Origin of the sequence: Streptomyces sp. D2-8 (assembly GCF_023184515.1) — a bacterium.
Lineage (GTDB): Bacteria > Actinomycetota > Actinomycetes > Streptomycetales > Streptomycetaceae > Streptomyces.
Window position 1 is genome coordinate 283,743 of record NZ_JAAHBP010000007.1, and the last position, 56,214, is coordinate 339,956.

The 56,214-nt window shown below is 69.2% G+C and carries 54 protein-coding genes and 4 pseudogenes (2 of these 58 running past the window's edge); 26 read left to right on the forward strand and 32 right to left on the reverse strand.

Annotated features, from left to right (window positions below):
- The 3 genes from G3I77_RS14985 to G3I77_RS14995 form a co-directional block, all read right to left on the reverse strand.
- Positions 1-980: the 5' portion of a sugar ABC transporter ATP-binding protein gene (locus tag G3I77_RS14985; protein WP_248503938.1), read on the reverse strand. It extends 559 nt beyond the left edge of the window; only the first 980 of its 1,539 coding nucleotides appear in the window; its start codon is at positions 978-980; the stop codon falls past the left edge of the window.
- A 95-nt stretch (positions 981-1,075) separates the two neighbouring features.
- Positions 1,076-2,080, reverse strand: a complete 1,005-nt coding sequence (locus G3I77_RS14990) for an ABC transporter substrate-binding protein (RefSeq protein WP_248503939.1) — start codon at positions 2,078-2,080, stop codon at positions 1,076-1,078.
- Positions 2,081-2,220: 140 nt separating this feature from the next.
- A complete protein-coding gene (locus G3I77_RS14995; RefSeq protein ID WP_248503943.1) occupies positions 2,221-2,445 on the reverse strand; it encodes a hypothetical protein in 225 nt (74 codons plus the stop codon).
- Positions 2,446-3,689: 1,244 nt separating this feature from the next.
- Between G3I77_RS14995 and G3I77_RS15000 the strand changes: the two genes are divergently transcribed.
- Complete coding sequence (locus tag G3I77_RS15000) at positions 3,690-3,956, forward strand: hypothetical protein (RefSeq protein WP_248503946.1); 267 nt, start codon at positions 3,690-3,692, stop codon at positions 3,954-3,956.
- Positions 3,953-4,399: a hypothetical protein gene (locus tag G3I77_RS15005; RefSeq protein ID WP_248503949.1), complete on the forward strand. Its 447-nt coding sequence runs from the start codon at positions 3,953-3,955 to the stop codon at positions 4,397-4,399. The genes G3I77_RS15000 and G3I77_RS15005 overlap by 4 nt, the downstream gene beginning before the upstream one ends.
- A 334-nt stretch (positions 4,400-4,733) precedes the next feature.
- Here the strand turns inward: G3I77_RS15005 and G3I77_RS15010 are convergent.
- Positions 4,734-5,258: pseudogene (locus tag G3I77_RS15010) on the reverse strand (tyrosine-type recombinase/integrase); the annotation flags it as partial.
- A gap of 854 nt (positions 5,259-6,112) precedes the next feature.
- Here G3I77_RS15010 and G3I77_RS15015 point away from each other — a divergent pair.
- Together G3I77_RS15015 and G3I77_RS15020 are read left to right on the forward strand one after the other, a co-directional pair.
- Entirely contained in the window at positions 6,113-8,128 is a 2,016-nt protein-coding gene (locus G3I77_RS15015) for a glycosyl hydrolase (RefSeq protein WP_248503951.1), read from the forward strand.
- Between the two features lie 478 nt (positions 8,129-8,606).
- Positions 8,607-9,539, forward strand: a pseudogene (locus G3I77_RS15020) (mobilization protein); the annotation flags it as partial.
- 17 nt (positions 9,540-9,556) lie between these two features.
- Here the strand turns inward: G3I77_RS15020 and amaP are convergent.
- Positions 9,557-10,150 (reverse strand): alkaline shock response membrane anchor protein AmaP, encoded by a 594-nt coding sequence (gene amaP / locus G3I77_RS15025; RefSeq protein ID WP_248503953.1) that lies wholly within the window; start codon positions 10,148-10,150, stop codon positions 9,557-9,559.
- A 122-nt stretch (positions 10,151-10,272) separates the two neighbouring features.
- On the opposite strand from amaP, the gene G3I77_RS15030 reads away from it, so the two are divergent.
- From G3I77_RS15030 to G3I77_RS15055, 6 genes are all read left to right on the forward strand, one after another.
- Complete coding sequence (locus G3I77_RS15030) at positions 10,273-11,082, forward strand: hypothetical protein (RefSeq protein WP_248503956.1); 810 nt, start codon at positions 10,273-10,275, stop codon at positions 11,080-11,082.
- A 282-nt stretch (positions 11,083-11,364) separates the two neighbouring features.
- Entirely contained in the window at positions 11,365-12,408 is a 1,044-nt protein-coding gene (locus tag G3I77_RS15035; protein WP_248503959.1) for an acyl-CoA desaturase, read from the forward strand.
- 853 nt (positions 12,409-13,261) lie between these two features.
- Positions 13,262-13,672, forward strand: a complete 411-nt coding sequence (locus G3I77_RS15040; protein WP_248503961.1) for an STAS domain-containing protein — start codon at positions 13,262-13,264, stop codon at positions 13,670-13,672.
- Positions 13,673-13,767: 95 nt separating this feature from the next.
- Complete coding sequence (locus tag G3I77_RS15045; RefSeq protein WP_248503966.1) at positions 13,768-14,340, forward strand: hypothetical protein; 573 nt, start codon at positions 13,768-13,770, stop codon at positions 14,338-14,340.
- Positions 14,341-14,362: 22 nt separating this feature from the next.
- Positions 14,363-15,076, forward strand: coding sequence for a GAF and ANTAR domain-containing protein (locus G3I77_RS15050; protein ID WP_248504255.1), 714 nt, complete (start codon positions 14,363-14,365; stop codon positions 15,074-15,076).
- A gap of 79 nt (positions 15,077-15,155) precedes the next feature.
- Positions 15,156-15,872, forward strand: coding sequence for a GAF and ANTAR domain-containing protein (locus G3I77_RS15055; protein ID WP_248503969.1), 717 nt, complete (start codon positions 15,156-15,158; stop codon positions 15,870-15,872).
- A gap of 379 nt (positions 15,873-16,251) precedes the next feature.
- Here the strand turns inward: G3I77_RS15055 and G3I77_RS41190 are convergent.
- The 4 genes and pseudogenes from G3I77_RS41190 to G3I77_RS15070 all read right to left on the reverse strand — a co-directional run.
- A pseudogene (locus G3I77_RS41190) lies at positions 16,252-16,353 on the reverse strand (hypothetical protein); the annotation flags it as partial.
- A 200-nt stretch (positions 16,354-16,553) separates the two neighbouring features.
- On the reverse strand, positions 16,554-16,913 hold the full coding sequence (locus G3I77_RS15060; protein ID WP_248503971.1) for an ANTAR domain-containing protein: 360 nt from the start codon (positions 16,911-16,913) through the stop codon (positions 16,554-16,556).
- A gap of 40 nt (positions 16,914-16,953) precedes the next feature.
- Positions 16,954-17,310, reverse strand: coding sequence for a PRC-barrel domain-containing protein (locus tag G3I77_RS15065; protein ID WP_248503973.1), 357 nt, complete (start codon positions 17,308-17,310; stop codon positions 16,954-16,956).
- Positions 17,311-17,479: 169 nt separating this feature from the next.
- Positions 17,480-17,758 (reverse strand): hypothetical protein, encoded by a 279-nt coding sequence (locus G3I77_RS15070; protein ID WP_248503976.1) that lies wholly within the window; start codon positions 17,756-17,758, stop codon positions 17,480-17,482.
- Positions 17,759-18,459: 701 nt separating this feature from the next.
- Here G3I77_RS15070 and G3I77_RS15075 point away from each other — a divergent pair.
- Entirely contained in the window at positions 18,460-18,627 is a 168-nt protein-coding gene (locus G3I77_RS15075) for a hydrophobic protein (protein ID WP_248503978.1), read from the forward strand.
- Positions 18,628-18,715: 88 nt separating this feature from the next.
- Positions 18,716-18,889 (forward strand): CsbD family protein, encoded by a 174-nt coding sequence (locus tag G3I77_RS15080; RefSeq protein ID WP_248503981.1) that lies wholly within the window; start codon positions 18,716-18,718, stop codon positions 18,887-18,889.
- Between the two features lie 705 nt (positions 18,890-19,594).
- Here G3I77_RS15080 and G3I77_RS15085 read toward each other — a convergent pair.
- The 3 genes from G3I77_RS15085 to G3I77_RS15095 all read right to left on the reverse strand — a co-directional run bounded on the left by G3I77_RS15085 (position 19,595) and on the right by G3I77_RS15095 (position 21,644).
- On the reverse strand, positions 19,595-20,428 hold the full coding sequence (locus G3I77_RS15085; RefSeq protein WP_248503983.1) for a YhjD/YihY/BrkB family envelope integrity protein: 834 nt from the start codon (positions 20,426-20,428) through the stop codon (positions 19,595-19,597).
- A gap of 335 nt (positions 20,429-20,763) precedes the next feature.
- Positions 20,764-21,033 carry a hypothetical protein gene (locus G3I77_RS15090; RefSeq protein ID WP_248503986.1) on the reverse strand — a complete coding sequence of 90 codons (270 nt, stop codon included), beginning with the start codon at positions 21,031-21,033 and terminating at the stop codon, positions 20,764-20,766.
- Positions 21,030-21,644 (reverse strand): hypothetical protein, encoded by a 615-nt coding sequence (locus G3I77_RS15095; protein ID WP_248503988.1) that lies wholly within the window; start codon positions 21,642-21,644, stop codon positions 21,030-21,032. Before G3I77_RS15095 ends, G3I77_RS15090 begins: the two co-directional genes overlap by 4 nt.
- A 137-nt stretch (positions 21,645-21,781) precedes the next feature.
- Between G3I77_RS15095 and G3I77_RS15100 the strand changes: the two are divergent.
- Positions 21,782-22,881 (forward strand): annotated as a pseudogene (locus G3I77_RS15100) (helix-turn-helix domain-containing protein).
- 14 nt (positions 22,882-22,895) lie between these two features.
- Complete coding sequence (locus G3I77_RS15105; RefSeq protein ID WP_248503990.1) at positions 22,896-23,477, forward strand: HD domain-containing protein; 582 nt, start codon at positions 22,896-22,898, stop codon at positions 23,475-23,477.
- A gap of 795 nt (positions 23,478-24,272) precedes the next feature.
- Here the strand turns inward: G3I77_RS15105 and G3I77_RS15110 are convergent.
- From G3I77_RS15110 to G3I77_RS15120, 3 genes are all read right to left on the reverse strand, one after another.
- Entirely contained in the window at positions 24,273-25,154 is an 882-nt protein-coding gene (locus tag G3I77_RS15110; RefSeq protein ID WP_248503992.1) for a 2-oxo acid dehydrogenase subunit E2, read from the reverse strand.
- Positions 25,155-25,221: 67 nt separating this feature from the next.
- Positions 25,222-25,875: a hypothetical protein gene (locus G3I77_RS15115; protein ID WP_248503994.1), complete on the reverse strand. Its 654-nt coding sequence runs from the start codon at positions 25,873-25,875 to the stop codon at positions 25,222-25,224.
- A 23-nt stretch (positions 25,876-25,898) separates the two neighbouring features.
- Positions 25,899-26,573, reverse strand: a complete 675-nt coding sequence (locus tag G3I77_RS15120; protein WP_248503997.1) for a hypothetical protein — start codon at positions 26,571-26,573, stop codon at positions 25,899-25,901.
- A 562-nt stretch (positions 26,574-27,135) separates the two neighbouring features.
- On the opposite strand from G3I77_RS15120, the gene G3I77_RS15125 reads away from it, so the two are divergent.
- Both G3I77_RS15125 and G3I77_RS15130 read left to right on the forward strand, forming a co-directional pair.
- Entirely contained in the window at positions 27,136-27,687 is a 552-nt protein-coding gene (locus tag G3I77_RS15125; protein ID WP_248503999.1) for a toxin glutamine deamidase domain-containing protein, read from the forward strand.
- Entirely contained in the window at positions 27,630-27,896 is a 267-nt protein-coding gene (locus G3I77_RS15130; protein ID WP_248504002.1) for a YrhB family protein, read from the forward strand. Before G3I77_RS15125 ends, G3I77_RS15130 begins: the two co-directional genes overlap by 58 nt.
- A 431-nt stretch (positions 27,897-28,327) precedes the next feature.
- Here G3I77_RS15130 and G3I77_RS15135 read toward each other — a convergent pair whose 3' ends face one another.
- From G3I77_RS15135 to G3I77_RS15175, 9 genes are all read right to left on the reverse strand, one after another.
- Entirely contained in the window at positions 28,328-28,660 is a 333-nt protein-coding gene (locus tag G3I77_RS15135; RefSeq protein ID WP_248504004.1) for a barstar family protein, read from the reverse strand.
- 15 nt (positions 28,661-28,675) lie between these two features.
- Positions 28,676-30,142, reverse strand: a complete 1,467-nt coding sequence (locus G3I77_RS15140; protein WP_248504006.1) for a pre-toxin TG domain-containing protein — start codon at positions 30,140-30,142, stop codon at positions 28,676-28,678.
- Between the two features lie 305 nt (positions 30,143-30,447).
- The gene (locus G3I77_RS15145) at positions 30,448-32,994 is read right to left on the reverse strand and encodes a sensor histidine kinase KdpD (RefSeq protein ID WP_248504009.1); all 2,547 of its coding nucleotides are present in this window, start codon (positions 32,992-32,994) and stop codon (positions 30,448-30,450) included.
- A 69-nt stretch (positions 32,995-33,063) separates the two neighbouring features.
- Complete coding sequence (locus G3I77_RS15150; protein ID WP_248504011.1) at positions 33,064-33,771, reverse strand: response regulator; 708 nt, start codon at positions 33,769-33,771, stop codon at positions 33,064-33,066.
- Positions 33,772-33,814: 43 nt separating this feature from the next.
- The gene (locus G3I77_RS15155) at positions 33,815-34,468 is read right to left on the reverse strand and encodes a potassium-transporting ATPase subunit C (protein WP_248504013.1); all 654 of its coding nucleotides are present in this window, start codon (positions 34,466-34,468) and stop codon (positions 33,815-33,817) included.
- A gap of 22 nt (positions 34,469-34,490) precedes the next feature.
- Entirely contained in the window at positions 34,491-36,629 is a 2,139-nt protein-coding gene (gene kdpB, locus G3I77_RS15160) for a potassium-transporting ATPase subunit KdpB (protein ID WP_248504015.1), read from the reverse strand.
- Positions 36,626-38,320, reverse strand: coding sequence for a potassium-transporting ATPase subunit KdpA (kdpA, locus tag G3I77_RS15165; RefSeq protein WP_248504019.1), 1,695 nt, complete (start codon positions 38,318-38,320; stop codon positions 36,626-36,628). The genes kdpB and kdpA overlap by 4 nt, the downstream gene beginning before the upstream one ends.
- Positions 38,321-38,352: 32 nt before the next feature.
- Positions 38,353-38,442 carry a K(+)-transporting ATPase subunit F gene (gene kdpF / locus G3I77_RS15170; RefSeq protein ID WP_248504021.1) on the reverse strand — a complete coding sequence of 30 codons (90 nt, stop codon included), beginning with the start codon at positions 38,440-38,442 and terminating at the stop codon, positions 38,353-38,355.
- A complete protein-coding gene (locus G3I77_RS15175; protein WP_248504024.1) occupies positions 38,439-38,576 on the reverse strand; it encodes a hypothetical protein in 138 nt (45 codons plus the stop codon). Before G3I77_RS15175 ends, kdpF begins: the two co-directional genes overlap by 4 nt.
- Before the next feature lie 364 nt (positions 38,577-38,940).
- Here G3I77_RS15175 and G3I77_RS15180 point away from each other — a divergent pair, with 364 nt between their 5' ends.
- From G3I77_RS15180 to G3I77_RS15205, 6 genes are all read left to right on the forward strand, one after another.
- Entirely contained in the window at positions 38,941-39,267 is a 327-nt protein-coding gene (locus G3I77_RS15180) for a GYD domain-containing protein (RefSeq protein WP_248504027.1), read from the forward strand.
- A gap of 146 nt (positions 39,268-39,413) precedes the next feature.
- Positions 39,414-39,662 (forward strand): hypothetical protein, encoded by a 249-nt coding sequence (locus tag G3I77_RS15185; protein WP_248504030.1) that lies wholly within the window; start codon positions 39,414-39,416, stop codon positions 39,660-39,662.
- A gap of 335 nt (positions 39,663-39,997) precedes the next feature.
- Complete coding sequence (locus G3I77_RS15190; protein ID WP_248504034.1) at positions 39,998-40,411, forward strand: hypothetical protein; 414 nt, start codon at positions 39,998-40,000, stop codon at positions 40,409-40,411.
- Between the two features lies 1 nt (position 40,412).
- Positions 40,413-40,718, forward strand: coding sequence for a transcriptional regulator (locus G3I77_RS15195; protein ID WP_248504035.1), 306 nt, complete (start codon positions 40,413-40,415; stop codon positions 40,716-40,718).
- 490 nt (positions 40,719-41,208) lie between these two features.
- The gene (locus tag G3I77_RS15200; RefSeq protein ID WP_248504036.1) at positions 41,209-41,745 is read left to right on the forward strand and encodes a hypothetical protein; all 537 of its coding nucleotides are present in this window, start codon (positions 41,209-41,211) and stop codon (positions 41,743-41,745) included.
- Positions 41,746-42,054: 309 nt separating this feature from the next.
- Complete coding sequence (locus G3I77_RS15205; protein WP_248504037.1) at positions 42,055-42,501, forward strand: hypothetical protein; 447 nt, start codon at positions 42,055-42,057, stop codon at positions 42,499-42,501.
- Between the two features lie 14 nt (positions 42,502-42,515).
- Here the strand turns inward: G3I77_RS15205 and G3I77_RS15210 are convergent, their stop codons facing one another.
- From G3I77_RS15210 to G3I77_RS15220, 3 genes are all read right to left on the reverse strand, one after another.
- On the reverse strand, positions 42,516-43,859 hold the full coding sequence (locus G3I77_RS15210) for a ferric reductase-like transmembrane domain-containing protein (RefSeq protein ID WP_248504039.1): 1,344 nt from the start codon (positions 43,857-43,859) through the stop codon (positions 42,516-42,518).
- Between the two features lie 266 nt (positions 43,860-44,125).
- Entirely contained in the window at positions 44,126-46,576 is a 2,451-nt protein-coding gene (locus G3I77_RS15215; RefSeq protein WP_248504041.1) for a SpoIIE family protein phosphatase, read from the reverse strand.
- A gap of 191 nt (positions 46,577-46,767) precedes the next feature.
- Complete coding sequence (locus G3I77_RS15220; RefSeq protein ID WP_248504044.1) at positions 46,768-47,343, reverse strand: ABATE domain-containing protein; 576 nt, start codon at positions 47,341-47,343, stop codon at positions 46,768-46,770.
- 83 nt (positions 47,344-47,426) lie between these two features.
- Between G3I77_RS15220 and G3I77_RS15225 the strand changes: the two genes are divergently transcribed.
- The gene (locus tag G3I77_RS15225) at positions 47,427-48,599 is read left to right on the forward strand and encodes an epoxide hydrolase family protein (RefSeq protein WP_248504046.1); all 1,173 of its coding nucleotides are present in this window, start codon (positions 47,427-47,429) and stop codon (positions 48,597-48,599) included.
- A gap of 109 nt (positions 48,600-48,708) precedes the next feature.
- Here the strand turns inward: G3I77_RS15225 and G3I77_RS15230 are convergent, their stop codons facing one another.
- Positions 48,709-48,879, reverse strand: a complete 171-nt coding sequence (locus G3I77_RS15230) for a hypothetical protein (RefSeq protein ID WP_248504047.1) — start codon at positions 48,877-48,879, stop codon at positions 48,709-48,711.
- A 596-nt stretch (positions 48,880-49,475) separates the two neighbouring features.
- On the opposite strand from G3I77_RS15230, the gene G3I77_RS15235 reads away from it, so the two are divergent.
- On the forward strand, positions 49,476-49,808 hold the full coding sequence (locus G3I77_RS15235) for a hypothetical protein (protein ID WP_248504048.1): 333 nt from the start codon (positions 49,476-49,478) through the stop codon (positions 49,806-49,808).
- Between the two features lie 85 nt (positions 49,809-49,893).
- On the opposite strand, the gene G3I77_RS40890 is transcribed toward G3I77_RS15235, so the two are convergent.
- The gene (locus G3I77_RS40890; protein ID WP_248504049.1) at positions 49,894-50,880 is read right to left on the reverse strand and encodes a helix-turn-helix transcriptional regulator; all 987 of its coding nucleotides are present in this window, start codon (positions 50,878-50,880) and stop codon (positions 49,894-49,896) included.
- A 209-nt stretch (positions 50,881-51,089) separates the two neighbouring features.
- On the opposite strand from G3I77_RS40890, the gene G3I77_RS15245 reads away from it, so the two are divergent.
- Together G3I77_RS15245 and G3I77_RS15250 are read left to right on the forward strand one after the other, a co-directional pair.
- Positions 51,090-51,560, forward strand: coding sequence for a hypothetical protein (locus tag G3I77_RS15245; protein ID WP_248504052.1), 471 nt, complete (start codon positions 51,090-51,092; stop codon positions 51,558-51,560).
- A gap of 62 nt (positions 51,561-51,622) precedes the next feature.
- Entirely contained in the window at positions 51,623-52,228 is a 606-nt protein-coding gene (locus G3I77_RS15250) for a response regulator transcription factor (protein ID WP_248504054.1), read from the forward strand.
- Between the two features lie 134 nt (positions 52,229-52,362).
- On the opposite strand, the gene G3I77_RS15255 is transcribed toward G3I77_RS15250, so the two are convergent.
- The 3 genes in view from G3I77_RS15255 to G3I77_RS15265 are tightly spaced (each overlapping or abutting the next) and all read right to left on the reverse strand, a layout consistent with a single transcriptional unit that may run on beyond the window.
- Positions 52,363-53,478: a 3-dehydroquinate synthase II gene (locus tag G3I77_RS15255; RefSeq protein ID WP_248504055.1), complete on the reverse strand. Its 1,116-nt coding sequence runs from the start codon at positions 53,476-53,478 to the stop codon at positions 52,363-52,365.
- Complete coding sequence (locus G3I77_RS15260) at positions 53,450-54,424, reverse strand: 2-amino-3,7-dideoxy-D-threo-hept-6-ulosonate synthase (protein WP_248504056.1); 975 nt, start codon at positions 54,422-54,424, stop codon at positions 53,450-53,452. The genes G3I77_RS15255 and G3I77_RS15260 overlap by 29 nt, the downstream gene beginning before the upstream one ends.
- Positions 54,421-56,214 carry the 3' portion of a class I adenylate-forming enzyme family protein gene (locus G3I77_RS15265; RefSeq protein WP_248504057.1) on the reverse strand. It continues 102 nt past the right edge of the window, so only the last 1,794 of its 1,896 coding nucleotides appear in the window; the start codon falls outside the window, past its right edge; it ends in the stop codon at positions 54,421-54,423. Before G3I77_RS15265 ends, G3I77_RS15260 begins: the two co-directional genes overlap by 4 nt.

A 56,214-nucleotide genomic window follows, 5' to 3' on the forward strand; every position in this document is an offset into this window, starting at 1 on the left:
CCGATGGTCACCTTGCCGCTGTCGGGGGTATCGGCTCCGAACAGCAGCCGGGCGAGTTCGGTGCGGCCCGATCCCAGCAGGCCGGCGAGGCCGAGCACCTCGCCCTTGTTGATCTGCAGGTCGAAGGGGGCGATCCCGCCGGTGCGGCCGAGCCCCTCGGCCTTGACCAGGGGTTCGCCGACGTCGGTGTGCATCTGGTGCTCGTGCAGTTCCTCGAGCTGGTCGAGGGCCTTGCCGATCATCAGCTCGATCAGCCCGACCTGGTCGAGGTCGCGGACCAGGTGCTCGCCGACCAGGGTGCCGTTGCGCAGGACGGTCATGCGGTCGCAGACCTCGTAGATCTGGTCGAGGAAGTGCGACACGAACAGGATCGCGACGCCCTCGTCCCTCAACTGCCGCATGAGGCGGAACAGTTCGAGGACCTCGTCGCGGTCGAGGCTGGAGGTCGGCTCGTCGAGGACCAGCACCTTGGTGCCGGACCCCGCGGCGTCACGGCTCCCGGTGCCCACCGACCGTACGATCGCGACCAGTTGCTGCACGGCCAGCGGGTACGAGGACAGCGGCGCGGCGACGTCGATGTCGAGTCCGAGCCGGTCGACCAGCTCCGCCGCCTCCTCGCGCATCCGCTTCCACTGGATGCGGCCGGCGCGGGTGGGTTCGCGTCCGATGAAGATGTTCTCCGCCACCGACAGGTTGGGGCAGAGGTTGACCTCCTGGTAGACCGTGCTGATGCCGGCCTGCTGCGCCTGCAGCGGGCTGCCGAACCGTACCGACTCGCCGTCCAGGGTGACTGTGCCGCCGTCCAGGGAGTAGACGCCCGTCAGCACCTTGATGAGGGTGGACTTCCCCGCACCGTTCTCGCCCATCAAGGCGTGGATCTCACCGGCGAAGAGCCGGAAGTCGACGCCCGACAGAGCCCGTACCCCCGGAAACTCTTTGACTATGCCCGTCATCTCCAGGACGGGCTGCGGCTCTGACATGGCAGCGCTCCTCGTGAATGGTCCAGGTCCGCAGGGAGCCCCCCGGCCGAGGGACGTCGGCCGGCCGGAGGCTCCCTGCCGGTGGGGACGGTCGGTCAGTACTTGCGGGTGGGGAGCGCGTCCTTGGCCTGGTCCTGCATGAAGTCGCTCTCCTTGGTCTTGATCCAGCGTTCGACCGTCTCGCCGTCCTTGACCTTCTTCACGACCTCCATCAGCTGCGGGCCGAGCAGCGGGTTGCACTCGACGATGGCGTTGATCTTGCCTTCGGACATGGCGACGAAGCCGTCCTTCACGCCGTCGATGGAGACGATGAGGATGTCCTTGCCGGGCTTCTTGCCGGCCGCCTCGATGGACTGGATGGCGCCGATGGCCATGTCGTCGTTGTGGGCGAAGAGCACGTTGATGTCCGGGTTGGACTGGAGGAAGGCCGCCATGACCTGCTTGCCGCCGGCCCGGGTGAAGTCACCGGTCTGGCTGACGACGACCTTCCAGTCGTCCGCGTGGTCCGCCTCCATGACCTCCTTGAAGCCCTTGGCGCGCTCGATCGCGGGGGCGGCGCCGGTGGTGCCCTCCAGCTGGGCGATCTTCACGGCGCCCTTGTGGCCCGCCTTCTCCAGGACCTTCTCCAGGATCTTGGCAGCGCGGCGGCCCTCGTCCGTGAAGTCGGAGCCCACCAGGGTCACGTAGAGGGAGTCGTCGGAGGTCTCGACGGAGCGGTCGGTGAGGACCACCGGGATCTTCGCGGCCTTGGCCTCCTTGAGCACCGCGTCCCAGCCCGTGACGACCACCGGCGAGAAGGCGATGACGTCGACCTTCTGCGCGATGTAGTTGCGGATCGCGGAGATCTGGTTCTCCTGCTTCTGCTGGGCGTCGGAGAACTTGAGGGTGTAACCCGCCTCCTTCGCGGCCGACTTCACCGAGTCGCTGTTGGCGGTGCGCCAGCCGCTCTCCGAGCCGACCTGGGAGAAGCCGAGGGTGATCGCCTTGCTGCCGCCGCCGGCGGAGGCGGAAGAGGTGCCGTCCTCCTTGGCGCAGGCCGCGAGTCCGGTCGCAGCCGCCACACCGACCGCGGCGGTGAGGAAGTTTCTTCTGCTGAGCATGCTTGATCTCCTTCGTTGAGCCGGCCCGGGGAGGGGACTCGGTTGCTGCGGCTTCTGACGTTCCGTCGGAAACCAGGGGGTTGATGCCGTTCTGCGGGCCGACCAATGTTCGAAATATTGAACGTGCGTGGCGCATGCCGTCAGAGGGTGGTCAGGGTGGAGTGCGGCCGGGAACGGCCGGACGCAGAGGGCGGGGAGCCGGCGAGGCGCTCGGCACCGGAGGAGCAGATCGGCGGGCGGGGCGGGATCAGGGAGGGGCCGGCGAAGTGGTCGTGTGCGCTGATGTCGCCCGGGCCGACGCGGGCGATGGGTCCGGGCTCGATGACGACCGGAGGTGCTCCGGTCGGGCCGTGCCCTCGTTCCACTCCTCGACGGCTCCAGGAGCAGGGCGCGGCTTCACTCCGCCACTGCGAAGAGGCCCTGGCGGACCGCGCTCAGCAGAGGCGCCGAGAACTCCGACTCCGGGGCGCGAACCCGGACCCGGCGGCGTCGCAGGGGGCACGGGCGCCCACTTTCGCCCGGCTTCCGCAAGGAGAGGTGCGGTCTAATCGTTGGCCGCAACCTGCCAGGGAGGTGCTGCTGTGCGCCGGATGCGCCACGGCCGTACCTCCCTCAAGTGGTCAGTGATGGGGAGGTTATATGAGCGCCCCCCGTCCCCCCTGGTCAAGAGGTTGCGCGAGAAGCAGGCCATCACGTTTGGGTAACGCGGGGCAGCGGGCGAGGGTGACGGCCTGCCGGTCGCCCGGCGCGAAAGCGCCTTCTTCGGCTGAGATATTGACGCTCGGCAGGCAGGGCCATACCTTTCGATCGCTGAACGAAGTATCGAACTCTGTGCGACATCCCGGACGATCGGCCCGCTAGCGGTCCTCCTTGCACGCTGGTCCGGGTCGGAGCCGCGAAATGAGGGCACCGTCATGACGGCGACACATCCGGCAGGACCACGGTCCGTGCGACCCGTCCCTGCCTGCTACCGCCCACGGGACGGGATCGCGAACGCCGGACGCCTCGCGCCCGGACCACGGCACGGCTCGGCTTGGGGCGGCGCCCCTCATCGCACGGTGCGCCCCTGAGGAGCTGGGGCTCGGGCGCAGGCTGAGGCCGAAACATCCGGATTCAGCTCCGGACGCTGTCTCGCCTGCCATGACCAGCGCATGCCTAGCGATCCACCGCGCGAGCGGGCGCGGACGGGCACGTCGGCAGTCTGTGACGCCAGGCGGCGCCCTCGCGATACGGATTCAGCACACATGAGGCCGGGAAGCCCCATGAACACGTGGGAACCACGGAGGGGCGCTTCCCCGGGCCAGGCGCCCGGCAGTCGACGTTTCCGCAGGTCACAACCTCGCCCAGGGGAAACTCCTCAAGCGGGTGCCGCAGGTTCGAATCCTGCCGGGGGCACCACCTGCACCGCAGGTAAGAGAGTCCAGGCCCCTCGTCCCATTCGAACGGGGGGCCTTCCTCACGCCAGGATTCCACAGAGAGCCCACATCCCCACACGCACCCCAGACGCGCCTCTCGCAGACCTGCGCGGCATCCGCCGGGAGGGCGGCCCGGGCAGGCGAGGACCCCCAAGAGGCCGGCCACACCGGACGAGATCTGGCATACTTTAAGTATGGCAACCCGGAAGATCACCATCACCGTGCCGGAAGAGCTGGTGGAATCAATCAAGGAACGCGTCGACGCGCGCGGGGTGTCCGGCTACATCGCGGCCGCCGCCGCTCATCAGGACGCCATGGATCGACTGCGCGAGTTGGCCGAACGTCTCGAAGAAGAGCACGGCGTCGTGACGGAAGACGAGCAGCAAGCAGCGCTGGACCGCATCGCCGCGATTGACGGCTGGCATGACGAGCAGCGATCACACTCGGACGAGGCCGCGTGAGCCGCACCGCCCGAGCGAAGCTGCACCGGCCGCGGCAGCGCGTCTTCGTCTTCGACTCCGAGGCTCTCTCCAAGGCGGTTCAGGGCGATCGGGAGATGACTGCGCTGATCAAGACGGCTCCCCGGCTGGACATCCCGATCGTCACCTCGGCGCTCACGACCTTGGAGGCATGGGACCCTCGCGAAACGTCGAGGCAGGCACTGTGGAACTGGACGCTGTCCCGGATCCGCATCGTGCACACGGACGACCAGGTGATCGCCATGGCGCGCGACATGCTGAAGGCAGCCGGCCTGCATGGGCACAAGTACGCCATCGACGCCATTCTGGCGGCCGTAGCCGGGCGGGAAGCCGTGCAGGGAGCTGAGGCAACCGTCTTCACCTCCGACACCGACGACATGAATCAACTCCTCGCGGGGCACGCCGTGCGAGTCGAGAAGGTCTGACGATGACGAGACGCCGCCTGTACCTCACTCCGGCCACTCGCCGGCTCCCCTGAGCAACCCGTGCCCTCGCCGGACAGCATCCACCGGCACGTATGCAGCACACACGGGAACGGGAAGCACCGCGAAGACGTGAGAACTACGGAGGAGCGTTTCCCCAGGCCAGACCCGCTCTAGTCCATATTTTCGCAGGTCACAGCCCTGCCCAGGGAAAACTCCTAAAGCGGGTGTCGCAGGTTCGAATCCTGCCGGGGGCACCAGGTCAGAAGGGCTCGCACCTACGACTTTCGTAGGTGCGAGCCCTTCTGACATCTACAGCTGACATCAACGAGCCTGGTCACTGACGACCGGGGCGTCTCCTGAGCAGGCGATCCATGTGGCTCATGGCTTCGCGCTGCGTGTCCTGGACGACGTGCGTGTAGACGTCCATGGTGATGCTGATCTGGGAGTGACCGAGGACCTCCATCACGACGCGGGGCGCGACTCCGGCCGCCGTGAGGAGGGTGGCCGTCCCGTGGCGAACGTCGTGCAACCGGATCACGCGGAGGCCGGCGGACTCGGCGACGCGGGTGAAGGAGCGGTACAGGTTGCGCGGCTCCACGGGGCGGCCGGTTCGGGTGGCGAAGACATAGTCCGACTCCGGCCACCTCTCCCCCGCCTTGGCGCGAGCGTCCGCCTGCCGTAGGCGGTGCCAGCGCAGGGGCGCGACGCAGAGGGCGGGCAGAGGGACTGCGCGGCGACGACGGCTCTTGGGGTCGTCGTCGTACAGAACGCCACGGCGGCGCTGGACCTGGTGGCGGACGTAGAGGACGCGGTTGTCGAGGTCCGACCAGCGCAGGCCCACGATCTCTCCCCGGCGGAGCCGGGCAACTTGGCGCCCGTCGAGCATCCGTTTGCCTACGCCGCGGTGAGGTTCGTTGCGCGCTTTGGTCCGGCAGGTGCCCGGCGGCAGCGGCGAGACCAGGAGGGCGGGACCTGGATCAGGAGGAGGTGGATCGTCAATGACTCTCCGCAAGAGGCGTCTTGACCAAGACCAGCCAAACTCTTTCCTTCTTCCTCAACCTCTAGTCGAATAGCGCCACTTGAAGTTCACGTGTGTCGTGCGTTGCGGATGTCCCTGACCAGGACCCCATCTACCTGCAGCCGACCGCGTCACGGGAAGGACCCCCCACAAGTGACCTACAGACCCTGGATGCTCAGGGCAGCGGCGACCAGCGTCGCCCTTGCAGCGGTGGCAGCCACGTTCTCGGCCTTCGCGGTGGCGCAGGCCACGAGGGTGCACCGACGGCGGCCGTGGACCGGCAGGATCCGATGGACCACACCGAGCACGACCACGACTTGGCGCCAACACCAAGATCGAGATCGTCAAGGAGTGCAGGGACGGCTCCACGATCTTGATCAAGGTCAGCCCCGCGGTGAAGTACGCACTCCGACCGGGGAAGCCACGACAGGCCACACCTGCGAGTGGAAGACGGCTCGTCCCCCGGAGTGCGACGGCTGTTCGACGGCTGACTGAGCAGGCCGAGCAGCCGCCTGTCCAAAGCCACCTGAGCGCCCCCGGCCCGGCATACGACTACGGCGACCAGCCGCCGTGCCCGACGACGACTGGCGCCGTCGACGGGGGGCGGCCCACGACACCCCTCGGGGAGGTGCACCCCGGCTCCCCGGGGTGCACCTCCCCTTGGCGAGAGATCGCCACGTCGAACGGAGACATACATGCCCAGCTCTCCCCTGAACCGTCGCACGTTCATCCTCCTCGGTGCCACGGTCGCCGCGGCAGCCGGCGCCCGAACATCGGTGGCCGTCGCGGCGACCTCCCCCACGGCGCTCGCCGGCGCGCCGACGCCGGTCCGGATCGTCGACGACAAGGCGACCCCCGCCACCCGCGCGCTGTTCGCGTACCTGAAGCGGCAGCAGGGCAAAGGCATCCTGTTCGGTCACCAGCACGACCTCACCTATGGCTTCACCTTCACCACCCCCGACGGCAAGGCGTCCGACACCAAGGCGGCGGTGGGCGACTACCCCGCAGTCTTCGGCTGGGACACCCTCATCCTCGACGGCGACGAACGCCCCGGCGTCGAGGGCGGGACCGAAGCCGAGAACATCGCCGCGCTCAGCCGGTGCATCCGGCAGGGAGACGCACGCGGCGGGATCAACACCCTCAGCGCTCACATGCCGAACTTCGTCACGGGCAAGAACTTCTACGACACAACGGGTCGAGTGGTCAGTCAGATCCTTCCCGGAGGCGCGAAACACGCGGACTTCAACGCCTTCCTCAACCGCATCGCGAAGGCGGTCAAGGGCGCACGGCGGCCGGACGGCACCGCGATCCCGGTCGTCTTCCGCCCCTTCCACGAGAACAACGGAGCCTGGTTCTGGTGGGGCGCCGGCCACACCACCTCGGCCGAGTTCATCGAGCTGTTCCGCTACACCGTCGAGTACCTGCGCGACACCAGGGGCGTCCACAACCTGCTCTACGCCTACTCGCCCAACTCCAGTTTCGGAGGCGACCCGACCAGCTATCTGAAGACCTACCCCGGTGACCGTTTCGTCGACATCCTCGGCTACGACTCCTATGACGAAAACGCCGGACCGACCCCCTGGCTGGACGGTGTGGTGAAGGATCTGGCGATGGTGGTCGGGCTGGCGAACGAGCGAGGCAAGGCTCCGGCCTTCACCGAGTTCGGGGAGAGCGGCACCGAGGTCCGCAACCCGCAGTGGTTCACCCAGCTGTCGCAGGCCATCCAGGCGGACCCGCTGGCCCGTCAGATGACGTACATGCTCACCTGGGCCAACTTCGGAGGCACCAAGCGTGCTTATGTCCCGTACCCGGGCCACGGCCTGCTACCGGACTTCGTCACCTACCACCAGGACCCCTACACCCTGTTCGCCGCCGATCTCCGGGGGGTGTACTCCGCTCGCACCACCGCTGTCAGGAACGCCCCGTTCATGCACCTCGTGACCCCTACGGACCGGCAGCGCGTAGTGGCCTCCAAGACCACCGTCCGGGTGCGTGTCACGCCCTCGAGGGCGAGCCGGGTCACCTACTCCGTGAACGGCGGACGCGCCAGACGGCTGCGCCTCGACGCCGACGGCTTCTACTCGGGCGACTGGTCGATCGACCCGGCCACGCGGAACAACCGCTCGGTGACCCTCACCGTGAGCGCGCGGGTGGACGGCAAGACGCTCACCGACTCGGCCGTGGTCCTCCTCACCGAGGTCCAACCGCTGCCTGCTGGTTGGGTCGACGACTTCGAGGGATACGCCGGAGACGATGTCGCCCTGAGCGAGGCGTACACCCATGTCAACTCCCACACCCTCACCCTGTCAGCCGACCATAAGTCCTCGGGCTCCTACGGACTGGCCTACGCGTACGACTTCACCGGCGCCGAGTACACCGGCACAGGCAAGCCGGTCGACGCGGACTGGTCCGCCTTCACGTCCCTTGCCCTGTGGCTGCAGGGCGACGGTTCCGCAAACGGCGGGGCGCTCCAGATCGTCGCCGGCGGAGTCGATTTCTGGTACCAGGTTCCGCTGTCCGACACGAGCGGGCAGGAGGTCAGGGCACCCTTCAACGAGTTCACGCCCGCTCCCTGGGACACCGCACACGCCGGAGCGGTGCTCGACGCGGCTCACCTCGCCAAGGTGACGGCGTTCAATCTGTACCTCGTCCATGGGAGCGGCGCGGCGGCCAAGGGCATCGTGTACGTGGACAACATCAGGGCCGAATGACACACCGGCACGCGGTAACCCCCTGCCGAATGGCACACCCGGCGCGGGGTTACCGCCGCCCGAGTCCCCTTGCGCCGAGATCACGCTTCCGTGCGGGGACCGCGCCGGACGTCCCGCGTAGGCCGCATACCGTTGCTGGAGGCCGCGGAACGAATCGTGGACGCCCTGCCAGGAGGCACCTCCGCAGAACGGATTCGGCACACATGAGGCCGGGAAACCCCGCGAACACGTGAGAACTACGGAGGAGTGTTTTCCCAGGCCAGGCACCACGCAGTCGACGTTTCTGCAGGTCACAGCCCCGCCCAGGGAAACTCCTAAAGCGGGTGCAGGTCTGACCTGGGGTTTCTCCCCCAGGGAGGGCTCCCACTCGGCCTCGGACTCCTCGTCCGGGGCCGTTTGCGTGAGCGGTGCGTGAGCGGACGGAGAGTTGATCTCCGAAATTCCTCCCGACAGATCAGCATCATCCGGCACGGACTCGTTCCAGGTGGTGCGCGGGGACCGCACTGCGGCCAAGCGGCCTACCCGCGCCGAGCAGGAGAAGGCCCGCCGCGCCGGCCAGGACAAGACCGCCCCTGAGCGGCTGCGCGCCACCGTGCGCACGGCTGTGGCCGCCGCCTCCAGCATGGAGGAGTTCGTCGACCTGCTCCGCCACATCGACGGCGTGCTCGTCGGGATCGTGTACTTCCCCTCCGGCGACGTACGCGGCTACAAGGTCGCCCTCGATGACGACGCAGGCGGCCCGATCTGGTACTCCGGCTCCAAACTCGCTCCGGACCTGTCCTTTCCCAAGATCCAAGAACGCCTGGCGAACATCGAACCGCAGCCCGCCGACCAGCCGGGTCGGCGCAGGCCCGACCCATGGCACCAGGCCACGGCCGCCACCGAGCGCATCCCCCACCGCCTCGACCAAGCCGACGACGAAGCGTCCCAGGGTCACCTCGCCGCCTTAGGTGAAGCCCTCGACGCCCTTCCCCTCCTCGCGCCCCAGCCCCTGCGTCCCCAACTCCGAGAAGCAGCGGCCGCGTTCGAACGCGCCACCCGCTCCCGCATCCAAGCCGAACACCACCACGCCCGCGCCCTGCGTGGCGCCGTCCGTGCCATGCTCCGCGAGCCCGCCCCCAAGGACGGCGCCGCCCTGGCGATGTTCCTCGACGCCGCGATCCTCGTCGTCATCGCCGCCGCCCGCTGGCACCAGCTGCGCCACCACGACCAGCAGGTCGCCGCCGCCCAGCAGACACTGCTCCACCTCCAGGCTGCCTACGAGCAGGCAGCAGCCGCACCCCTGGCCGCCCTCGCTCAGCGCCGACCGCCCCGGCAGTCCGTGGACCGGCACGTCCACTACGTATGGCAGGCCGTACCGGATCACGCCCAGCAGATCACCGAAGACCCGGAGATCGCCTACGACCACTAACCCTTCGCATCATTCATCTAGGCGGCGCGTTCGGCGCGGTGGCGGGCTTCCCGGAGTCGGACCTTCGAGGGGAGGCGGTCCAGGCCGGCCGAGTCTCGTGCGTGTGCGAGTGTTTCGCGGCTCAGTTGCCCCAGAGTCCGCGCCGGGTCCGCGTGAGGCTCCAGCAGCAGCCGTACGCGTGCGGTCGGAGCGGTACGTCGGCCCGTCAGCCGGACATGAGCCCGCGAGACCCCGTCCAGGGCTTGTGCCTCTTCCTCGATGACGTTCTCCAGTGTGCGGCCGTCGAGTCGGGCCGGCGCGCCGTCTTCGCTGTTGACGAGGACACGGTCCAGGCGGTGTCTGCGTTGCGCGAGGAGCCACCACAGCAGCAGGGCCAGCAGCACGGCGAGCACCGCGATCACGGTCGGCCACCACCAGCCCTCGTCCCGCCACCGGGTGCGTCCCTCGGTGCCCAGCACCACATCGTCGGGCCCGCGGAAGGGCCACCAGCCCGGCACGTCGAAATCCCAGTGGCGCTGCAGGTCCAGTGCGCCCAGCAGCACGCCGCCGCCCAGGGCGAACAGTCCGAGGCCGAGAATCCCGAGCAGCACCCGGTTCACCGTCTTGAGCATCAGGATCACCTCAGCCCTTCTTGGGGCGCCGGACGCGCACGGCCAGTGCGGGATCGCGGGCACTCCGGGCAGAGCGCCGCGGGAAGAGAACCGCGGCCGTGGAGAAGAAGGGTGAGAGGCCAGTGACCGAGGCGTGGACGCAGGCAGTACGAAGCCAGCTTGGCCTGGGCCGGCTGCTCCCGCTCGGCGGGCCCGACGACGGGACGTGGATCACCGAGCAAGCGGCCGTCCAGGCCCTCGGGCGCACTGCCGCCGAGGTCCCCGGTGTCCGGCTGGAGTCCCTGCGCATCGGGTCGGCGCCGCTCCAACCCGTGTCCGAGCCGGTCGTCCGTCCGCCGGCCAGCGCGCTACCACCTGGCCCCCTCGCCATCGAGGCCGCCTTCACCGCATCCCTCGCGCGGCCGCTGCCGGAGACCGCCGACGAATTGAGGAGCACACTGCTGGGCGCGGCCACGGAACGGCTCGGGCTGGCCACGGTGACGGCTGACATGCGCGTGACGGATCTCCGTGAGGTCCCGGAGGCAGGCGTGACGCCTCGGACCGCGGCGACGACGGCCATGAGGCCCACGCCGGAAGCCGCGGCCGCGCGGAGCTCGCCCTCCGTGACCGGAACAGGGTCCATGCGGGGACTCGTCGGGGAGCTGGCGGACGTCGCAGCGGGTGTGCCGGGCGTCCCCCACCTCACCGCCGTGCTGGGCAGCCGCCCGGTCAGGGTGGAGGACCATGATGATCCACCCGGCCGACACATCGAGGTTCACCTCGCGGTCGGCCCCGGACACCATCCGCTAAAAGTCGCCCGGGCCGTCCGGGAGGAGGTAGCCGAGGCAGCCACCACTGACACCCCGGGCCCGGTCACCGTCGCCGTCCTCATCACGGAAACCGCGGCCTGGCGACGGACCTCGCCGGTCACCGTGATGAGTGCCCCTCAGTGATCGGCCGGCCCCCTTCACCGGCCGTCCCCGGTTCTTCCCTGAACGTGCGCGGACCGGTTCGCCAGCCCAGTCCTGCCACGGTGTGAGACCCGCCTGGCAGGGAACCCGCATGCAGACAGGGCCTGCGCTGCCGCCGACAGACGAAGCAGACGTCGTCCTTGCTTCCGCGGTCGCGCGATGTGCATCCGGGGCGGCGGAAGCGCATCCCTGCCGTGGCCCGGTCTCTGCAACTCCCGAGGCGGCGCCTGACCATCTGCCTCCTTCGGAGAGAGCTTCAGCGACATGACCACAAACACCACGGTCCGCCCCCCGCCCTCGGGGACGTCCGGTAGTGACTTCGCCCGATTGTCGAGAAAGATTGCTGATGCCGGCCTGCTGGGGCGCCGTCCTGGCTATTACGCAGTGCGGATCACGGTGGTGGCCGTGCTCTACGTCGGTGGGTGGGCCGCCGTCGCGCTCATCGGCGACAGCTGGTGGACCCTGACCGTCGCCGCCTTCCTGGCCGTCGTCTTCGGCCAGGTCGCTCTGCTCGCCCATGACGCGGCCCACCGACAGGTGTTCCGCCGACGCCGGGCCAGCGAGGTGTCCGGACGGATCGCCGGTGCCGGTATCGGGATGGGCTACGGGTGGTGGCAGGACAAGCACACCCGCCACCACGCCAACCCCAACCACGAGGACCTCGACCCAGACCTCGACCCCGACCTGCTGGTCTGGTCCCAGGATCAGGCCCGGGCAGCCAAGGGCCTCCCCCGCCTGCTCGGCCGCTGGCAGGCGTTCCTCTTCTTCCCGCTCCTCACCCTGGAGGGCTTCAACCTGCACGTGTCGAGCGTGAAGGCACTGGCCAACCGCTCGCTCAAGCACCGAACCCTCGACGGCGCCCTGCTGTTCGCGCACTTCGCGGCATACCTGGCCGTCCTGCTCTGGCTGCTGCCGCCCGGTATGGCGATCGCCTTCCTCGCCGTCCACCAGGGCCTGTTCGGCGTCTATCTCGGCTCCCTCTTCGCGCCCAACCACAAGGGCATGCCGATCCTGACGGGCGAAGACCGCCCGGACTTCCTGCGCCGCCAGGTGCTCACCTCACGCAACGTGCGCGGCGGCAGGCTCACCGACATCGCACTGGGCGGGCTGAACCACCAGATCGAGCACCACCTGTTCCCCAGCATGCCCAGCCCCAACCTGCGCAAGGCCCGGACCATCGTCCGGCGCTACTGCGAGGACCTGGGCGTGGACTACGTCGAGACCGGGCTGATCACCTCCTACCGGAAGGCCCTCACCAGCCTCCATGAGGCCGGAGCACCGCTCAGGCATGCCCGCGTCCCTACCTAGAGACGTGCCGCAGCCATCGGAGTCAGTGATGTGGTCACGGCCAGCACGCACCGATCCAGGAGCGCGGTGATTCGGCACTCGGCGACGACTTGGAGAACCTGGCGGCGAAGATCTCGCAGGACGCGAGTCTCACGCGGCGAGCCACCTCGCCGTGCACGTGGCCGGCGTAGGGGCCGACTGGTCCCTGTCAGCTACCGTGGCCCGTCGACTGGTGCGGACTCTGAACGCCGGAGCCATCGCGAGGTGTCGGGCGCCCCAGTCGTTGGTGCCGGGGACCTCCCGCGCGGCGATCCCGGCATTTTCTCCACCACCCCGTCCGCGATGGTCGTTTTGCCGCGGGGTTCCGACGCAGCCGACAGCATCGCCCAGGCGAGCGCGAGGCTCATCCGGACCGGGCTTCTGCAGAGTTGAACTGGTCGGCTCCGTCATGCGAGCCACCTCCCCGGGCGGCGTCCGGAGTGCCGTGCTCGGACGGCAGTCGTGATTCACGTCCGAGCACCGCACAGTGCCTCGGATATCGCGGGCACGGTGCTTTTGCACTGTCCACATCCTGGGATCGGGCGGCTTCGAACCCTCCATCAAACAACGCGAGGACTAGGCTGGTGCGTAGACGTCCCAGACCCCGGCGGCATGCTGTTGCTGAACGCAGATGGCTGCGGGGTGCGGAGGCTTCGTCCGTTACCCGGCGCATCCCTGGAGGGAACCGGGTGGGTCCACTGTCCTGCTGCACAGGCTGTCGAACCGGCCGTTGCTCTGCCTCCGCCGAACATACGCCCCTGCCGGGAGCGCGCTCAGGACCGGAACTCCGGCACCTCCGCGCCCGCTGCCGGATACTCTTCCGAACCGAGGCGTCATGCCCCTGCCGCAACTCACCGTCAGCCGCCATGACCGAAGTACACGGGCACTGATCACCCTGTCCGGTGAGATCGACCTCGAATCCGTGCCGTTGGTGCGCGTGTCCCTGGAGCGGTGCCTGCGGGACGGTATCCGCGCCATCGACGTCGACCTCACCCCCGTCACCTTCTGCGACTGCAGCGGACTCAACGCATTCCTCCGCGCTGCGCAAGAGACCACCGTGGTCGGCGGGACCCTGCGACTGCACCATCCGCCGACGACGCTGGTTCGGATTCTCGACCTCACCGACTGCGGGTTCCTGCTCGTCGGCCTTCCGTTCGACCACCTGCCACCTCCTCTCGGCGACACCCCGGCCCCGCCGCACCGGTCTGCCTCGCCTGCGCCTGTTCTCCCGGGCGATGAGCGATGACGGCCGAACCCGGGCGGGGACAATCACGCAAGCCGAGGGACGGCGAGCCCTCAGCCATGGCTCCGGTGCGGTTACGCCGGCTGAACCGTTGGCTGGTGGAGGACCTGTATGAGGATCTGGCGGACCTGTACGCGGAGTCCCGCGTGACGGCGCCGGGTGACGCATACCGGCGTCCCAGCCGCCAGAACTTCATGGACCGTCTCACCACGGACATGCGCCGGCCGGGATTCGCCATGGTGATCGCCGAGATGGACAGACCGATGGGATGCGCCTTCGGATTCCCGGTACGCGGCGACGGCTCCTGGTGGGGCGGCTTCGACGGAACATTGCCACACAGCATCGATCAACTCACGGTGTCCGGCAGGGTCTTCGCGTTCGGCGACATCCTTGTTCGGCCGCACCCGCGGGACCGGGACCTCGCCCGTCGTCTGCAGGAACGGCTGCTGACCGAACACCAGGCGTCACTCGGCGCCATGTTGGTGGACCAGGCCGCTCGTGCAACCCTCGCTGCGCTCCGCTCCCGGGGGTGGCTGGACATCGGAGTGTTCCGCAGGCCGGCCGGTCCCACCACGTTCCGCGCGCTGGTGCTTCCCGTCGGGGAACGCACCACGGCGAGGTTGAAGGGCCTTGTCACTATGCCCGGAGGCGGTGGCCCGGGTGGGCCCTGACAGCCGGTCGGCCCGCATACAGATGCTGGTGGCGGAGCAGGCGGCCCGACGAGGTGCCCGGGTCGGTGTGGTGGACGTGTGCACCGCTGCCGTGGCCGAGCTGCCGGTCAGCGGGGCCGGGCTGTCGGCGATGTCCCGGACCGGGCCGAGCCACCCGCTGTGCAGCACCGACGACATCAGCGAGCAACTGGAAGAGCTCCAGCTCACGCTGGGCGAGGGGCCCTGTGTGGACGCCTTCCTGCACGGCTCGGCCGTCCTGACACCCGATCTGCTCACCCGTGACCTGCGGAAGCGTTGGATGGTCTTCGCCGAGGCCGCCCTGGAAGCCGGGGCACGCGCGGTGTTCGCGATCCCTCTGCAGATGGGGGCGATCAGTCCGGGAGTTCTGGACCTGTACGCCCGCGTTCCCGTCCGGTTGAACGCAGAGGAACTGGCAGACGCGTTGGCGTTCGCCGATCTCGCGACTCTGGTGCTGCTCGACGCGCGAATCGACGAGACGGGCGGGTCGCGCAGCACCCCCGCCGAGGACCTGGGCGCGTACCGGGCGGAGATCGACCAAGCCAGCGGCATCCTGACCGTCCAGCTCGGCGTCGGCATCGAAGAAGCCTTCGTCCGGCTTCGTGCCTACGCCTATGCGCAGGGGCGCCGGCTCGCCGACGTGGCCGCGGACGTGGTGGCCCGTCGGCTCCGCTTCTCCCCGGACACGGAACCGGACCAGGCCGATGACGAAACCTGACGCATTGGTGCCGGCCGAGAAACCTGCCGTACTTCCCGCCGCTTCAGGCAGGGACTAGTCTCTATCGAGGGTGCCCACGATGGATCAACAGCTTCTGGCCAAGACCTTCGTCGAGCTGGCCGACAATCTGGTCGCCGACTTCGACCTCATCGACTTCCTGCGCCTGCTCACCGACCGCTGCGTCGGCATGCTCGACGCGAGCGCCGCCGGGGTGCTGCTCGCCGACCGGGACGGCAATCTCCGCGTCATGGCCGCATCCGACGAACAGGTGCGCCTGCTGGAGCTCTTCCAGCTCCAGAACGACCAGGGCCCCTGTCTCGATTGCTTCCGCACCGGCGCACCGGTGATCATCCACGACCTGACCCGGGAGGTCGATCGCTGGCCGCGCTTCGTCACTGTGGCCCACCGCAGCGGATTCGGGGCCGTCCAGGCCCTGCCCATGCGCCTGCGGGACGAGACCGTGGGCGCCCTGAACCTTTTCCGCGCCGCGCCTGGCCCCTTCGATCCGGCCGCCACACTCATCGCCCAGGCCCTGGCCGACGTCGCCACCATCAGCCTGCTGCAACAACGCACCACTCAGCGCAGCACGGTGCTCAACGAACAACTGCAGACGGCGCTGAACAGCCGGGTGCTGATCGAACAGGCCAAGGGGAAACTCGCCGAACGCCAGGGCATCGACATGGAGCAGGCGTTCACCGCGCTGCGCGGCTACGCCCGCGCCCACAACCGGCGCCTGGCCGATGTGGCCCGCGCCCTCATCGACGACTCCGAAACCCTTGCCGACCTGGGGTCCTGAGCCACGCCCTGGCGGGGGCCCGCTACTGCTCTGCGCCGTCCTCGATCAGACGGCGGGTTGGAAGGCCGCCTGCCGGTTCTGGCAACCGCTGGGCACTGCCGGCTTCTCCGCTGAGCGCCGAGCCCGGTCCCTGGCAGTCCGGTGCCGCCCGTGCACCCGGGATGTCGTCACAGTGTCCGCCTCGGAGAGGATTCACCGTTCGCGTTCGGGCAGCGCCAGCGGCGGGCGGAGCGCCTCACGGTTGACGATCAGGTCGCACCCGGGCTCCAGGCCACCGAGCATGTCGGTCAGTGGATGGCTGTGCTCGGAGCGGCCGCGTACCGGCGTCCAGGGACACTGCGGTGAAACTCTCCCGCGCCCCCTCGCCCAGCCGCACCTCCGACTCGGTGAGACCGGCGTGCGCGGCGATCTCGTGGACGGAGGGTTCGCGACCGCAGAGCGAAGCGCACTCGTTCCCGGCGGAGCGGTCCCGGCCGCACAGCTTCTGTACGCGTCAAGGCACATGCACGCCCATCTGAAGCACACCCGGCGGGTTCCCGGGCTGTCCGCCTTCAACAGCGCCGCGATGTTTGAGATCCACGCGGCGGGCGGACAGCAGAGGCGTCCGACGGCCGTCCTGGACGAAGGCACCGGAGAGTTGAACTCACAGCTTCCGGTGCCGTCCGCTGGACGCGTGCGCCGTCATCTCCGGTCCTCCGCATGGAGGCGCCTCAGTGCTCGGCGCAGTTCGCGCTGTATCGGTTCCGGAAGCGTCCGGTCCTTCGTCGTGGCGACCAGAGCCTCAGCCACGTCGCGGAGCTTGATGTTGCAGTGCTGCGACACGTCCACCATAAGGTCCCAGGCCCGGTCACTGGGACACGGCGCCAGGGCCATCATCATGCCGCGTGCCTGGTCGATCACCTCGCGGCTCGCCAGCGCTCGTCCCAACTGCTCATTCTGGGCGCGTAGTTCGACGACCTCGGCGAGCAGAACCGCGTCCTCCGCCGAAGGCACGGTTCTCAACAACCGCTGTTCTTCACGGGGCGGGGTCACTTGGTGCATGGTCCGTACCTCACAGGGCAGTCATCCCGTCCATAGGTGATCAGCGACGCGCCAGTTGCCGTTCTCCGGCCGCACCGGGCTCGTAGGTCAGTCCGTAGTGCTTGAAGATCGCTTCCTCCTGCTCGGCGGGCAGGACGTCGTCGGTGCCGATCGAAGGGGCCTGTTTCACCAGCGTTCTGACATAGCCGACCTTGAGATAGTCCGGCCCGGCGATCGCGTCCTCAAGAGGGACGAAGACCAGACGGCGCCGGGTGGGCAGTCCGGTCCGTACCGTGGCCATGGCCGGCTCGTCGGTGGTGGTGTCCACATAGACCGCCTCCAGGACACCGATCTTGTGCGACTCGGTGTCGACGACATCGCGGTTGCGCCATTCTCGGACGTCGGCTGCGTGAATCACGGCCTCTCCCTGCCTGGACGATCCGCCCGGTTGTCGTGAGTCGCACTCCTGGTTTCACCGTGAAACCGCCGCAGCGTACGACGCAGCGCCCGCTCCATCCGCTCCCGCGATGACGTCCTGCCTGGCTGGAGCCGTCCCGGAACCCGTGGCCGTCGGTCCACTTCCCGGGTCACCTGAGGTGTTCGTGGTCCCGACGGTCCTCGCGCCGCCAGCGTGCCCGGTTCTGACGGCTGTAGCGGCGGTCCCAGCGTTCCCGACGGTCCCGGAGCTCCTGGTAGTCCCGGTAGTCCCCGAGATCGGAACTGCCGTTACGGCTCCGGCCTCCGCCGCGATCGCGGCCGTGGCGGGTGACGCCGTAGACGAGCACCGCCCCGGCCACCCACCAGATGGGATTGAGGAAGCCGAAGCCGAACAGGGCCACGATGAGGATGAGGAGCAGGACGAACACGGCGGGCCTCCCCGGGAGCGGAACACAGCATCGAAACCGGGGACTGGGGCCTCACCCCACAGCGTAGTCCTCCCCAAGGGTTGCGGATACCGTGCGACGTCAGCGCGTCCTGCCCGGCAAGCGCTAGCGTGCGACATGCCGCCCCTGCCCCCGGCAGCGTCGCACCGCCAACGCGCTCCCCAGCGAGCGCACCCTGCACATCAGGGTGCAACCCGCCGCGTCACGAGCGAGGCCGTGCCCGCACGCGCCCATCGGCACGCGATCCCGGCGCGCCCGATGCGCCCCGAGCGGGCACCGATCTGGGCCCGATGCGCCCCGAGCGGGCACCGATCTGCTGCCCGCCGCGCACGCAGCCCACAACAGGCGGTACACATGTACGCGCTGATCGTTCCCGCTTCAGCCCTCCTTCGTCCTGCTCGCCACCGTGCTGGGCCTGTCCTGGTGGGAGGACCGCATCTGCCGAGGCCGCCGGCCAGGCCGGTTGAAGCCCTCGTCGAGGCTCCGTTCACCTCAGCGGCCCCTGCCCAGCTCCCCGTACTCGTCGATGCCGACACTGCGTTGACAGGGGAGGTTGCCGGGCGTTGACTGGCAACACGGCGTAGGGCTATGCCACTCCGGATTGTTCGGGCGTGGCATTCCACCTCCCCGCTTCGCCCGGACCCCGCGGAATCAGGAAATACCCGCGATCTGGAGGCCCGGCAATGTTCTGGATTCTTCTCCTTCTGCTGATCCTGGTGGTCTTCGGATTCGGCTTCACGATGCAGATCCTGTGGTGGGTCGCGGCCGTCCTGCTGGTCGTCTGGATCGTCGGCTTCGCCAAGCGAGGGCGCGGCGGTGGCCGCCGCCGGTACAGCCGTGGTCGCAGGTAATCCACTCCGCGCCCTCACCCCGCGGGAATGACGGCCTGCACGGCGATCACGCGCGGGAACCCCTCCAGCCGACATGCAGAGGACAGTCATGAGCGTCGGACAGACGATCAAGCACAAGACACAGGAACTCAAGGGCCGGATCACCGAAGGCATCGGCCGGACCACCCGCAATCGGCGACTGCGGCGCGAAGGCAGGACCGACCGGGTCTCCGGAAGCCTGAAGCGGGCCGGAGACAAGGCCAAGGACGCTTTCAGGCGCTGACCACATGCGCCCCGGGTGGTGCCCACGTCGGGTGGGCACCGCCCGGCCGACCCCAACGCTCAACAGGCAGACGGGAATTGACGGCAACGACGCAGGCTGACATGCGATCCGAGAGTAAGATGAGGCAGCCGTTTTCACCGACGGCGACGTCCGGGCAGCCGAGCGGGAACGCGGCGGACGCATGGAAAGGCGCGGCTCCCTCAAGCAACAGCCGTGTCGCACGACACCCGCGAGCACTACGTGACTCAATCGGCCGCTGTCCTAGAGCAGTTCGTCGCATCACCGCAGCAGGTCGGCACCGACGGCCGACGCGCTGCTGGCGCGCCTGGCAAGGGACCGCGGCTTCACCGGCGGCGAGCAGTTCGAGGACCAGATCGCCGCTCTGTCCGTCCACCACGCCCACCACGTCCGGGGCTACCGCAGCATGCACCCGGCAGCCCGCGACCAGAGCGGCACCGAGGTCCCAGCGACCGGTAGTAGTGGTCCAGCAGGAACACTGCGTCCGCGGTGATCACCGCGCGGGAGAAGAACGGCAGCCCCATGAGGACGGCGATGGCCAGGTACGTGCGGCAGCATGGTCAGGACGGGATATCTGCTATGAGGGAGAGTTCCCGCCAGAGCCGGCACGGGTCGAAAAGGGAAGCTGCACTGGGCAGCGATGGCGAACTCACGTCCCAGGCGGACTGACCGGCTGCGGGTCCGCTCTCATCTGCGCCGTTTCAGTGCATGTGCCATGCGTGGGAGTTCTTCGCACAGCAGTCGGCCGACCAGCGCACCGCCGAAGACGACGACACCGACACCGACCAGCCAGGACTGGATGACCAGAACGATCCCGACGGGTCCATAGGTGACGGCGTTGGATACGATCAACGGCGAGAAAACCAACCTGGAGAAGACCCTCAGGCCGAGCAACCCGATCACCGTGGCCACGGCGCCGGGCAACAAGGCACGCCAGCGGACCCTCCCGCCGAGCAGCAGGCGCTGGGACCACCACAGGAACAGCACGGCGCTCAGCGACGCGACTGCCCCACCGGCCAGAGGTTCGCGCCGCAGCGTGGCGGTGGCGGAGACGAAGAGGTATCCGGTGAGGACACCGAGCCACACCACATGCCGCCACCTGGCCCACCAGCGTGCCGGCGGCAGGTCCCAGGCCTTCTCGTAGCCGGTCTGCACCGCCGCGCCGAAGGTCAGGCCGAACACGGCAAGGGCGGCGATACCGAAGGCTGTGGTGGTCCGCAGGGCCTGGCTGGGCCGGGTGAACAACTGCTCGACCTGCTGCCTGGAGGCCGTCGACGCGCCGAGTCCTTCCCCCAGCCACTGCGCGAATCCCCGCCCGTGTCGGGGGTCGGCAGAGGAAACAATGATCAGCAGCGGCACCAGCGTGAGCAACCCCAGTGCCGCGAAGCCCAGCGAACGGGACCACAGCTCAAGGTCCTCGCTCCGGCGCCATCCGCGCCCGACTGGTGAACGGCTCATCACGCGGCGCAGCCGCCCGAACCAAGATGGACGGTCCGCGGCACTGGAAGGCTTCATCGGCATGCCTGTCGACTACCACGGTCGATACCCTCGCCGCGCGAGGGCGCGACGCAGAGGTTCCCCGATAACCGGTGCGACTGCCCGCAGAGGCGGCTCGTACCGCGTGAGCGATGCGTGAGCGGATGGCGGAGCACTGCCCGCCATGAGCGGGATCAAGAATCATGCCGGACGGCGTCGACCTGCGAGGACGGGACCACCCGGCATGAGGCAGCACCCCCGATCAAGGATTCGACACCACTCCTAAAGCGGGTGTCGCAGGTTCGAATCCTGCCGGGGGCACCAGCCGAAAGGCCCACCTACGGCTTTCGTAGGTGGGCCTTTCGCATCTACTTCTGACATCAACGAGGGCGATCGAGAGGTCCCTCCCCGATCTCGACGCCCCTGGAGTCAGTGGAATCCCGGGCCAGGAATGTCGGGGCGATGCGAGCGCGCCGTGCCTGCCGGTACTTCTCGTTCAACTGGTCGGCCGTCGCGCAGGGGAGTCCGAGATTCACCCCCTCCTTGTCCACGGTCGTGCAGGTCGCGCAGGTGATGCAGTGGTCCGCCAGACGCACGTACGCGTCCGCCCACGGGGCGTCGAAGGATGACAGGTACGGGGCACCACTCATGCCTCGGGCTCCGTGTCCACGCAGTGCCGTGCGGCGGCGATCAGGCGGGCGACCGCGAGTGGACTGCACAGCACTGCGGCCGACTCCATCGGCACGGACCAGTAGGTGGCGAACGCGCGCTTCCGACTCACAGCGTCCAGCCGCGGCACTCCCAGGTAACTCCCGCGTCCGAGGCACTCCACCTCCAGGGCACGCCAGGCGTCGGCGATCTGACGCAGTGTCGCCGGCATGCTGGCGGGTACCAGCGCGTAGTACCGCGAGAAGCGGGGGTCACAGATGACTGGCCCGCCGCCGAGGGCCTCGGCCAGGAAGTCGTCCAAGCAGGCGGCCTCGGTGCCGGTACTCAGGGCGGTCAGCAGGCGCTCAGGCATTCGTACGGCGGAGAAAAGTCCATCGAGCGGCAGTACCGCCACCCGGTGCTGCTCCCACTCCCACCGGGCCCGGTCCCGGAGCGAGGCCGGCAGCGCCGCAAGCAGCCCGTGCTCCGTGGCAAGGTGACGGTCCGCGGTGGAGTGGATGAACCCGCCGGGCTCCACGCCCAATGGACGCGGAACGATGCGCGTGCCCGAGGGCTCCCCCGACTGCATACCTACTGCCGTATCGGCGTCCACGGCCGCACCTTCCCTATACGCTCAGTTGTCGAATCGCTACTTCCTGAACGCTAGGAAGCGCTGGTCGCCGCATGAAGTGACTGGCGGTACAGGTATGGATCGGGCCCATACGGGGACAGGTGGTCGAGGTGCCGTCAATCCCAGGACGAACCCTGACCGGCGGTCGGGGTACGCCCTCGCGACCCCGGATCGGGGTCGTCTCCGGATACACCTTCCGGGTCATTCGGGAGCAGCTTTGCCGGCCACAGGACGACGTGGCCGAGCGGTTGGAGGTCTCGTCGGACACGATCGCGGGCTGGGAGTCCGGACGTCGGCCCCTGCCCGCGTTGCCAGTCGGGCAGATGCTCGTGCATCGGCACCGGCTCATGCAGATGGGTACCTCCCCCGCCCTGCTTCAGGTCTTTGAGAGAGCGATAGAGGCCGACGTTCTCCTGGCCAGTGTCTTGGATGAGCAGACACCCGTCGACGAGAGCCAGCTCGGGGTGTGGGTCATGCAGCGCGACCTGGTCGAGGTCCTCTCATGGCCGCTCACTCGGGTGCCGCCGCAGTGGTTCGCGATCTGCCTGCGCCCCGGCGGCCGCGCCGAGGACCCGTACCGTCAGCGCCCGAACTGCCGGCCACCGACCGGCGCAAGTTCTTCGCACGGATGCGGGACACGGCAGAACAAGCGCGAGGCGAGGAGCAGTTCCTGTTACGACGCCAGGCGCTGTACCTGTCCGGCTACGACGACCGGGCCGACACTTCCGAGTGGCTCGCCCATCAGCAGGCCACGGAGCGGCCCGGGGGATGGCTCATCGACTGGCTGAACGCCCGCTCTGTCGCGGCCGTCGCGGCGCGGCAGGGCGATCGCGCACGGATGGGCCATTTCATCGACACCGTCCTGCTCGACGACGACCGCAGTGAGGCCGCGAACTTGAGGGCGTACTGGGTGGGCGAGAGCCGCCACCTCGAACTGTCCGACGACTTCATCGCCTCCCGAGAGCCTGGGCCCTGGCCCGGGGACAAGCTGCTCTCCCACCTCGCGCATGGGCTGGCTCCTCACCACGGGTACGTCGACCTGACCGTCCACTCCCTGTGGTCCCTGCTCGCCATCCGGCCGAACCTGCTGAAGTCCGGGGCAGCCACCCGAGCCCTACGCGACCGGCTGCCGGTGATGTTGGATAGCCAGGGGTTGTCGGCTCGCGCTCGCCGTGAACTGGACAGCATCAGGTATGCGATCCGCCTTGCTGAGGCGTGAGAGGAGACTCGACCGTGACCGAAGAGCTGACCCAGGTGGCACGGTTCTTGTACGAAGCGGGGACGCTCAAGCAGTCGAAGCGCACCGGCTGGTGGATGGCCGGCGTGCGCGACCCGGAGAGCGTTGCCGAGCACTCCTGGCGTACCTCGCTGATCGCGTCGATCATCGCCAGACTGGAAGGGGCAGACCCTGCCCGTGCGGCGTTCCTGGCGGTGTGGCACGACTCGCAGGAGACCAGGACGGGGGACGTCAACCACCTGGCCAAGAAGTACGGGGCTGGTGAAGCCGACCCCGCAGTGGTCACCGCCGACCAGGTGGCGGGCATGCCCGAGACGCTCGCGTCGACTGTGCGCGAACTGATCAGCGAGTACGAGGCCCGGGAATCTCCCGAAGCGATCTGTGCGCGAGACGCGGACAAACTGGAATGCATGCTTCAGGGCATCGAGTACAAAGCCCAGGGCTACGAGCACGCACAGCGGTGGATCGACAACAGCCGCGGCCGCCTCGTCACCAAGACCGCGAACGAGTTGGCCGACCAGTTGCTTGCGACCGACCCACTGGACTGGCTGCGCAGCACGATGGGCGAGTTGGGCTGAATCCTCGGAAGCGACGAAGCTCCTCTAGGCAAAGGGCGGGAGGAGCTCATCGTTCACGCGGTCCCACGGCGGTAGGCCTGGGCTCAAGGGCAGCATGCCCATCACGCAGTTAGGGCCCGACCAGTCCTCGACCTGCTACTCACCCGCCGGTGGCAGAACTGGACTGCCCACACCACTCCAGGGGACGCCACGGACACTGGGTCAGTCATCGCTCAGGCGCCAGTACGGCCTCCTGTCACAGACCGCAAGAATCCGATGCCATCGCCTCGGGCCGGCCGTCGCGGGGTTGCTCTGGTCGACGGCGACTTCCGATGGCGTGGCTGAGGTCGGTGAGGGTGCAGCGAGGCATACGCGCGCCTGATCCGTCGGCGCACCCGCCGTCATGGCTGACTGTCGTCGGCTGAGGTTCGTGCCACGACCGTGCCAGATGCAGGGGTCAGCCACGGTCAACACCGGTTCTCTGCGGTTGAGTAGCTGCTCGCAACCTCGGCCACCGAAGCCGCAGCTCAGGCTTCAGAAAGCGAGCCGGCCTTCCGAGGAGCACCGTGCTACGAGCGCCCTTTCCTCGGGGGCCGCACTCTCCTCGGGCTGCTGTCCCAGGTTCGTAGCGAGCTTCAACTCATCATGTTGGATCGTGGGATGGCAGAGGCTGAACGCACGATCGCGGCTGGGCAAAGCTTCGCGAGGTGCTACGAGCTCCGAGCCCAACTGTTCGCCGAGGATCGTGGGGCGGGCTGGCATCGGGGCAATCACGCAGGAGGCGGGGCCCGCGTGATTCCGTGGCTCCGTTTGACCCTACTCAGTCGTACCAGTCGTGTCTCCATCACTCGTGCCGACGGCGGGTGCGCGTACCGCCTCGGCGTCCTCGATGAGGTGGCGCAGCTCCGCGACGAACCGGGCGGCGGGTGCGCCGTCGATCACGTTGTGGTCGAAAGTGATCGTCAGGTCGAGCACGTCGCGGACCTCGATCCGTCCGTCCACAGCGCGGGGCCGCTGCGTCGCACCGCCGATGACCACCTGGAGAGGCATCAGACTCGGCGGGGCAATGCCGAACCCGCCGCCGGCGCCGAACATTCCCACCGCTGTGACCGCGACCGTGCCGGTCAGCTGGCGGAGCCGGACGGACCTGGCCAGCACCGCGTACATCGTCGGAACGAGGCCGGGGAGGCGGGTCATGGTGGTGCCGAAGCGATCAAGGAGGCGCCCCGTGCCCGTCGTGGCATAGTCGCGCTTGACGGCCCGCAGTTCTGCCGTGAGGTCCTGTACATCGCGGATGTCGGCATCATGCAGCACATGCGGGAGAGTGAAGAGGCCTTGCCGTGTCGTGACCTCCACGAGCGTGTTCACGTCGACATGGCGGTGCCGGACCAGCCGGCCGCGCCAGTTCCGGTAAGCATGCACCTGCGGGTGCGCCGCTGCGGCCCGCGCGACGGACGCCACGACGAATGCGGTGAACGACACCGGTTCCGCGGACCGCGCGAGCAGGTTCCGCGCCCTCGTGACGTCGAGATCGACGAGGCTGTGCATGGCCGCCATGTGCCGGCCGGCCCGCACGGCCGCGATCACCAGCCGCCGACTCGGCGGGAAGGGCCCGACGTCGACCCCGCGTGGCCGGTCCGCAGCAGCGGGGGACGTCGCCCGGCGGCTGCCGTCAGGTGTCATGTTGTGCTTGCGCATCGAACGGCTCCTTGCCGTCGGTTCCGTCGCCACCTCCCGGAGCCGTAGCCCGGCCAGCGGTCTACCGTCACGCGTCACCGCCCCGGGCCCCTGCGGGCCGAGAACCCTGTTCCGCAGCGGCCCTGACCGCACGGAGCGCCCCGCGCAGAACGACACCGACGCCGGGGGAGACGAGCGTCCAATAGCGGCCGAAGCGGGCCGTGGATGCTGGGTCGGTGCAGGCGGTGCGCGCCTCGTAGGTGAGCAGGGACCGCTGGGTGCCGTAGGGATGGACCACGAAGGCGGCCGCCATCTTCGCCCAGCCGGCCTCGTCGAACGACGTGAAGTGCTCCGGTTCGACCCGCCGCCACTCGATGGAGGCCCGCCACGGCTTCCCGACCGCCCCGAAGACAAGCTCACGTCCCGGATTCTCGCCCAGCGCCACCCAGGGCTGGCCCTCCCAGGCTTCACCGGTGGCATCGAACAGGTCGGCCACCCGCAGGGACGGCGGGGTCGGCATGGACCGGCCGCGGAGCCGTTCAGGCAGTCCGCGCGCCGACATGGCCGCGTTGACGAGCGGAGAGTCGATGGTGAGCAGGTCCAGCCCGCGCGCTGCCTCGTAGGCGACAGGCGGTGCCGCGGCGAGCGCCACGCATTCGAGGCGAGAGAACCCGAACTCGGGCAGTGCGCCGTCCAGCAGCAGCGGTTCACCGGCGGGATCGACGGGCGAGTCGGCACTCATCAAAGCCTCCCGGGAGCACGCGGTCACGCAGCCCGGGCGAGCCGCGTGCGCAGGTTGTGGAATTGGCGGGTCTGCATGATGAAGTGGGCGGGTTCCCAGAACAACAAGTCCATCGGCCTCGTGAGCACGCGCGGGCGGCTTCGACCGTGCGTGCGGACGACAAGGCGGGTGTCCGCCCCGGCCGGTTCGAGGTGGAAGCCCCAGACCGAGCTGACGAACGCCAGCGGCGCGGATCCATGGAAGGGGGCGAACGGGCGACCGGACGGCAGCCGCGTGTCGGCCCGCAGCACCAGAGTCCGTTCCGGTACGAGTGCCGCGATCGTGAACCAGGCACGGCCGCTGGGCACCGAGGCAAGCCGCTGTCCCGGCTCCAGGCCCTGCCACTGGGGGACGAGGCGATCTGCGCTCGGTCGTCCACCGTTGTCCAGCCGGTCCCAGCTGTACCAGCCGCCGCGGTCGCAGCCCATCTGCGCCAGCCACAGCCAGACCGTCGAAGGCGGCGCGGGCAGGGTCGTGGCCATCGTCGAGCTGCTGTCGGCACCGGGGATGAGCTCATCCCCGGGATAGGAACGGGCAGCCTCTTCGCGAGTCGCGCCCCAGGTCAGCATCCTCGGCCGCAGGATCAGGCCATGCAGCGCCATGGCGACCGCGGCGGAAGCGACGGCGGCCGACCCGAGCGTGGCTCGGTGTTCGCTCACACGTCCAGAGTTACTCATCCGACTCGGTGGCGCCATCGGACTGCTGCGCGGCAGCGGAGGTGGCTTGGGGGCGGACATCACCACAGCGCCGCCGTCATGGGACGCTCCATCGGACCATCCAACCTGACATCACCAGCTGACTTCAACGACTGTGGACGCAGGCGGCCTTGAGCGATCAGACACGCCACACCGGCAGGACTGCGAGGCCGTATGAGAACCGCCAGATCGAACTCCTGAAGCGGGTGTCGCAGGTTGAATCCTGCCGGGGGCCACAGCGCGTTAAGCCGCTGACCTGGGGTTTGACCCCCACAGAGGCTTTCTGTTCGGCCTCGGACGGCTCGTCCGGGGCTGTTTGCGTGAGCGGATGAGCCGCCAGGCTCTGATACCTCTCCCGACCAGGACGCCTCTACAAGGCGTGGGGATGAGGGCCTCGGGCAGAGTCGGCCGTCACCGGCCCGCCGGTGACGGCTGTACTGATCCGCACCGTCCGACCCTCCCCGGCATCCATCTTGCCGGAACTCGCCCAGCAGCTCGCCGTCACTGGCATCGGCGGACTCACGGGATGGCGCAGGGCAGCCGTCGCTCCAGAGGCGGCCGATGTCGGGAACCTGAGGTTCGGCCCCGGAGGCGGTGGCGTGCCCCTGGGGCATGGAGGGACTCCTACAAAACCCCCATCACCCCCCAACTCAAGGCGCTCGTGAATCCCCAAGGTGGCGAGACGAACTGCCGTGCCTGCGCTGTGTCCGTCGACCGTCTGCTCGCCGAGGAAGCTCCGTCCTCGGCACCTGGACGACTCAAGGGAGGCCCGACGGCGCCGATCGAGGCGTTGTACGGCGGAAGGCAGTTCAAGTCGTCCACGCTCTCCGGCATCGTCTACGAGATCAGGAATGCAGGTGACGGAGCCAGAGATATCGTCATGGGGCAGAAGGGCAGGCGCGCCCATGTCTTCAACGTCGTGAACGTCAAGGGAGACGGAGACGTTGTGTTCCTTGACGGCCAGTCGGGGCACGCCGATCTCTCGCCGTGGCGGAACTTCTCCCTACTGAGGACAGACTGGTGTTGGACATCGAAGAGGCGACCAGATTGGCCCAGAGGTTCCTGGATGAGGAAGTGAGCCACGGGGGAACGCCCTTCGCACTCGTCGAAGGAGAGCGTGCTCAGGTCGGAAGCACGTTCTATTTCGATTGTCAGTCAGTCGCCTACCTCCGGAGCGGAGACATCCAGGACTTGGCCATCGGCACGGGCTACGTGTGCGTGGACGCAGAGACCGGCAAGTGCCGCATGCTGGGAGCCGTCGAGTCCGCCAAGCTCGACCTCTTTTGACCGGTCTCTCAAGGTCTCCTCTGTAGCGGCGTTGGGAATCAGGCTCGTGGCCTGTGACGTGCGCCACAGGCCACTGGTCGGGTTTCGGCCTGATGGAGGAGGTCCCTCACAGATCTGCGTGAGCGATGCGCGAGCGGACGGCGCGGCATAGGCCATGCGAAGCCTGGACGACGCAGCGTGTCGCGTGGTGCTGACCTGCCAGGTCAGCACCACGCGACACGGGCCGACACGACTCGGCAGGAGTCCTGTGGCACTCTCAGAGTGGGTGTCGCAGGTTCGAATCCTGCCGGGGGCACAACGCATCACCGCTCGTATGAGTCGCACCTGGCCGCCTCGCGCCTTCGCGGTGCTGGAGGAGCAGTGACGACGGACGTCAGCGCCTCAGGAGGCTCAGGAGGATTCGCCGGACCTGCTCGATTCCTGTGTCTGGGCTACCGGTAGTGGATGCGGCGGGGGATCGCGAAGTACCGGCCGTATTCGCTGAGGTAGTCGTCGAGGAGTTCGCGCAGTTTGCGGGCCTCCGCCGGGAGCACCGCCGAGAAGGCGGCCCATCCGGTGAAGGTCAGTTCGTGCGGCAGGTCGACGAGGCCGGTGATCGCGTCCCAGAAGGCGTTCCAGTTCCGGCCGTAGAAGTCGGGGAACATCAGCTCCTGTTGAAGGAGCCGTTGGAGTTCCTCGGCGTCCCGTACCTCGGTCAGGTCGATGACCAGCGAGTCGGGGACCGTGGGTTCCGCTTCGTTTGTTCCGTCTGTCTCGTCCGTCATCACGGCCAGGGTCTTTCAGTAGGTGCCGACGAAATCGACGGTCTTGTAGTGGTCGGTGGTCACGTACAGCAGGCCGTCGTCGGAGTAGAGCAGTCGCGTGCCCGGCTGCTTGGACCGCTTCATGGTATTGGTCAGGCCGACATCGGCCTCGTACCACGCACGTCCCGACTTGGTGGGCAGGCCGATGGAGGCGGGGTCGCGGAAGATGTCGCCACCGATCTGGCCTCCTGGCACGTGGTTGCCGAGAGCCTTGCCCGGTTCCCAGCCCTTCTGGGCGGCCTGGCTCTTGGTCACGTAGTTCGAAGGGAGCTTGCCGGTCTTTCGCAGGCTGTCGATGAGCGGGTTGGCCTTCTCCGTGGTGCTCAGTACGGCGGTGAGCCGGGAGGCGTTGTACAGGCTGTCGGCGCCCTTGTAGCCGGCCTTCATCGTGCGCAGGATGACGACCGCTCCCACAGCGCGGTCCAGGCCGGACAGGGGTTCACCGGTGGCGGAGTCCGTGCCGGTGATGGCCTGCCAGATTCCCTTGACGTCCCCGACGCCCGGGGTGAGGTCGAGCAGCAGGGACAGCTTGCGCTGCTGGGCCGCGTCCTGGGCGAAGGACTTCTTACTGCCGAAGAGGGTGTCCAGGTTGGAGAAGTCGAAGTCGATCCGGCCGGGGGTGATGTGGTTCAGCCGCTCGAACCCCTTGGCCATGTTCTTGACGGCCTTGTTGGTCTCGGCCAGGGCCTTGTTCGCCTCGCTGATCCCCTTGTTCATCTGGGCCATGCCACTGTTGGCGCGGTCGATGCCGGCGTTCGCCTGCTTGAGTCCGGCGTTGACCTCGGCCACACCCTGGTTCATCTGGTCGAGCCCGGAGTTCATCTGCGCCATTCCGGCGTTCATGGTGTCCAGGGCGCCCATGATGTCCTTGTAGGTCTTGCCGACCTCCAGCTCCTTGATCAGGTACATCGTGTCCCTGAGCAGCTTGGCGGTCGACTTGGCGGCCTTCACCGCCTCGCGGCCGAATTCGGCGGCGGCCCTGCCCTTCTTCTCTGCTTTCGCAGCGGACTTGAGGAACTTCGTACGGAGTGCCTCGTCCGTCAGCAGCAGTGACGGGTCGTCCAGTGCCGCGTATGCCTTGACGGTGGCGTCGTAGGCGTACTGGGCATCGAGCTGTCCGTCGCGGGCCTCATGGATGAGGTGCAGCACGAGGAACCAGGTGACACCGCGCTCTGCTATCTGATGGACCAGGTTCTGAAGGCAGGCAGGGCGCTCGGTCAGTGGCTTGTTCAGGCATTCCCGCACCGAGGCGTCGGCGGTCTCCTTCAGAGCGTCCCTGACACAGCCGATCTTCTTCAGAGGGGTCAGGTTCTTGCAGGAGGCGAGCGGGCTCGATGCGGCGGCGGCCGGCTGTGCGGGCGCAGCGGCGACGGTTCCGGTCAGGGCCAGGACCAGTGCCAGGAGGGCAGTGACGATCCGGGATACCGGCTTGTTCTGTCTCAATTGTTCCCCCGCGTCATCCGGAATGCCCCGCACCCCCGTAAGGAGGTCACCCCTGGTCAGGGAGTGGGAGGCAGATCGGAGACGCCGTTTGGCGAAAAATGTGCGACCTCATATTACTGGAGAGTAGGAATGAGTCCGCCCTGTGGACCTCCGGCGAGGAGTCCACGCGACGAGGACCCGCCGCAGACGAGGCGGCGTAGGCCGGACACTCGAGTGCGACGACGCCTACGCCCTGTCCAGGCGGTGGAGGCGTTCGCCGCAATGGGCTGAGGCCGGGCCGGTCAGGCCCGGCCCGCGGCCACGGCTCAGGTGGTCGCCGCGGCCGGGAGCTCGGGCCGGACCGGCTGGTGGGACGGTGTCTTGGGCAGTGCGACCACCATGGTCAGCCCGCCGCCCGGGGTGTCCTCGGCGGTGACGGTGCCGCCCATGGCCTCGACGAACCCGCGGGCGACCGCGAGGCCGAGCCCGACACCGGCGCCGCGTGGTGCGTCGCCGTACCGCTGGAAGGGCTCGAAGACGGCGTCCTTGGCCTCGTCGGGGATACCGGGGCCGCGGTCGACGACGCGCAGTTCCACGCGGTCGCCGATCGCGCTGGCCGACACCAGGACCGTTGTGCCGGCGGGGGTGTACTTGACGGCGTTCTCGACGATGTTGGCCACTGCCCGCTCCAGCAGGCCCCGGTCCACCGTGACCATGGGCAGGGTCTCCGGGATGTCCAGGACGACGCTGTCCTCCGGTACGCCGCCCAGCGCCATCGGCACGACCTCGTCGACGTCGGTCTCGCGGAACACCGGCCTGACGGTCCCGGTCTGCAGCCGGGACATGTCGAGCAGGTTCCCGACCAGATGGTCGAGGCGGTCGGTGCCCTCCTCGATGCCGGCGAGCAGCTCGGCGCGGTCGTCCTCCGACCATTCGACGTCGTCGGCGCGCAGCGAGGTGACGGCGGCCTTGATGGCGGCCAGCGGGGTGCGCAGGTCGTGGCTGACGGCGGCGAGCAGGGCGGTGCGGATCCTGTTGCCCTCGGCGAGCTTGCGGGCCTCGGCCGCCTCGCCGACCAGGCGCTGACGGTCCAGGACGACGGCGGCCTGGGAGGCGAAGGCGCCCAGAATGCGCCGGTCCTCCGCGGGCAGGACCCGGCCGGTGAGGGCCAGGGCCAGATGGTCGCTGACGGGCATGTCGACGTCCGCGTCCTCGGGCCGGGCGACCGGCCGGGCCTGGCCGACACTGCCCACGCAGGTCCACGGCTCGACGTCACTGGTCCGTTCCAGCAGGGCGACGGACTCCATGGCGAAAGTCTCCCGCACCCGGTCGAGCAGCGCCTCCAGGCTGGTGTCGCCGCGCAGCACACTGCCCGCGAGCAGGGACAGGGTCTCGGACTCCGCCCGCAGCCGGGCGGCCTGCTGGGTGCGGCGCGCCGCGAGGCCGACGACCGACGCCACGGACGCCGCGACGGCGAAGAAGACGAAGAAGGCGAAGATGTTCTCGGGGTCGGCGATGGTCCACGTGTGGACGGGGGGCGTGAAGTACCAGTTCAGGAGCAGTGAGCCGGCGGTGGCCGAGGCGAGCGCCGGCCACATCCCGCCAAGCAGCGCCGCCGCGACGGTCACGGCCATGAAGAGCTGCATCTCGTTGGCCAGCCCCGTCCCGCTGCCCATGGACGTCAGCACCACGGTGAGCAAGAGCGGCCCGGCCACGCCGACCAGCCAGCCCGCCACGAGGCGCGGGCCTCCGAGGCGGCTGCGCCGCCGCTTGGGCAGCCCCCGGCCCCGGCCGACGGCGTCGTGGGTGACGATGTGGACGTCCAGGTCGGGGCCCGACTCGCGGGCCACGGTGGCGCTGACCCCGGGCCCGAACACGTACTGCCAGGAACGGCGGCGGCTCGCGCCCAGGACGATCTGGGTGGCGTTCACCCCGCGGGCGAACTCCAGCAGCGCGGAGGGGATGTCCTCGCCCATGACATGGTGGAACGTTCCGCCGAGGTCCTCGACGAGGGTCCGCTGGACGGCCAGCTCCTTGGGCGAGGCGGAGGTGAGGCCGTCGCTGCGGGAGATGTAGACGGCCAGCACCTCGCCGCCCGCGCCCTTCTCGGCCAGCCGGGCGGCCCGGCGGATCAGGGTGCTCCCCTCGGGACCGCCGGTGAGGCCGACGACGATCCGCTCCCGGGACCCCCAGATCGCGGAGACCTCGTGGTCCGAGCGGTACTGGTTCAGGTACTCGTCGACGCGGTCGGCCACCCACAGCAGCGCCAGCTCCCGCAGCGCGGTGAGGTTGCCGGGCCGGAAGTAGTTGGACAGGGCGGCGTCGATCTTGTCCGGCTTGTAGATGTTTCCGTGGGCCATGCGGCGCCGCAGCGCCTCGGGCGACATGTCGACCAGTTCTATCTGGTCGGCGCGGCGGACGACCTCGTCGGGGACGGTCTCCTTCTGCCGTACGCCGGTGATCGACTCGACGACGTCGCCGAGGGACTCCAGGTGCTGGATGTTCGCCGTCGATATGACGTCGATGCCCGCCGCGAGCAGTTCCTCGACGTCCTGCCAGCGCTTGCTGTTGCGCGAGCCGGGGATGTTGCTGTGCGGCAGTTCGTCCACCAGGGCGACGGCGGGCCGGCGGGCCAGGACCGCATCGACGTCCATCTCCGTGAAGGTGCTGCCCCGGTACTCGATCTCGCGGCGCGGGAGCTGCTCCAGGCCGTGCAGCATGACCTCCGTGCGCGGCCGGTTGTGGTGCTCGACGAAGGCGACCGCACAGTCCGTGCCCCGCTCGACACGGCGGTGGGCCTCGGAGAGCATCGCGTACGTCTTGCCGACGCCCGGCGCCGCGCCGAGGTAGATCCGAAGCTTTCCGCGTCCCATGGTGCGATCTTTCGTGTCGAAGCAGATGGTTCCGTGGCCGTCGCGGACGACGCCACGACCTGCCCTGGGCTAGGGGGCTTCGAAGCGGTAGCCCATGCCCGGTTCCGTGATCAGGTGGCGCGGTCGGGAGCGGTCCTTCTCCAGTTTGCGCCTGAGCTGCGCCATGTAGACGCGGAGGTAGTTCGTCCGGGCGGCGAAGGTGGGCCCCCAGACCTCTTCGAGGAGTTGCCGCTGGCTGATCAGCCGCCCCGGGCTGCGGACCAGGATCTCCAGCAGGTGCCATTCCGTGGGGGTGAGACGGACGGGCCGGCCGTCGCGCCGGACCTTCCTGGCGGCGAGGTCGACGGTGAAGTCCTCGGTGGTGACCGTGAGCGACTGCGGCTCGTCGGCCGGCAGCACGCCGCCCGCGCCGTCGCCGGTGTCGCGCCGCACAGCGGCCCGCAGCCGGGCCAGCAGCTCGGCCATGTCGAACGGCTTGGTGAGGTAGTCGTCGGCCCCCGCCTCGAACGCCTCGACCTTCTCGTGGGTGGTGCGCCGGGCCGACAGGACGACGAGCGGCACGCGGGTCCAGCCGCGCAGGGCCTTGATCACGTCGATGCCGCCCATGTCGGGAAGGCCGAGGTCGAGGACGACGACGTCCGGTCCGCGCTCGGCGGTCAGCCGCAGCGCGGTGGTGCCGTCGGGGGCCGCGTCCACCACGTACGCGCGCGCCCGGAGGTTGATCGTCAGTGTCCTGACGAGCGGCGGTTCGTCCTCGACCACCAGCACCCGGGTCATTGAGGGTGCCACCTTTCTTGTCGTCTCGTCGTTCACGGGACCGTCAGCGTGCGGCCAGGTCCTTCAGCGCGAGGTTGAGCTCGAGGACGTTGACGTGCGGTTCGCCGAGGAAGCCGGCGGTGCGGCCCTCGGTGTGATCGTCGACCAGCTTCGTGACCTGCTGCTCGGACAGGCCGTTGGCCTTGGCCACCCGCTTGATCTGGATCTCCGCGTACTCCGGGGAGATGTGCGGGTCGATCGCGGAGGCCGAGCCGGTGACCGCGTCCTTGGGGACCTCGGACTCCGGTACGCCGTTGAAGGCGGCCACGGCCTTCTTCGTGTCGCCGACCAGCTCGGTCAGTGTCGGGTCGGACGCGCCGAGCTGGCTGGAGCCGGTGGACAGCGGGTCGTAACCACTGTTGGACGGGCGCGGCTGGAACCACTTCGGGTCCGGCCGGGCGACCTCGCTCTCGTCGTCCCCCGTCGTTGCATCAGATGCTGCCTTCTTCGGCAGGTCCCAGGTCTGGCCGATGAGCTCGGAGCCGACCTCCTTGCCTTCGACCTTGACGATCGAGCCGTTGGCCTTGTCGTGGAAGAGGCCCTGGGCGATGCCCGTGACCGCGAGGGGATAGAGGATGCCGGTCACGACCGTGAGGACGAGCAGCATGCGCAGCGCGGCCCAGGCCAGGCGTCCCGTGTTCGCTACGGAGTTGTTCATAGCCGATCAGCACGCTTTCTGGTTAACGCAGCCCGGGGATGAGCGAGATGAGCAGGTCGATGAGCTTGATGCCGACGAACGGGGCGATCAGGCCGCCCAGGCCGTAGAGGCCGAGGTTCCGGCGGAGCATCTTGTCGGCGCTGGTCGGCCGGTAGCGCACGCCCTTCAGGGCGAGCGGGACCAGCGCGATGATGATCAGCGCGTTGAAGATGACCGCGGAGAGGATCGCGGACTCCGGCGAGGCCAGGCCCATGATGTTGAGCTTGTCCAGGCTCGGGTAGGCGACCGCGAACATGGCCGGGATGATCGCGAAGTACTTCGCGACGTCGTTGGCGATGGAGAAGGTGGTCAGCGCGCCTCGGGTGATGAGGAGCTGCTTGCCGATCTCGACGATCTCGATGAGCTTGGTCGGGTTGGAGTCGAGGTCGACCATGTTGCCGGCCTCCTTGGCGGCCGACGTACCCGTGTTCATGGCCACGCCGACGTCCGCCTGCGCGAGCGCGGGGGCGTCGTTCGTACCGTCGCCGGTCATCGCCACGAGCTTCCCGCCGGCCTGCTCCCGCTTGATGAGGGCCATCTTGTCCTCGGGGGTGGCCTCGGCGAGGAAGTCGTCGACACCCGCCTCCTCGGCGATGGCCTTCGCGGTCAGCGGGTTGTCACCCGTGATCATGATCGTCTTGATGCCCATGCGGCGCAGCTCGTCGAACCGCTCCCGCATGCCGTCCTTGACGACGTCCTTCAGGTGGATGACACCGAGGACGCGGGCACCCTCGTCGTCCTCGACCGCCACCAGGAGCGGCGTGCCGCCGGCCTGGGAGATGGTGTCGTTGAGCGCCTGGGCGTCGTCGGCGACGGTGCCGCCGCGCTCCCGCACCCAGGCGACGACCGAGCCCGTGGCGCCCTTGCGGACCTTGCGGCCGTCGACGTCCACACCCGACATGCGGGTCTGGGCGGTGAAGGCGATCCACTCGGCGTGGGACAGCTCGCCCTGGTGGCGCTCGCGCAGGCCGTACTTCTCCTTGGCGAGGACGACGATCGAGCGTCCCTCGGGCGTCTCGTCGGCCAGCGACGACAGCTGGGCGGCGTCGGCCAGTTCGGCCTCCGTGGTGCCTTTGACCGGGACGAACTCCGACGCCTGGCGGTTTCCGAGCGTGATCGTGCCGGTCTTGTCGAGCAGCAGCGTCGACACGTCACCGGCTGCCTCGACCGCGCGCCCGGACATCGCGAGGACGTTGCGCTGGACCAGCCGGTCCATACCGGCGATGCCGATCGCGGAGAGCAGCGCGCCGATGGTCGTCGGGATCAGGCAGACCAGCAGCGCGGTCAGGACGATCATCGACGTCTGCTCGTCGGCGCCCGCGTAGATCGCGAACGGCTTCAGCGTGACGACGGCCAGCAGGAAGACGATGGTGAGGGACGCCAGCAGGATGTTGAGGGCGATCTCGTTGGGGGTCTTCTGCCGGGCGGCGCCCTCGACCAGGTTGATCATCCGGTCGATGAAGGTCTCGCCGGGCCTGGTCGTGATCTTGATGACGATCCGGTCGGACAGGACCTTCGTACCGCCGGTGACGGCCGAGCGGTCGCCGCCGGACTCGCGGATGACCGGGGCCGATTCGCCGGTGATGGCGGACTCGTCCACGGACGCGACGCCTTCGACGACGTCACCGTCGCCGGGGATGATGTCGCCGGCCTCGCAGACGACGAGATCGCCGATCCTCAGCTCCGCACCCGGAACCCGCTCCTCGTTCCTGCCGATGATCCGGCGGGCGACGGTGTCGGTCTTGGCCTTGCGCAGGGTGTCGGCCTGGGCCTTGCCGCGGCCCTCGGCCACGGCCTCCGCCAGGTTGGCGAAGAGCGTGGTGAGCCACAGCCAGGCGGTGATCGCCCAGCCGAACCAGTCGCGCGGGTCCTCGACCGCCAGCACGGTGGTGACCACCGAGCCGATCAGCACCACGAACATGACCGGCGACTTGACCATGACCCGCGGGTCGAGCTTGCGCAGAGCGTCCGGGAAGGACTTCAGGAGCTGCTTCGGGTCGAACAGACCCCCGCCGACCCGCCCGCCCCCGGGCTTGCGCCCGGTGGGCACGTCCGAGTGCGGCGCCGGGCCCGTCGTCGTGGTGGACATGGCGTCCTCGTACTTCTCTACGTCGGTGGTCATGCCGCGAGCCCTTCGGCGAGCGGGCCCAGCGCGAGGGCCGGGAAGAACGTCAGACCGGTGATGATCATGATGTTGCCGACCAGGAGGCCGGTGAACAGCGGCTTCTCGGTCCGCAGGGTGCCCGCGGTCTCGGGGACGGGCTTCTGCTCCGCCAGCGATCCTGCGAGCGCGAGGACGAACACCATCGGGAGGAACCGGCCGAGCAACATGCACAGGCCGAGTGCCGTGTTGTGGAACTCGGTGTTCGCGCCGAAGCCGGCGAAGGCCGAGCCGTTGTTGTTCGAGGCGGAGGTGTAGGCGTACAGCACCTCGGAGAAGCCGTGCGCACCTGTGTTGGTCATCGACGACTCACCGTTGCCGGTGGCCATCGCGATCGCCGTGCCGATCAGGACGAGGGCAGGGGTGATCAGGATGTAGCAGGCCGCGTACTTGATCTCGCGGGTGCCGATCTTCTTGCCCAGGTACTCCGGGGTGCGCCCGACCATGAGACCGGCGATGAACACCGCGATGACCGCCATGATCAGCATGCCGTAGAGGCCGGAGCCGACACCGCCGGGCGCGATCTCGCCCAGCATCATGCCGAGCAGCAGCACACCGCCGGACAGGCCACCGAAGGAGTCGTGGAACGAGTTGACCGAACCGGTCGACGTCATGGTCGTGGAGACCGCGAACAGGGAGGAGGCCCCCTCGCCGAACCGCTGCTCCTTGCCCTCCATCGCACCGCCCGCGAGCTGCGAGGCGGTGCCCGGGTGGGCGTATTCGAGCCAGGTCACCAGGACCACGCCGACGAACCAGATCGTGGCCATCGCGCCGACGATCGCGTAGCCCTGCTTCACGCTGCCGACCATCTTGCCGAAGGTGCGCGGCAGCGAGAACGGGATGACGAGCAGCAGGAAGATCGTCAGGAGGTTCGAGAAGCCGTTGGGGTTCTCGAAGGGGTGGGACGAGTTGGCGTTGAAGTAGCCGCCGCCGTTGGTGCCCAGGTCCTTGATGGCCTCCTGGGAGGCGACGGCGCCGGGGCTGATGGACTGCGTCTGCCCGGTGACGGTGGTCAGTTCGTGAATGCCGGCGAAGTTCTGGACGGCGCCGGCGGCGACGAGCAGGACCGCTGCGATCACGGAGATCGGTATCAGGATCCGTACGACACCGCGGACCAGGTCGGCCCAGAAGTTGCCCAGCTCGCCGGTGCGGGTGGGGGTCCCTCTTGCTCGAAGAGCTCGGGGGAGGGCGAAGCCGCGGACCAGCGCCACGGCCACGGCGATGCCGACGGCGGCCGAGACGAAGTTCTGCACGGCGAGGCCGGCGGTCTGGGCGACGTGGCCCATGGACGACTCGCCGGAGTAGGACTGCCAGTTGGTGTTCGACACGAACGAGGCGGCCGTGTTGAACGCCTGGTCCGGCGTGATCGCCGCGAAGCCCAGCGACCCCGGCAGATCATCCTGAATCCGCAGGATCAGGTAGAGGAACAGCACGCTCACCGCGGAGAACGCCAGCACCCCGCGCAGGTACGCGGGCCAGCGCATCTCCGTGTCGGGGTTCGCTCCGACGGCGCGGTAGATCCACTTCTCCATCCGGAGGTGCTTGCCGGAGGAGAAGACGGCGGCCATGTAGTCGCCGAGGGGTCGGTGCACCAGTACGAGCGCGACGATCAGCGCGGAGACCTGGAGCACGTCAGCAAGAACGGGGCTCATATCCCCCGGAGCGGAAGCGACTGATGTCACCGTCAGAACCTCTCCGGATTGACGAGGGCGAGGACGAGGTAGCCCAGCAGGGCGACGGCCACGACGAGGCCGATGATGTTCTCGGCGGTCACAGCTTCGCCACCCCCTTGGCGATGAGGACCACCAGCGCGAACACCGCGATCGTGGTGACGACGAAGGCCACGTCGGCCATCGCATGCTCCTGGAAGAGGTTCGGAGAGGAACGGACTCCACGAGAAAAGCGCACCCCTGGCGCGAAAGCGCCCCTCGTTGACGACGCCCTTACGCCGCTGACGGCCCTCTTGACGGCATCCATACGCCGCAGTGCTTGGATCACGCCTCCGGCGGGCGCGCCGTCGGCCCCGGCGTTTCGTCGGCCGGTGCCGCGAACGGGCCCGTTCACCCCGGCCTGGTCCCCATCGGTCCGGGCGCGAGAAGGGTTGACGCGGCTCTGATACCTGCGACGCCGATGCCGTAGTTCGGCGGTCGAGTCGCTCGTCGGCAGTGGCCCTGCCGGTCATCATCCCGGCTGTTCGGGGGATACGCGGGCGACCTCGGCGGCGTATCCCACCCCGCGGGGGCATCCCTTGCTGGGACGAAAGGGAGACGTGATGCCGCTCTATCTATCAAGGTTCAGCTACACGCCGGAGACCTGGCGGAGACTCATCGGCCACCCCGAGGACCGCGCCAAGGCCGCTCAGTCGTACATCGAGTCCGTCGGAGGCAAGCTCCACGGCTTCTGGTACGCGTTCGGCACACGCGACGGCTACAACCTGTGGGAGGCCCCCGACAACGTCTCCATGGCCGCGGTCGCCCTGGCGATCAGCGGAGGCGGCGCACTCAGCTCGTTTGAGACGACCGTCCTCCTGACCGTCGACGAAACCATGGATGCCCTGCACAAGGCCGGGCAAGTCCAGTACCGGGCTCCCGGCGCGTAGCGGTCCGGATGGCCGGGCCTGGTTCAGGCACCAGGGCATCGATACAGCAGCGAGGTACAGCAACCACAGCAACCGTCCGCGTCCAGGAGTGGTCGTTGGAAGGCCGCACAGCGTCTTGCGTGTGGTCCACACCACACAACCAACTGGTGGAATCGATCAAGGAGCGCGTCGACGCCCGCGGAGCATCCGGCTACATCGCGGCCGCCGCCCATCGGGACGCCATGGACCGACTTCGCGAGTTGGCCGAGCGTCTGGAAGAAGAGCACGGCGCCGTGTTGGCGGCTGTGGCCGGGCGGGAAGCCGCGCAGGGCGCCCAAGCAACCGTCTTCACCTCCGACACCGATGACATGAACCAACTTCTCGTCGGCCACTCCGTGCGAGTCGAGAAGGCCTGACGGGACGCGGGCACCTCGCTCCGCCGCTCACCGGCTCAGGGGCCCTTGCACGAGCGCCCGGGTCGCGCGGCCTGGTGCCGCGCCTCGCCGCGATACCGAACAGCCCTGGTGGCTCCTCCCCCATCAAGGACTTCCCGGCGCCTTGCGATGCACGGCACCAGACGCGCGACCGAATCGACGCGGCTGCAGCCCCAGGGTGGCCCGTTCGGGGGGTCCCGGCGGCTGGCCGCAACCGAGAGCCGACTACTGGTTGCTCAACAGGCGAGTAGTTGCACATTTGGAAACCAGATGCGTAAGTTGAGGGTGCACGAGGCGGCGACCGCGAAAGGATGACCATGGGGGAGAACGCGAACTCCGCAGAGCAACTGCGTGCCATAGAGAACGCCCCGGTACTCACACGATCCGCGTCCGCCGGCGAGCGTGCCCTGGGGGCGCTGTCGGTCCTGGCGCTTTTCGCCGTGCTCGCCGTGGCGGCCGCGACGGCGATCCCGGTAGTGCTGGGGTCGGTGGCCCTGCTGCTCGCACTGGGGCTCGTCCTGTACTGGCGCTGGTTCCACCTTCGGGCCCCCGGCCGAAGGCCGCACACCAAGAGTGAGGAGCGGATCGCTTTCCTCGGCCCGGTGGCCCTGGCGATCCCCGCCCTCGGGCTGCTGTGGAACAACCCGGTCGCGTTGCCGGGCGCCCTTGCCGCGGCGGCCGTGCCGACCGCCGTACTCGTCGGCTACCTCGTGCTGCGCTGGAGGCGCTGACATGCCCCCGCAGCCGCGCACGCGCCTGACGACGGTGATGCACTCACCCACGCGTCTCGCCATTCTGGGCGTCCTCAGACACGTCCAGCAGATCAACTTCGCCGATCTACAGAACTCCCTGGAGCTCTCCACCGCCGAACTCTCCCGCCAATTGGGCATTCTGGAGAAGGAGAACCTCGTCGAGATCGCGAAGTTCCGTGAGCGGCGGCACGCCGTTACCCGAGTCCGCCTCTCGCCTTCCGGGCGGGAACAGTTCCAGGATTACCTGGAAGAACTGCGCAAGGTCGTTCAAGCGGATATCGAGTAGCGGGACGAGCGGATTCCCGGGCACGGAGATGGGGCGAGCTGGAGAGGCCCACCCCATCATCACCGTTCAGTGCTCAGGAATTGAACCCGGCCGTTGAAGTGCGCGGTTCGTCACGCCCAAGGGGTGGCACATCAGACGGCGCTGGCGGCGAGAGAGGCGGCGAGGCCGGAACAGCGGGGACTCACGGCGGAAGGCGCTGAACCCGACGAGGGCACGCGCCAGCCTGCGCCGAGGTCAGCGCCCCACCCAGTCGGGACTGATCGCAGCTTCCCAAGCTGCGGTCACGGCCGCACCCACGGCTTCATCGTGTGATCGAGGAGCGTCTACCAGTCCATGGGCCGGCGTTGGGCGTTGGCCCTTGATGCTGTCGGAGGTGCACCCGGAGGACCTTGCCCCCCCAGCGTGGCACGACGAAAGCGCCCCGTTCCCGGAAGGAGAGCGTGACACGGCGATGTAATGTGCCCTCACCTGCGCACCCTTGGGGGGGATCATGCACATTCGTACCGCCGTGGCCGGGCTCGCGGTCGCCGGAACGCTCGTGGTCGGCTGTAGCTCCACCGGCTCCAGCGACACCTCACCGAGCACATCGCCGAAGAGCACAAGCTCCGTGGACGCGGCTTCGGCCGAGAAGTCAGCCGCGTTGACCGCGCAGGTGGCCGTGGCAGCGCTGGGGAAGTCGATCCCGGAGTTGAGGCTCGTCCGGGTCTATGACGAGGCCAACGACCCGAACCACCTGCTGGGGCGGCCGGGCGGCTACACCAGCAAGGCCGCCTTCTCCGACAGCCGTGTCTCCTCCGCGGACGTCGAGGGTCTGGACAAGGACGCGATTGAGCGCGGCGGCAGCGTCGAAGTGTTCAAGAGCGAGGACGAGGCGAAGGCCCGGGCGAAGTACATCGAGACGATCGCCAAGTCCATGCCCAGTGCGACCGAGTACCACTACATCGTCGGCGGCACCCTCATCCGTGTGTCAAACCTGCTGACGCCCACTCAGGCAAAGGACTACCAGGCGGCTGCCAAGAGCCTCTGACGTGCGAGCTACGAAGGACTCACCGTGTGCGGTCCGAACCCGAGGATCTCCCGCTCGATCGGCGCCGGAAGCCGTGTGGTGGGCCATCGCCCTCTGAGAACATCGGAGTCATTCATCCAGGCAGGGCGAACTGGATACCGTGACGGTTGAAGTGGCACCATCAGGGTCGCCGGACACCCGCGAGTCCGAGTCCGTGTCCTCGGGCCCGTCTGTCCGCGAGCCGGTGCAGGTGGCCGACGCAAAGGCCACGGGCGGGACGAAGAGGCGGAGCCGACGGCCCGCAGCAGCAACTCCTCGAAGGATGTGTCCATGCGGCTGGCCTTGAAGACGTCGGACCCTGTGCGAAACCAGTCCCTGCGCAGGCTCCTCATCACACTTCTGGTTGCCGCTGTCGCCGCCGCCCTGGCGATCGGCGGCATTGCGGTGGCCAACGCGGTGAACCAGCCGGAGCTCCGGATACGCGGCATCCCCAGCAGCGGCGTTTTGAACGCCGCCGCGCTCTCCGATGCCACGCTCATGGTGGACGTGGTCGATCGCACCGACGACGCGGCGCTGAGTAATGAGGCGCTGCGCAACGTCGAGGCCAGGCTGAACGGCGAGATCGTCCCCACCCTGTGGGTCGGAAACCACCGGGTGCTCGATGTGGGGGCGTTGCGGGACGGGGAGTACGAACTGACGGTGACCACCGACCCGGGCCTGCTCTCGCGCGAGATCAGTCTCAGTCGCCGCTTCGTCGTGGACACCACCCAGCCCTGACCTCGAAGTCCGGTTCAGGCCAGGCCGAACTTCTCGGCGTGCACCTGTCGTGCGGGGACTCGCAGGTCTCGCAGGCCGGCGAGCACGGCCCTGGTCATGGCGGGCGGGCCGCAGACGTACACATCGCGTTCGGTGACGTCGGGGACCAGGTGGTGCAGGCGGTCCGGGCTGAACGGCGGTGGGGCGCCGCCCTCGCCGGTTCTGCCGGTGAGCAGGTGCAGCCGTCCGCCCCGGAGCGCGACCAGGTGGCGCACCTCGTTCAGCAGCACGGCGTCGGCCTCGCTGCGCACCCGGTACAGCACGACGACGTCGCCGGTCGTCTGCTCCTCCAGCATGGCCCGCACGGGCGTGATCCCCACGCCGCCGGCGATCAGCAGGGTGCCGGGACGGGTGCGGTGCAGCGAGGTGAACGCCCCGTACGGTCCCTCGACGAAGGCGCGGCTGCCGACCGGGACGTTCCGCAGGCCGGCACTGGTGCTGCCCGCCGCCTTCGCCGTGAGACGCAGCCCTTGTCCGCCCGGCGCCGCCGACAGGGAGAAGGGGTTGGCCAGCCACCAGTGGTTGTGCCCGGGGAACCGCCAGATGCAGAACTGCCCCGCTCTGGCCGGGAGTTTGTCGAGGTGTCGGCCGGTGACGTACACGGAGACCACGTTGTCCGACTCCGGTACCACGGCCGCGACGCGGAACCGGTGGTAGGCGTTGCGCCACAGCGGCACGGCGACCCGCCCCGTCAGTAGGGCGCCGAAGGCGAACAGCCACAGAATCCACCAGTAGGCCGTGGCGAACGCGGAGGAGGTGAACGTCGTGGTCTCCTGCAACTGGTGGACGAACGACAGGCCCAGGGCCACGTAGAGCAGCAGGTGCAGACCGTGCCACACCTCGTACCGCAGTCGCCGCCGCAGGGGCCGGGTGGAGATCACGGCGATCACGACGATGATGGCCGCGGCGAGCATGCCCAGCAAGGAGGCCGGCACCCCGCTCAGTGCGACGAACGTCTTCCCCATGGACGCGTCGTCGAGGTTCGCGTAGCCGAGCACCACCAGTGTGGCGTGGGTGAGGACGGTCCACAGCAGCGAGAAGCCGACCCAGCGGTGCCACACCGTGAGCCGGTCCATCCCGATGCGGCGGTCCAGCCACGGCAGCCGGGCCACCAGCAGCAGTTGGAACAGCATCAGCAGGGCTGCGTGCAGTCCGAAGAACTTGGCGACCGTGAGCACGCCGTTCTTGCCTGAACCGGCACTGAGGAACAGCGCCTCGACGATCACCGTGTTGACGAGGACGAAGGTCCACAACGCCCAGCGCGCCGCGTCCACCGGAAGCACGGTGCCTTTGCGCACCGTGTTGCTCACCGCCGCCATGGTTGCCATCCCCCCTGACCGCAGCACTCACGGCCCGTCTGCACAAACCCCATGAAGACCGAGGAATCCGGCCGGATGCGCACCTCGATCGGGTAAGGATACGGCGCGTGGATCCGATCCGTTCACGCCGGAACCATCCAATCTGACCGCCTTTTGGCGCGTTGGGCGGCTTGGGGTGCCGCGGTGGTTTGCGTGGTGCGACGTCGGCCTCGGACACCCCGTCCACCTGCCCGACACGCACCCGCTCCGAAGCCGCCCGGGCACCGTCACGACCGCTCGTCCTGAACACCGATCTCCGCCCAGATCGACTTCCCTCCGGCCCGGTGGCGGGTGCCCCAGCGTTGGGCGAACTGAGCGACGAGCAGCAGGCCGCGCCCGCCTTCGTCGAACATCCGCGCTCGCCTCATGTGCGGCGCGGTGCTGCTGCTGTCGGAGACCTCGCAGATGAGCGCGGTGTCGCGGATCAGGCGCAGCTGAACGGGAGGGGTGCCGTACCGGATCGCGTTGGTGACCAGTTCGCTCACCACCAGTTCGGCGGTGAAGACCACCTCGTCAAGGCCCCAGTCCGCGAGGCGACGGGCGACCTTGTCGCGGGCGTCGGCCACGGCGGCTGGGTCGGAAGGCAGATCCCAGGTGGCCACCTGGCCGGCGTCGAGAGCCCGGGTTCGGGCGATGAGCAGGGCGACGTCGTCCCTCGGCTGCGCGGGGAGCAGAGCCTGGACCAGGTCGTCGCAGGTGGCGTCCAGCGAGTCGGCGGGGCGCTCCAGGCGTCGGCGCAGCAGTGCCATGCCCCTGGTGAGGTCGTGTTCGGGGACCTCGACGAGGCCGTCCGTGTACAGCACGAGGAGGCTGCCTCGGGGCACTTCCCATTCGACCGCTTCGAAAGGCAGCCCTCCGACTCCCAGTGGCGGGCCGACGGAGAGATCGATGAACTCGGCCTTGCCGTCGGGCGTGACCACGGCGGGCGGGGGGTGGCCCGCGCCGACGGCGGTGCAGCGGCGCGACACCGGGTCGTAGACCAGATACAGGCAGGTGGCGACGAGATCGGTGACGACCTCGATCTCGGGATCCGTTGCCGTGTCCTCCTCCGCCCCGAGGTGGGTGATCAGGTCGTCGAGATGGACGAAGAGCTCCTCGGGGGGCAGGTCGACGTCCGCCAGCGTGCGTACCGCGGTCCGCAGCCGCCCCATGGTGGCGGAGGCGCGCAGGCCGTGGCCCACCACGTCCCCGACGACCAGGGCGACCCGGGCACCCGACAGCGGGATCACATCGAACCAGTCGCCGCCCAGCCCTGCCCGGGTCCGGGCCGGGAGATAGCGGTAGGCCACTTCCGCGGCCTCCTGGACGGGGAGCCGCTGGGGCAGCAGGCTTCGTTGCAGGGCCAGGGCGGTGGTCCGCTCGCGGGTGAAGCGTCGGGCGTTGTCCACGGCCACGGCGGCTCGTGCGGCGATCTCCTCGGCGAGGAGCAGGTCGTCCTCGTCGAAGGAGTCCCGGCGGCGGTGGCGGACGAGGACGGCCACGCCGAGCGTGATGCCGCGGGCGCGCAGCGGAATGACCATGATCGAATGCATCCCGAAGTCACGGACCTTCCTCGCGCGCTCGGGGTCGGCGACCTGCCAGCTCTCGATGGCTTCGTCCAGGGTGCGGTGCAGCGACGACCGGCCCGTGTGCAGACAGCGGGCGGGGGGCGTGGATTCCGGGTAGTGGTCCACCGCGCCCGGCTGGACCACCGACTCGGGGATGCCGGGCAGGACGGACCGCTGCGCGGCGCGGCGCAGCGCGACGGAGCCCGTGGCGGACGGCCCGGGCTCGACACCTCGGAACAGTCCGTCCAGCAGGTCGACGCTGATGAAGTCGGCGAGCCGCCCCACCGCCACGTCGGCCATCTCCTGGGCCGTGCGCATCACGTCGAGGGTGCTGCCCACCTGCGCGCTGACGTCGTTCAGCAGGGCGAGCCGCTCGCGGGCCCGGTGCTGTTCGGTGACGTCGAGCGCGATGAGCTGCACGTGTCGCACCTGTCCTGCCCGGTTCCTCAGGGGGGACACGGATACGGCCCAGTGTCTGTCGCGGGCTCCGCGCCGCGGCCGGCCATGCACGTGGAAGCGCTCCGGTTCTCCCGTCTCGAGCACCCGGCGCATGCCCCCTTCGACCGTGGTGCAGATGTGCGGAGGCAGGATGTCGGTGACGCGCCGACCGCGCATCTGCTCCTCGGGGAGACCCAGCTCGCGGGCAGCGCCGGCGCTCCCCCGCAAGGCCCGCAACTCGGCGTCGTAGATCATCACCGGCAGGTGGGACTGTGCGAAGGCTTCCTCCGTCGTCGCCTCCTCCTCGTGCGGGGGTGGCTCCCGATGCCGACGCCGCGGCTGCTGTGGCGCCGTGGCCACGATGAGCCACTGTGCGTTGCCCTCGCGGTCGAGTGACGCGTACGCCCGCAGCTCGGCTTCCATGGGGTGGCCGTCCTGGTGCCGCAGCGGAGTCGGCCCGCTTCGTCCTTCGAGAACCGCGGAGAAATGCACCGTGGCGTCGGCGTCGGCGCCGAGCAGACGTGCAGCGGAACGCCCCGCGACGTCCTCGTACGGATACCCGAGCAACCGCTGTGCGCCGGGACTCCACCCCGTGACGATCCCCCTCGCGTCGACGACCGCCGTAGCCGAGGTGACCTGGTCCGGAAACTGCTCGAGGCCGTTTCCGAGGGGGTCGGCACTCTCCATGTCCATTCATCGCCCATCCTGCCCCCGGGCTCTCGGGGGCGCGGGAGACTCAGCAGAGACCGCAGGACGGCGATACGTCGTACCGTCGCGCCGGCTCCTTCCTCACTTGTATCTCTCCTCGCGCGCACACGCAGGTCGACGGACGGCGCCGATCAGGTCGACCCGTGCGCGCACACCGCCGCTCAAAGGCTGAACGATCACTCCGCCGATCTGGGGTTTTCGCGCTGGTTGGCCTTGAAGCGCGCCTTCTTCTGACGATTGCCACACGTGTTCATGTCACACCATTTGCGCGTGCGGCTCTGACTGATGTCGAAGAAGGCGGCTTGGCAGGTCGGTGATGCGCACAAGGCCAATTTTCCGTCTCGTTCGCCTGCGATGATGCTGATCGCGTCGGCGGCGATCACGCCGAGGGCATCTTCCACACAGGAAGCCGAGCTGAGCCGCCATCGCCGCTTGCCCTCGGGCGTCAAGGTCGCCGCGGCCCGGCCCTGTGCGCTGAAGTCGTTGATGACCTCGACAGCAAAAGCAGGGAGAGCGTCCTGGAGCGCGGCCGCTGTCGCGGCGGCGTGAATCGACTCCCTCAGTTCCCGAGCGCGGTCGAGCTGGGCAGTGGTGCAGGAGTCCACGGCGAGGCCGTTCACTGCCAGCCAGTCGATGAGTCGGTGCGGCGCGGGAATGCGCTCCACAGGGCTGCCGTGACGCTCCGACAGAGTCCCCGTGAAGCTGGTCGCCAGCACGCTACCGAGGCGGAAGTCAGGAAACTCAGCACGCATGGAACCACCTTAGCGGGTTCCATGCTGACGCGAAGGCATGGTAGAACCGCCTTAGCCGGTTCCCTCGATGGCCAGGAGGCCTCATGCCCCGTCCAACCAGCGACGTGCAAGCATGTGAAGCCCACGCAGCTGACGCCGACCTCGACGATCTGCGCGCGCGACTGACCGCGGCGCGACTACCGGAGGCCGAGACGGTCTGTCGCGCCGCGCCCGGCCCTCGCCGATGGGAACAGGGCGTTCCTCTCGCCGACCTCGTCGACGTCGTGACCTACTGGCGCACCGGGTACAACTGGCGGTCGTTCGAAGAGCGCCTTGACCGGATCGGCCAGTTCCGCACGACCATTGATGATCTGGGAATCCACTTCCTGCACCGTCGATCCCCGCGCACGGATGCCATTCCTCTGATCTTGACGCACGGCTGGCCAGGCAGCATTGCCGAGTTCATCGATGTAGTAGACGAGCTGGCAGACCCGAAAGACGCAGACGCGCCGGCCTTCCACGTCGTGGTCCCGTCGCTACCAGGCTTTGGTTACAGCGACAAGCCGGCCACCACCGGGTGGGGAACCGAAAGGATCGCGGCCGCATGGGTGGAACTGATGGGAAGGCTCGGTTACAGCACGTTCGCAGCCCACGGTGGCGACTGGGGAGGGAATATCACCACGGTTCTCGGCGGCAGGTTCCCGGCGCACGTTCTCGGCATCCACACATTGTTCGCGGAGGCGCCGCCCGGGTTGTCAACGGAGGGGCTGACGGCGGTCGAGCGCAAGTGGACCGAGGAGACCCGCGATTTCTGGCGCCACCGCGCGGCGTACGCGAAGCAGCAGGCGACCCGGCCGCAGACCATCGGCTACTCGCTCGTCGACTCACCGGTCGGGCTTCTGGCCTGGATCCTTGACAAGTTCGCCGAGTGGTCAGACACCGAGGACAGCCCGTTCGAGACGATTTCCATGGACAGGGTTCTTGACAACGTCACCCTGTACTGGCTGACGCGGACCGGCGCATCGGCGGCCCGCATCTACTACGAAAGCCACAACTCGCTGGACCCCGAACTTCGGGTCGACGTCCCGTCGGCAATCAGCATGTATCCCCGCGACATCGAGAAGTGTCCGCGCCCCTGGGCACAGGAGCGGTATCGGCAGATCGTCCGATGGAAGTCGCCCGAAGTCGGGGGACATTTCCCGTCGCTGGAGGTTCCCGAGTATTTCGTCAAAGATCTGCAAGAGGGCCTCGCGGCAGTGCTGGCCGCCCATCGGTGAACGCGGCGCGGCGACGGCAGAGCGTGGTCGGACAGGGCGCGGCGAAGACGGCGTGGAGCATGTCGAGGTCTTCCGGGCGGGCGCGAAAGGAGCCGCAGCCCGCTGCGCGTCATCCTGCTGCCGGCGTCTTCTCTTGCGCTGCCCTGGCATCGGCCCAGCATCCACCATCACAGCTCGCCTTCGGTTTCCGGTTCTCGTCGACGCCGCCGCGTGCCTCGTCGAACTCCTGGTGCATGTCGTCGACCAGGTCCAGCCCGTAGTGGATGACATCGGTCTGCACATCGACAGGACAGGGTGGCCGTGGCTTCCCCGACCCGCGGGGAGGTAGCGATGGGCGTACACGGGCATCAGCGCCGACGCTTCCGCGAGATGGTGCCGTGCCGTGGTCAGTGCATCCTCCGGAGGAACGTTCACCGGAAGGCCCGCCGCGAGGAACGCGCGGTGGTCATCCGCGAACTCAAAGCCGTACTCGTGCTCGATGCGCGAACTCTGCCTCCGACAGCCCCGGTTCGAACTCGTAGAGTCCGGTCTCCGCCAAGCGATGCGCGGCTTCCGCGCCCAGACGTGCCCCCTCATATGACGGGCTCCTACGCAGCCACGTGAGAGGCGGCGCCTCGTACGCGCGTCCCCTGACAGGCCCACGGCCAGCCCACATCAAGCCCACGGCCAGCCCTGGGAAGCCCCCGGCGTGCAACTCCCTGCCAGGCAGCTTCCTGGCGTGGCCGGATGCGGACAGGGGGGTCGGCGGGATGGTTCTCTCTTCTCAGCGGCCGGGAAGCGCGGGGAACGCGGAACGGTCCGGGGGAGCTGAAGCACCACTGGCTCCATGCGCATCGTCGCGAAGGTCCTGACTCACGCAGGGAACGGAGACCAGAAATGATCCGCATCACCAAGCGTTGTTCCGCCGCCGTCGTCCTCGGCTCGGCCGTGCTCGCCACGCTCGCCTGGGCGGCGCCGGCTCAGGCCGCCGAGCAGCAGGGCACCGGCCCGGCCGTCGCCGCGCAGGTCGAGATCCCGGTCGATGTCGTACTGCCGCACCTGCCCGGCACGCCCGACGACTTCACCTGGACTCCGCTGCCCCTGGGCGGCGACGACTTCACCTGGACGCCGGGCCCGCTGCACAACCGTGACGACTTCAGCTGGCGCCGGGGGCCGGCCAACGGCCCCGACGACTTCACCTGGCAGCCCGGTCCGGTGGGCGAGCGGTGATCTCTGCGACCGGGACCGGGGCGCCGGGTGCCGGCAGACGGCCGCACCCGGCCCTCGGCCCCACGGGCCGGGCTGTGACCGGCCGTCAGATCCACTGGCGGCGGGCCGCCTGGACTCCCGCCTCGAAGCGGCTGGAGGCGCCCAGGCGCTCCATCAGCTCGGCCATGATGCGGCGTTCGGTGCGGACCCCGATACCGAGGGCCCGGGCCACCGCCTCGTCGGTGAGGCCGGTGGCGAGGAGCTGCAGGAGTTTGCGCTCCTGCGGGGTGAGGCCCTGCGGGTCCTCGTCGGTCGAGGGGTGCTGATGGAACGGCGTCGCGTGTTCCCAGTACGCCTCGAACAGGGCCCGCATGGCGAGCACCACCGGCCGGCTGTGGAACATCAGCGCCGCGGGGCCCGTCTGGCCGGGCAGGTTGGCCACGATGGCCGCGGTCGTGTCGATGATCAGCAGGCGCATCGGCAGGGTCGGCGACGTGCGGATCTCGCTGTTGTGTTCCGCCATCCACTGCGCGTGGGTTCTCGTCACCCGGTCGTTGACGGCGCTGTCGAGGTAGATCGAGCGGAACCTGACGCCGCGGGCGAGCGCCCGTTCGTTCAGCGGTCGGGACGCCTCGATGGCCTCCTTGGTCAGCCCGCCCACGGGGTGGAAGACGAGGGACTCCTGCTGGCACGACTCGGCGAGGGCCTCCAGCCGGATGCGGATCTCGTCCACGTTGTCGAGCTGCTCCGTGCCGTCCGAGCCGGATCCGCCCGAGGCCGTGTACTCGGCGGCGAGTGCGGCGAGCGCGGCCCGGTTCTGCTCGATGCGCTGCTGCCGCCAGGCCAGTTCGTCCTGTTCCCGCTGGAGCAGGACCTTCAGGCCGAGCGAGGGGTTCACCGCCCGCAGCGTGCCGGGTGAGTCGCCCGAGGGGGCGAGCAGCGACAGGTCCGACAGGCGCATGAGCGCCCTGTGCACATCGTCGGGGCCGATGTCGAGGAGCTCCGCGAGCTTGTCCGGATCATGTTGCTTGTGGAAAAGGATCGCGCGGTACACCGCGAGGGTCTGCTGATCGAGCGGCGATACGTCATCCACGTGGCGTCTCCCCCTTGAACCACATGTGAACCGCATGTCTGGACCGGACTGCCGCACCGGCTCGCGAGGGGCCGCGCGGCACAGGGGGGCCGTCGCAGGTCGGGCGTAGATCCCCCGTATGTCGTTCACATATTGGCCACGTTACCCGCTCAGGAGTTCCGGTGTCGCACACAGTCGCACATGTACCACCGCCGTTGCACGGCTGTGTCGTGCTTGTCGTCGACGCCACCACCGGCGTCGGGCGGCGGGTCACGAGTCAGCTCTGCGCGCTGGGCGCCGCGGTCGCCGTGGTCGGCGCCGGGCATCCGGGGCGCGATGACGACGCCGCCACCAACGCGGCGTTCCTGTGCAAGGAACTGGCCGGAATCGGGCTGGTCGCACTGCCGTATCAGGCCGATGTGGAACGGCCGGAGAGCTTCCGCGCGCTGACCGGCCAGATCGCCGCCGACCTCGGCCCGGTCACCGCCAGTGTCGTGGTCGTGCCGTCCGCAAGCGGAGGCGAGGGACTGGCCCCGGTGTTCCGCGTGCTGTCGGGTGTGGTCGCGGCCTCCCTGCCGGCCGGCGCCGAGCACATCGAGGTCGACGTGGGCGGCGACGGCTTCAGTCTCGAGGAGGCGGCCCAGGCGGTGGTGGAGCGGCTGGTGCGCCTGCACGAGCAGTGCCGCACGCCCTCGGGCTGAGAGTCGCCAACTCCCATGTTTTCCAGAGTCTTTGCCTTAGTCCTGCCGTACGGGGGTCGAGCATGTCGATACGGATAGTCCTCGCTGGTGATCACCAACTCGTACTGGAGGCCTTCGCCGAGACGCTCAACGGCGTCGACGGGCTGGAGGTCGTCGGGCTGGCCACGTCGTACGACTCCGTCCAGCCGGCCGTGGAGCGGCACCGGCCGACGGTGTTGCTGCTCGGCGAGTCCACGATGGGTGGGAAGGCGCTGCGCGTCGCCACCGACGTGCGGAGCCGGCATCCCCGGTGCGGGGTCGCCCTGATGGTCGGGGCGGCGACGTCGTCGGTGGTGGACCGGGCCGTGGCGGCCGGTGCGCTGGGCGTCGTGCCGAAGAACGCCCGGCTGCCCCAGCTCGTCACGACGCTGATGGGCGTCGCGGGCGGCTGTCTGACGGTCGACCCGTCGCTGCTGCGGCCGGTCGCCGTCGGTGAAATGTCGCTGAGCACACGGGAGATGGACGTGCTGCGGCTGACGGCCGGCGGGGCGACGGTGAAGGAGATCGCGGGCGAGCTGTATCTGGCGGCGGGCACGGTACGGAATCTGACGTCCGCCGCCATCAAGAAGCTCGGTGGGCGCAACCGGTTCGACGCGGCGCGGATCGCCGGGGAACACGGGCTGCTGTGAGGCCCCCGCGGGCGGTGGGCGAACGCGCGCCGGCCCCGGCACATGGGGTGCCGGGGCGGGGCGTCGGTGCCGTGCGCTCGCTGGTCAGGTTCGTGCGGTCGCTACGGCGACGGGTGTGCGGTGCGGTGCCTGTGTCACTTCTCCAGGCAGAACTCGTCGATCGGGTAGCCGACATGGCGGTCGGCCGTGGGCAGGTGCCCGAGGATGGTGTCGCCCGGCTTCAGCTCCGTGGAGTTGAGGACCGCGGCGTTCGGGCCGAGGACGCGCACGTGCCAGTCGTCCTGGAGGATCAGGTTGACCGACTGCCCGCTCGGGGCGACCGCGTCGATGGAGATCAGCGGACGGGTCTCGATCTTGACGCGGCCGACGCTGACGGGCCGGGTGCGGCCCTTGACGTCGACGGCGAGCACCTTGCTGCCGGCGTGGAGTTCGCTCAGGTAGTGGGTGCGGCCGGCCTGCGAGACGGTGTACGAGTGCAGGGCGCCGGCGTTGACCCGGAACGGGCGGGTCGGCATGTACGGCAGCGGGTGGGTCTCGCTGACGCACAGCACCATGCCCTTGGAGTGCGAGCCGACGAGGATGCCCTCGTCCTTGCGGAAGTGGGTCGTGGTGTCGACGCAGGCCCGCTCGCCCATTCCGATGTGCGTGGTCCGGGTGACGGTGAGTTCGACCAGGTCGATCTCACCGCCCCGGGCGCTGGCCGCGGTGCGCAGGGCCGTGGCGTCGCCGACGGTGTTGGCCCGCATCAGGACGCCGTCCGAGCCCAGTTCCAGGACGCCGTAGATGATCTCGGCCTCCTCGGTGTTGGACGCGGTGGTGATGATGGAGCCGGGGGCGCCGGTGGCGGCGGCTATCACGATCTCCAGCGGGATCTTGGTGGGGTCGCGGAAGTCCAGCACGCTCCACGGCTCCAGGCGGGCCGCGAGGCAGGCGTCCTCCAGGGTGTCGGCGTCGACGATCTCCACGTAGCGGCCGAACTCGACGTCCGGGTGGGCCTCCTGGAGCGCGGCCCGTTCCTCGCGGGGGCCCGGGACGACGACCAGGTCGGCGGCGCCGAGGTCGGCGGGGACGGCGTCGAGGCCGTCCTCGAAGAGCAGGACCTTGCGGACGGTGGGCGGCAGGCCGGCGAAGACGGCCGGGTCGGCGGCGACGATGCCGTCGATGCGCTGGTGCAGGGCCTCTTCGAGTACGGCCTGGGTAGCGGTGCCGGCGCGTCGGATGTCAAGCCAGCACAGTTTTGCGTCCGTCATGATGCGGACCTCCTGTCGGGTGTGAGGTGTACGAAGGGTCGGAGAGGTGGTGCGTGTCGTGGTCGAGCGGGGAGCCGGGCGCGCCGGCCGGGGCGTCCAGGTGATCGGGGGTCAGCCGCTCGGCCCGGTGCGCGTCGGCCGGGAAGGCGAGCGGGGCGAAGTGCTGCTCCGGGAAGTGGTGGATCAGCCGGGCGACCTTGGCGGCGAGCTGCCGTGGGTCGGAGGCCTGGAAGATGTTGCGGCCCATCGCCACCCCGCCGGCTCCGCCGGCCAGGGCGTCCCGGACGTAGGCCAGCACGTCCTCCTCGGTGGGCATCGCGGGACCGCCCGCGACCAGGACGGGCACCGGGCAGGCGGCGGTCAGGTCGAGCATCTCCGCGGTCGAGCCGAGGAAGACGGTCTTGACCAGGTCCGCGCCCAGGTCGGAGGCGACGGTGACGGCGTGCGCCACCAGGTCCGGGTCGCGCGGGTCGGTGACCCGGGGGCCGCGCGGGTACACCATGGCGAGCAGCGGCAGGTTCCACCGGTCGCAGGCGTCGGCGATCCGTCCGAGGTCGCCGATCTGCTGCCGCTCGTCGTCCGAGCCGACGTTGACGTGGACGCTCACCGCGTCCGCGCCGAGCCGGAGGGCCTCCTCGACCTGCGTCACCACGTACTTGGCGTCGGGGTCGAGCGCCTGGCTGGTGGACGCGTTGAGATGGATGATCAGCGACATCGCGGCGAACCGCTCCGGGCTGATGTGCCGGACGCTGCCCTTGTGCACGACGACCGCGTCCGCGCCGCCGGCGGCGAGCTGCCCGGCGAGGTGGTCGAGGCTCGTGCCCTTGGGTGCGACGGGCCCGTCGCTGATCGAGTGGTCGAGAGGGGTGATCATCAGGCCGGCCGTGCTGTGACGGTAGAGCCGCCGCAGCCTCAGTGACCTGGCGAAGTGGCCGAACGCGGTCATGGGATGCCCTTTCTGTTGCGCGGATCGGTACGCGTACGCCGGTCGGTGGCCCGGCGGGCGTCTGGTCCGGCGGAACCGCCGGGATCGGGCGGACCGGTACCGCGTCGCTCCGCGGGCGGCGGGGCGGGACCGCCGGTGGGGCCTGTCGGCGTCGGGCCTTCGGCCGGGGGGTGTCCCGCCGGGGGGCGTCCCACCGGAGGGATGGGCTCGGTCGGGCGCACCGGCCGCACCACGGACACGGGCCGCGTCGCGGACACCGGCTCCGTTGCGGGTACCGGCCGCGTGCCGGGTGCCGGCCGCGTGTTTGAGTCGGTGTCGCTCGTCGGCGGAGCGTTCCCCGCGGGGCGGATCCTCACCGGGGCCGTGACCTCGCGCAGCCGTGTGCGGTCCGGCTTGCCCGACGGGGTGAGGGGGAGTTCGGGCCAGACCGAGACGTCGACCGGGGCGTGTTCCGGGGTGAGTGTCGCGGCGACGTAGCCGCGCAGGTCGCAGGAGGTGTGGCCGGCGCCCGAGTGGAGTTCGACGGCGGCGTGGACCTGCTCCACCAGGTCCTCGTCGCGTACGCCGAACACCGCCGCCTGCCGCACCTGCGGATGCTGGAGCAGCGCCGCCTCGATGGCGGCCGGGTCGAGCTTGAGGCCGCCGTGCTTGATGACGTCGCCGACCCGGCCGTCCAGGCGGAGATAGCCGTAGCGGTCCCAGTGCCCGAGGTCGCCCGTGCGCAGCCAGCCGTCCCGGTAGGTCGCCTCGGTCAGCTCCGTGTCGTCGAGGTAACCGGCGGACACCGTGGGCGAGTTGATCCAGATCTCGCCGCTCTGCCCCCGGACCGGCGGGGCGCCCGAGTCCGCTGCCCGGATCTCGACACGCACCCAGGGGAAGGGCCGGCCGGCCGAGCCCAGCAGTTCGGGCTCGCGGTGGTCGAGCGGGGTGAGGCTGCTGATGCCGCCGGCCTCCGTGGTGCCGTACACCTGGATGAGTACGTCGCCGAAGACTTGGACCGCCTGCCGGACCCGTTCGGGGGCGGCCGGCGTGCCGCTGTAGGTGATGCGGCGCAGCGAGGACAGGTCGAACGAGGTGACCAGCGGGTGGTCCAGCAGGCGGTACAGGTGAGGCACCGCCAAGTAGACGTCCGTCACGCCCAGTTCGGCGATCGCCGCCAGGGTCGCGTCGGCGTCGAACTCGTCGTGCAGGACGACCGTGCCGCCTCCGCACAGCACGGCGTCGGCCATGGGTGCCGTCGTGTGGCTGACCGGCGTGACGGACAGCAGCGTCGCCGGGCCCCGGGGGTCGAGGCCGGAGGCCAGCCGGTGGACGAGGTGTTCGCGGGTGCCGTAGCGCTGCGCGACCATCTTGGGCCGGCCGGTGCTGCCGCTGGTGAAGTCGACGACGGCCAGGTCGTCGGGGTGCGGCGGCGGGGCCGGCGGCACGGTGCCGTGCCCGTCCGCCGTGCGCGGGATCGCCCGCACGGTCAGGCCGGGCCGCCGCCGCGCCAGCCATCTGCCGCGGGCCACGCTCTCCTCGTCCGTGTCGTCCACGAGCAGCAGCGACACCCCGAGGTCGCGCAGCAACCCGGTCTGGGTGGCGACCGAGAACGTCTCGGTGTCCGTGCGCGGGTTCATCGAGCGGACGTAGACGGAGGTGGCGCCGAGCAGATGGACGGCGTAGCGGGCGCTGAGCATCAGCGGGTGGTTGGGGCCGGTCAGGACGGCGACGGTGGTGCCGGGGCGGACGCCGTGGGAGTGCAGGAGCGCTGCGCTGCCCAGGACGGACGCGCGCAGTTCGCCTGCCGT

Excerpts from the sequence above, each read along its gene's own strand:
- G3I77_RS15220 (WP_248504044.1), bottom strand. The coding sequence starts at position 47,343 with ATGCGTGCTGAGTTTCCTGACTTCCGCCTCGGTAGCGTGCTGGCGACC.
- G3I77_RS15235 (WP_248504048.1), top strand. The coding sequence starts at position 49,476 with ATGATCCGCATCACCAAGCGTTGTTCCGCCGCCGTCGTCCTCGGCTCG.
- G3I77_RS15125 (WP_248503999.1), top strand. The coding sequence starts at position 27,136 with ATGGCGCAGGGCAGCCGTCGCTCCAGAGGCGGCCGATGTCGGGAACCT.
- G3I77_RS15225 (WP_248504046.1), top strand. The coding sequence starts at position 47,427 with ATGCCCCGTCCAACCAGCGACGTGCAAGCATGTGAAGCCCACGCAGCT.
- G3I77_RS15060 (WP_248503971.1), bottom strand. The coding sequence starts at position 16,913 with ATGCACCAAGTGACCCCGCCCCGTGAAGAACAGCGGTTGTTGAGAACC.
- G3I77_RS15040 (WP_248503961.1), top strand. The coding sequence starts at position 13,262 with ATGCCCCTGCCGCAACTCACCGTCAGCCGCCATGACCGAAGTACACGG.
- G3I77_RS15015 (WP_248503951.1), top strand. The coding sequence starts at position 6,113 with ATGCCCAGCTCTCCCCTGAACCGTCGCACGTTCATCCTCCTCGGTGCC.
- G3I77_RS15190 (WP_248504034.1), top strand. The coding sequence starts at position 39,998 with ATGGGGGAGAACGCGAACTCCGCAGAGCAACTGCGTGCCATAGAGAAC.
- kdpB (WP_248504015.1), bottom strand. The coding sequence starts at position 36,629 with ATGACCACCGACGTAGAGAAGTACGAGGACGCCATGTCCACCACGACG.
- G3I77_RS15255 (WP_248504055.1), bottom strand. The coding sequence starts at position 53,478 with ATGACGGACGCAAAACTGTGCTGGCTTGACATCCGACGCGCCGGCACC.
- G3I77_RS15050 (WP_248504255.1), top strand. The coding sequence starts at position 14,363 with ATGCTGGTGGCGGAGCAGGCGGCCCGACGAGGTGCCCGGGTCGGTGTG.
- G3I77_RS15180 (WP_248504027.1), top strand. The coding sequence starts at position 38,941 with ATGCCGCTCTATCTATCAAGGTTCAGCTACACGCCGGAGACCTGGCGG.
- amaP (WP_248503953.1), bottom strand. The coding sequence starts at position 10,150 with ATGCTCAAGACGGTGAACCGGGTGCTGCTCGGGATTCTCGGCCTCGGA.
- G3I77_RS15260 (WP_248504056.1), bottom strand. The coding sequence starts at position 54,424 with ATGACCGCGTTCGGCCACTTCGCCAGGTCACTGAGGCTGCGGCGGCTC.
- G3I77_RS15145 (WP_248504009.1), bottom strand. The coding sequence starts at position 32,994 with ATGGGACGCGGAAAGCTTCGGATCTACCTCGGCGCGGCGCCGGGCGTC.
- G3I77_RS15215 (WP_248504041.1), bottom strand. The coding sequence starts at position 46,576 with ATGGACATGGAGAGTGCCGACCCCCTCGGAAACGGCCTCGAGCAGTTT.
- G3I77_RS15035 (WP_248503959.1), top strand. The coding sequence starts at position 11,365 with ATGACCACAAACACCACGGTCCGCCCCCCGCCCTCGGGGACGTCCGGT.
- G3I77_RS15090 (WP_248503986.1), bottom strand. The coding sequence starts at position 21,033 with ATGAGTGGTGCCCCGTACCTGTCATCCTTCGACGCCCCGTGGGCGGAC.
- G3I77_RS15055 (WP_248503969.1), top strand. The coding sequence starts at position 15,156 with ATGGATCAACAGCTTCTGGCCAAGACCTTCGTCGAGCTGGCCGACAAT.
- kdpA (WP_248504019.1), bottom strand. The coding sequence starts at position 38,320 with ATGAGCCCCGTTCTTGCTGACGTGCTCCAGGTCTCCGCGCTGATCGTC.
- G3I77_RS15150 (WP_248504011.1), bottom strand. The coding sequence starts at position 33,771 with ATGACCCGGGTGCTGGTGGTCGAGGACGAACCGCCGCTCGTCAGGACA.
- G3I77_RS15075 (WP_248503978.1), top strand. The coding sequence starts at position 18,460 with ATGTTCTGGATTCTTCTCCTTCTGCTGATCCTGGTGGTCTTCGGATTC.
- G3I77_RS15110 (WP_248503992.1), bottom strand. The coding sequence starts at position 25,154 with ATGCGCAAGCACAACATGACACCTGACGGCAGCCGCCGGGCGACGTCC.
- G3I77_RS15250 (WP_248504054.1), top strand. The coding sequence starts at position 51,623 with ATGTCGATACGGATAGTCCTCGCTGGTGATCACCAACTCGTACTGGAG.
- G3I77_RS15000 (WP_248503946.1), top strand. The coding sequence starts at position 3,690 with ATGGCAACCCGGAAGATCACCATCACCGTGCCGGAAGAGCTGGTGGAA.
- G3I77_RS15080 (WP_248503981.1), top strand. The coding sequence starts at position 18,716 with ATGAGCGTCGGACAGACGATCAAGCACAAGACACAGGAACTCAAGGGC.
- G3I77_RS15205 (WP_248504037.1), top strand. The coding sequence starts at position 42,055 with ATGCGGCTGGCCTTGAAGACGTCGGACCCTGTGCGAAACCAGTCCCTG.
- G3I77_RS15115 (WP_248503994.1), bottom strand. The coding sequence starts at position 25,875 with ATGAGTGCCGACTCGCCCGTCGATCCCGCCGGTGAACCGCTGCTGCTG.
- G3I77_RS15085 (WP_248503983.1), bottom strand. The coding sequence starts at position 20,428 with ATGCCGATGAAGCCTTCCAGTGCCGCGGACCGTCCATCTTGGTTCGGG.
- G3I77_RS14990 (WP_248503939.1), bottom strand. The coding sequence starts at position 2,080 with ATGCTCAGCAGAAGAAACTTCCTCACCGCCGCGGTCGGTGTGGCGGCT.
- G3I77_RS15135 (WP_248504004.1), bottom strand. The coding sequence starts at position 28,660 with ATGACGGACGAGACAGACGGAACAAACGAAGCGGAACCCACGGTCCCC.
- G3I77_RS15155 (WP_248504013.1), bottom strand. The coding sequence starts at position 34,468 with ATGAACAACTCCGTAGCGAACACGGGACGCCTGGCCTGGGCCGCGCTG.
- G3I77_RS15210 (WP_248504039.1), bottom strand. The coding sequence starts at position 43,859 with ATGGCGGCGGTGAGCAACACGGTGCGCAAAGGCACCGTGCTTCCGGTG.
- G3I77_RS15195 (WP_248504035.1), top strand. The coding sequence starts at position 40,413 with ATGCCCCCGCAGCCGCGCACGCGCCTGACGACGGTGATGCACTCACCC.
- G3I77_RS15200 (WP_248504036.1), top strand. The coding sequence starts at position 41,209 with ATGCACATTCGTACCGCCGTGGCCGGGCTCGCGGTCGCCGGAACGCTC.